This window comes from Kitasatospora sp. NPDC029367, from assembly GCF_055569135.1.
Window position 1 is genome coordinate 19,190 of the sequence record NZ_JBVHYH010000005.1, and the last position, 55,759, is coordinate 74,948.

Sequence of the window (55,759 nt, forward strand, 5' to 3'; positions counted from 1 at the left end):
TTTTTTTTTTTTTGTGGTACTGGCTCCCCCCCCCCCCCCCCCCCCCCCTCTCCCCCCCCCCCCCCCCCCCCCCCCCCCCCACCGCGAGGTTCCCAGGCGCCGGAGCGCCCGGGCTCAGGCGTCGCTGCGCACCAGCCGGACGGCGGCACCGGCGAGCGCCAGCACCGTCCAGCCGAGGAAGACCAGCAGGCCGGCCGTCGGCGAGAGGGTGGTCGAGTCGTGGTGCAGGGCGAACATCGCCTCACCGGCGTGGCTGGGCAGGTACGGGCTGATGTGGCTCTGCCAGGACGTGGGGAGCAGCGAGGTTAGGCCGGGGATCAGCATCAGCGAGGCGACCAGCACGGCGATGCCGCCGGCCACCGAGCGCAGCAGGGCGCCGAGGGCGACCCCGATCACGCCCACCAGGCCCAGGTAGAGCCCCGCGCCGAACAGGCCGCGCACCACGCCGGGGTCGGAGAGGGTCATCGCCGCCCGGGTGCCGGACAGGATGCCGCTGTCGGCGGTGAAGGCGGCGAAGACCCCGACGGTGCCCAGCACCAGCGCGATCACGCCGTACACCGCCGCCTTGGACCACAGCACCGGCAGGCGGCGCGGCACGGCGGCCAGGGTGGAGCGGATCATGCCGGTCGAGTACTCGCCGGCCGCGACCAGCACGCCGAGGACGCCGAGCGCCAGCTGGGCGAAGTTGGTGCCGAACAGGGAGAGGCTGAGCGCACTGGAGTTGGCGAAGTCCCGGTCCATCGGGCGGCCGGAGGTGATCCGCGACTTGAACTGGAAGGCCGCGATCAGGCCGAAGGCGACCAGGAACAGCAGCGCCAGGCCGAGGGTGATCCAGGTGGAGCGCAGCGACCACAGCTTGGCCCACTCCGAGCGCAGCACGCGCGCGGCCGTCACCTTGTAGGCGGGGCGGGCGGGGAGCTGGCCGGAGGCCGTGGACGGCGTCTGGCTGGGGGCGATCGTGGTCATGCCGCGCTCCTCTGGGTGTCGACGGTGCTCTCGACGGTGGTGGTGCCGTGGTACTCGACGGCGTCCCGGGTCAGCTCCATGAACGCCTCCTCCAGGGAGACCGTCCTCGGGGTGAGTTCGAACACCGCGATGCCGTGCTCGGCGGCGGTGAGGCCGATCTCGCGGGCCGTCCGCCCGGTGACCAGGAGCTCCTCGGAGCCGGAGCGGCCGGTGACCTCGACGCCCGGTCCGGCGAGCGCCGAACGCAGCCGGGCCGGGTCGGCGCTGGCGACCTTGACGACGTCGCCGCCGGCCTGCTGGACCAGCTCCTGCACGGTGGTGTCGGCGAGCAGCCGGCCCCGTCCGACGATGATCAGGTGGTCGGCGACCAGCGAGACCTCGCTCATCAGGTGCGAGGAGACGAAGACGGTGCGGCCCTCGGCGGCGAGCGAGGTGAGCAGGTTGCGGATCCAGAGCACGCCCTCGGGGTCGAGCCCGTTGACCGGCTCGTCCAGCATCACCGTGGCCGGGTCGCCCAGCAAGGCGGCCGCGATGCCGAGCCGCTGGCCCATGCCGAGCGAGAACGCCCCGGCGCGCTTGCGGGCCACCGACTGGAGGCCGGTCAGCTCGATGACCTCCTCGACCCGGCGGCGCGGGATGCCGTGGGTGTGGGCCTGGGCCATCAGGTGGTTGAACGCCGAGCGGCCGGGGTGGATCGACTTGGCCTCCAGCAGCGCGCCCACCTCCTGCAGCGGAGCGGCGTGCTCGGCGTACCGGCGGCCGTTGACCCGGACCGACCCGCCGGTGGGCGCGTCCAGTCCGACGATCATCCGCATCGTGGTCGACTTCCCCGCCCCGTTGGGGCCGAGGAACCCGGTCACCGCGCCCGGCCGGACCGTGAAGTCCAGCCCGTCCACGGCGGTCTTCTCCCCGTACCGCTTCGTCAGCTGGTGCGCCTCGATCATCGCTAGCCCTTACGTTCAGGGGCCGGGCCCTCCCGGCCGCCCACGGTTCCACGCTAGGGCCCGCCGGGGCCCGAAGCGCGGCACTGCGGACTGATCATCGGACGCCGCGTAGTACCGCGGTACCACACCGTCGCCCTACCCGCGGAAATGCGGTTCGGCCTGGGGGCGGGACGGAGCGTAGCCGTGCCGGGACCGGGACGGGACCGTGGCCCCATGCGCATGGGTCAGTCCCGGCGGTGCCATGGAGGGGCGGGCCGACCGGCCCGCGCAACCCCTCCCGGAGGACACCATGAGCGCCAGATCGGTCAACCCGGTGGCCGTCGCTGCCGGAGCCGCCGGAGTCGTCGTCCTCGCGGCCGTGGTCGCCTGCGCCGCCCGGTGCTGCAAGGCCCGGGCCGAGGACGAGGCGGCCGGCGCGGAGCAGCGCGGAAGCCGCGCTCACGCTCACGGTCACGGCAGGGGCCGCGGTCTCCGCAGGGGGCACGGTCACGGCAAGGGCCACGGTCACGCCCCGTGCCCGAACCCGCCGAACTGCAACTAACCCGCGTCCGGGTCGCGACGGCCCCCGTCAGCCCGCCGCCGGGTGGCGCGGCAGCACCGCGTGCACCCGGGTGCCGCGGCCGAGGCCCGCGGCGGGGTGGACGGTGCAGCAGCCGCCGATCTCCGCCGCCCGCTCGCTCATCGAGCGCAGCCCCACCCCCGGGTGGCCCGGGTCGCCACGGCCCGGGCCCTGCCCGTCGTCCTCGACGGTGAGTTCCAGCCGCCCCGGGTCGACCAGCACGGTCACCGTGGCGCTGGTCGCCCGGGCGTGCCGCAGCACGTTGTTGAGCGCCTCGGCGGTGATCCGGTAGACGGCGACCTCGACCGCGGCGGGCAGCTCGGGCAGCGGGTCGGGGGCGAGCAGGGCGGTGACGGTGAGCTCGTCGCCGCTGAAGGTGTCGGCGAGGCGCCGCAGCGCGCGGCTCAGCCCGTAGTCGCCGAGCGCGGTGGGCCCGAGCCGGTCGGTGATCCGGCGGACCTCGCGGACGGCCGTGGCGAGGTCGTCGGCGACGTCCTCCAGGGCGGCCGCGAAACGGGCCGGGTCGTCCACGGCGGCCGCGCCCTGGAGGCGCAGCCGCAGGCCGGCCAGCAGCGGGCCGAGCCCGTCGTGGATGTCGCGGCGCAGCTGACGGCGTTCCTCCTCCCGGGCGGCGACGATCTGTTCGCGGCTGGCCCGCAGGTCCTCCATCAGCTGGAGCGAGGCCACGGCGGGCGCGGCCTGGTCGGCGAGGGAGCGCAGGATGTCGCGGTCGCTGTCGTCGAGGGTGCGCTGGCCCGGGCGCGGGGCGACGGTGAGCCGGCCGATCTCGCTGCCGCGGTGGACCAGGGCGAAGCGTTCGCCCTCGCCGGGGTGCTCCCCCACGGCGGCGAGCCGGCGTTCGCCGCCGCGGGTGGAGACGGTCAGGTCCACGCCGGGCAGCCGCAGTTCGTCGCCGACGGTGGCGCACAGCACGGCGGGCACGTCCTGCGGGTCGACGGTCTGGCTGACCCGCCCGGCGAGGCTGCGCAGCACCTGGTACGGCTGGGCGCGGGCGCCGTAGTACCAGCGGTCGACGATTCCGGAGGCCCAGTGCACGCCCCTGGGCAGGCCGCCGGCGAGCAGGAAGACCAGGGCGACCACGCACAGGGCGCCGAAGCCCCGGCCGGGCAGCAGCATGGTGGACAGCAGTCCGGCCAGCAGCACGAAGACGACCGCCAGCCCGGCGGCGACCAGCAGTCCGACCAGGATCCGGCGGGCCGAGCGGTCCAGCCGCCAGGAGCCGTCCCGCACCACCACGGCGGCGAGGGTCAGCGTCCACAGTGCGGAGGCGGCCGCGTAGGCGGCGTAGGAGGCGGTGCTCTGGCCGTTGAAGTAGTAGCCGGCCTCGGCGCCGGCCCAGAGCAGGTAGACGGCGATCGCGAGCAGCACGTACTGCCGGCGGCGCCGGGGCACCTGCCGGGTGCGGGCCAGCGGGACGAGCACCACCAGGGCGGTCAGGGCGACCCATACGACCAGTTGGGTGATGTGCAGGGTGCCGTTGAACTGCCGCAGCCAGTCGGCGACGGTGCTGTCGGCGAGCGGGTTGGGGCGGCCGAACACGGTCGGCTGGTAGACGTAGTAGCTCGCCTGGGGCGCCATCCACAGGCCCACCGCGCCGATCGCGAGCCACCAGCGGCGGTCGGTCAGCCGGCCGTACGGGAGCCAGAGCGGCAGCGCCTGCCAGATCGTGCCGCTGACGGTGTAGCCGACGGACTTGAGCACGACCACGGCCCCGACGTAGCGCGGTTCGCTCACCTCCGTCCAGACCGGGGTCTCGGCGGCGAGCGGCAGGATCAGCGCGCCCCCGTACGCCAGCAGCACCCAGCCGAGCTCCAGACCGGGCCGGTGGGCGTGCAGCAGCACCCCGCCGGCGACGGCGGCGAGGCCGTAGCCGAGCACCGCCAGGTGCCGGGTCGGTTCGGCGATCCCCGGCGTCCCCAGGTGGCCCAGCACGTACCCGGCCCACAGGCCGCCCGCGGCCAGGCAGACCAGCGCGCACAGCCCCGCCGTCGTCAACTGCCGCTCCGCCCGGCCGGGGCGGGGCCGCCACCGGACGCTCCCCGCGCTCTCCGCACCCATGACCGACCTCTCTTCGCCCACGACCGGCCGCATGGGAGCAGTCTCGTCCACCCGGTGTCCCGGGCGCATGGGGCAGCGGCCCCGCGAGTGACGGACTGCGGGTGACCGGCGTCCCAGCGTCACCGAGCCGTCCGGGCGTCGGTGCGGCCGCGTCGGCGGGCCCGCGTCGGCGGGCCCGTATCGGGGGTGGGGCGTCGGGGTGTGAGCGTCGGGGCCGTCGGCCTCGGTTCGGCCGACGGCCCCTGGAAACCGCCGACGGGCGGAGGCCTCAGTGCCGCCGGTGGGCGGCGGTCGGGGCGCCGCAGAGGGCGTCGTCGACCAGCGTGGTCTCCGCCTGCTCGATCCGGCGGACGTCGTCCGGGGTGTCGGCGCGGACGCCCGAGAGCGAGAGCGTGACGCTGCGCCGACCGTCGGAGGTGACGCCGGTCGCGGTGATCCAGCCCGCGTCGCCGCCCTCGTGGCCCCAGTACACCCCGCCGCAGGTCAGCGGGCGGGAGAAGAGCCCCAGCCCGTCCTCGGCGCCCGGCATGAGCGCCCGGAACTCCTCGCCGACCGGAACGGTCTGCTTCATCAGGGCGAGTTGGGCGGGCCGCAGCAGCCGGCCGCCCAGCAGGGCCCGGAAGAAGCGGTCGAGGTCGGCGGTGGTGGAGACCAGCCCGGCCTCCCCGTTGATGCCCACGCCGACCTGCTCGGTGACGTCGACGGCCGGCTCGCCGGGCTTGAAGCTCTGGTAGGTCCGGGCGTGCGGCCGGGGCAGCGTGGGGGACGTCCCGGGCCAGGAGGTGTGGGCGAGGCCGAGCGGGCGGACGATCCGGTCCCGCACCTCCTGGTGCCAGGCCTGCCCGGTGGCCCGCTCGATGATCATGCCGAGCAGGACGTAACCGGTGTTGCTGTAGCTCCAGTCGGCGCCGGGCCGGAAGTCCGGCGGGTGGCGCAGCGCCCGGTCGACGCTCTGTTCGGGCGTGGAGCTGTCGTAGCGGTGCCGGCGGAAGTCCTCCGCCGAGCTGTAGTCCGGGTAGTCGTCGTGCAGCCCGCTGGTGTGCTGGAGCAGTTGGCGGACGGTGATCGCGCCGCCGTCGTTCCCGTTCCCGGACACCACGCCGGGCAGCCACCGCTCGACCGTGTCGTCCAGCGAGAGCCGGTGCTCGCCGACGAGTTGGAGGACGACGGTGGCCACGAACGCCTTGGTGACGCTGGCGATCCGGAAGTGGCCGTTCGTCGGCACCGGCTGTCCGGTCGTCAGGTCGGCGACGCCGCTGGTGGCGGTCACCACCCGGCCGTCGGCGGTGAGCAGCCGGGCCTGCACCCCCGTCACGCCGAGTGCGGTGAGCGCGGCGGCGTCGCGCCGGAGCAGGCCGCGGTCGTCGTACGGCCGGGCCGCCGCGGCGACGGCGGGCACGGTCGTGGCGAGGGTGCCGGCCAGCACGGCGGCCGACACCAGGGTCCGTCGTACGGAACGGCCGCGCCGCCGTACGGCATCAATCGGTGGTCTCTTCATGGGAGTTGACGCTAGGCCCGGACGCCGCGCCCGGTCGGTACCCCGAGCCGGTCGGAAAACAGGGTAGTGGGCTGTAGTGCCGGGCCGGTTCGCCATGATCCAGACTTGGGTGGATGAACCTCCATCGGGCCGAAAGGCTCTGGGCGACCTGGCGCGCCCTGGGCTACCTGCTGGGCGGCCTGCTCGCCGCCGCGCTCGCCGTGCTCGTGCTGCCCGCCCTCCTCGTCCCGCCGGTGGCGCGCGCCTGGGCCGGCCGGCAGCGCCGCCGCGCCGACGGGCTGCTGGGCGCACCCGCCTCCGGCCCCGTCCGGGTCGGCACCGCGCGCCTGCTCGGGTGGCTCGGCGCCTGGCTGCTGACCGGCCTGGCGTTCGGGCTCGTCGCACTGGTGTGCGCGGGCAACACCCTGACCACGGCCGTCACGGTGCCCCTGTGGTGGGCCCTGCCCGCCGGCACCCGGGCGGGCGGCTTCGCCGCCGGTGCCCCGCTGACCGGGTGGGGCCCGGCGCTGACCCTGGGGACGGCACAGCTGCTCGCCTTCGCCGCCCTGACCCACTGGCTGCTCCCCCGGCTGGCCCGGCTGCACGCCCGGACCTGCGTGGCCCTGCTGTCGCCGTCGGCCTCCACGGAGCTGGCGCAGCGGGTGGAGACGCTGACCGAGACCCGGGCCGGGGCGCTCACCGCGCACGGCGCGGAGCTCCGCCGGATCGAACGCGACCTGCACGACGGCACCCAGGCCCGGCTGGTGGCCATCGCGATGCGGCTGGGCGTGGCCCGGGAACTCCTGGACGAGGACCCGAGGACGGTCGCCACGCTGCTGGCGCAGGCCCACCGGACCACCGAGGAGGCCATGGTGGAGCTCCGCGCGGTGATCCGGACGATCTACCCGCCGATCCTGGCCGACCGCGGGCTCGCCGGGGCGCTGTCCGCCCTCGGGGCCGACGCGGCGCTCGACACCACCCTCGACGTCGGCAGCCTCGGCACGCTCCCCGCCGCCGTCGAGGCCGTCGCGTACTTCACGGTCGCCGAGGCGCTCACCAACGCCGCCAAGCACAGCGGCGCCACCCGGACGGCGGTACGGGTGGCCCGCACCGGTGACCGGCTGTCGATCGAGGTCACCGACGACGGAGCCGGCGGCGCCGACGAGACGCGGGGCACCGGCCTCGCCGGGATCCGCCAGCGCGTCCTGGCGCTCGACGGCACCCTCGACCTCCGCAGCCCGGTCGGCGGCCCGACCACGATCACGGTGGGTGTGCCGTGCGGGTCGTGATCGCCGAGGACAACGTCCTGCTCTCCAGCGGGCTGGAACTGCTGCTCACCGCCAAGGGCTTCCAGGTCGCCGCGATCGTCCAGGACGCCCCGGGCTTCCTCGCCGCCGTCGCCGAGCACCGGCCCGACGTCGCCGTCGTCGACGTCCGGCTGCCGCCCGCCTTCCGCGACGAGGGCATCCGGGCCGCCATCCGCGCCCGCCGGGAGCAGCCCGGCCTGCCCGTGCTCGTCCTCTCCCAGTACGTCGAGCAGCAGTACGCCGGGGAACTGCTCTCGGACGGCCGCGGCGGCATCGGCTACCTGCTCAAGGACCGGGTGAGCCGGGTGAGCGAGTTCACCGACGCGCTGCGCCGGGTCGCCGCCGGAGGCACCGTGATGGACCCGGACGTGATCGGCCAGCTCCTCACCCGGCACGCCCAGGATCCGACGGCCGCCCTGACACCGCGCGAACGCGAGGTGCTCGCGCTGATGGCCGAGGGGCACGACAACACCACGATCGCGGCCAGGCTCGTCATCACCGACAACGCCGTCCACAAGCACATCGGCAACATCTTCGCCAAGCTCGGCCTCTCGCCCGCCGACAGCGGCCACCGCCGGGTCCTCGCCGTCCTCACCTACCTCAGCGGGCGGAGGGCCGTCGGGCGGTGAAGGCGGTGGGGCGGTGAAGGCCGTTGGACGGCGGGACCAGCGCAGCCCGCCCCGGCTCCGGCTCCGGTACGCCGCCGAGGTGTGCGAGTCCGGGGGCCGGGGAGACGCTGGGAACAGGCCGAGGACGGAGGAGGCGGGCCCCATGAGCGACTCGCGCACGACCCACGGGCCGGAACCGCACGAGACCCCCGGCTGAGCCCGCCGTGAGCAGCCCCGGACACCGTCCCGCGCGGCACCCCGGCCGACCGCCGGGCGCCGGCCCGTGGGCGTGACCGGCCCCGGGCCGGGCCGGCGCCCCCGGCCGCTCGGCAGCCGCCCGCCCCGGGTGGCCGTGCGGCGGGCACGGCCCGCCGCGCCCGCCGAGCACGTGCCGACCGGGCTGCGCACCGCCGCCGGGTACGTCTGGCGGCTGGGGCTGCTCGGGGTGGCCGCCTACCTGGCCGTCGGGGTGCTCGGCGAGCTGGAGATGCCGGTGATCGCACTGTTCGTGGCGCTGGTGATCACCTCGGTGCTGCGCCCGCTGGTCGACCTGCTGGCCCGGACCCTGCCCCGCTCACTGGCCGTGCTGGTGGCCTTCCTGTGCGCGCTCGCGGTCGTCGGCGGGGTGCTGGCGCTGGTCGGGACGAACGTCGCCGACGAGTGGAACCGGATCGGCGACGAGCTGCGCGGCGGCCTCGGCCGGATCGACCGCTGGCTCACCGGCGCCCCCTTCCACCTGCGCGCGGGTACGGTCACCGACCTGCGGGCGAAGGTCGGCGCGTTCGTCTCGGCGCACCGCTCCGCGCTGCTGACCACCGCCCTCAGCGGCGCGAGCCGGGCCGTCGAGCTGGTCACCGGGCTGGCCCTCGCAGTGTTCTGCTCGGTGTTCTTCCTGTACTCCGGCGACCGGATGTGGAGCTGGGCGCAGCGCCAGCTGCCGGCCCGGGCCCGTCCCGTCTGGAGCCGGGCCGGGCAGGCCGCCTGGCGCACCTTCGCCGGGTACACCCGCGGGGTGCTGATCGTGTCGGCGACCAACGCGGCGCTGGTCGGCATCGCGCTGGCGCTCCTGCGGGTGCCGCTGGTGCTGCCGCTGATGGTGGTGGAGTTCGTCGCGGCGCTGGTCCCGCTGATCGGCTCCCCGATCGCGCTGGCGATCGCCGCGCTGGTCGCCCTGGCCGCGCGGGGGCCGGTGGTCGCGCTGCTGGTGCTGGCGCTGATCGTGGTGATCGGCCAGATCGAGGGCCACCTGCTGCACCCGCTGGTGATGGGCTGGTCGGTACGGATCCACCCGGTGGCGATCGCCCTGTCGGTGATCGGCGGCGCGGTGCTGGCCGGGGTGCTGGGCGCGGTGGTCGCCGTCCCGGTGGTGTCGGTGGCCTGGGCGGTGCTCACCGAGCTGCGCGACCACGGCCCGCCGTCGGCGCGGGGGCGGACCGGGTCGGGCAGCGGCACCCCGGCGGCGGGCGATCGCCCGCGCCGCCGCCGGTAGAGCCGCCCGGGGCTGGGTAGTTGAAGGTGGACAGTCAGACTTCCGGGCACGAGGCGCTCCGGTTCCGGGGCGCCTGCGTGCGTCCGAACGTACGAGGAGACCAGCAGCGATGAGCACGTCCCAGGCGCGCCCCACCGACCCCTCCGATGACGGCGGCGACCGCGAGTTCCGCAACTACGTGGAGATCGTCCTCGATGGACTGTCGGACGAACCGGGGCAGGAGGTGCTGGTCAGCGGCGAACGCCGGCTCGGGGCCGCGGAGTTCCGCTCCCTCGTGTACCGGCTCGCCCGCGCCCTGCGCGAACGGGGCGTGGAGCGCGGCCGCACGGTGACCCTGCTGTGCGGGAACATCCCGGAGACCGTCGCGGTCCGCTACGCGGTCAACCTCCTGGGCGCGCACTTCAACCACCTGTACATCCGGCTGGGCACCGACGTGCAGGCCCGGATCATGGCCGACGTCGAGACCTACGCCTTCATCGTCGACCCCCGCCTCGCGGAGCGCGGCGCGGCCCTCGCCGCGGCGGTGCCCGTCAAGCACGTCCTCGTCCTCGGCGAGGGCGCGGGCGGGGGCGAAGGCTCGGGCGCGGACGGGGGCTCGGACGCGGACGCGGCACCGGCGCTGGGCGAGGACCTCCTGGCACTGGCCGCGGCCCGGTCCGACGCGCCGCTGCCCAGTGCCGCCCGGCCGGAGGACCTGTGCTTCATCCGCCACTCCGGCGGCACCACCGGCCACCCCAAGGGCATCCGCAGCACCTTCGCCCGGATGCAGGGCAACTGGCTCGCCGCCCTGATCACCGGAGAGCGGCGACGGGACCTGGTGTGCACGCCGCTGTCGCACGCGGCCGGCTTTGTCGCCGACGGCACTCTGGCCAGCGGCGGCACGGTCGTCCTCCACTACGCCTTCGACCCCGGCGAGGTCCTGGCCACCGTCGCCCGCGAACGCATCACCGACGTCTTCCTGCTGCCCCCGCTGCTCTACCAGGTGCTCGACCACCCCGACGCGGCGTCCACCGACATCTCCAGCCTCCGGCGGATCACCTACGGGGGCACGCCCTCCTCGCCGGTGCGGATAGCCGAGGCGGTCCGGCGCTTCGGCCCGGTCTTCCAGCAGGCCTACGGCCAGTTCGAGGCCGGAATCGTCAGCGTGCTGCCCCCCGACGAGCACGACCCCGACCGCCTCGACCTGCTGCGCACCGCCGGCCGGCCGGTCGACGGCGTCGAGGTGGAGATCCGCGACCAGGCCGGCAACGCGCTCCCGGTCGGCGAGGTCGGGGAGATCTGCGTCCGGTCCGAGAACGCGATGGAGGGCTACTGGAAGAACCCGGAGCTCACCGCCGAGGTGCTGCGGGACGGCTGGGTGCACACCGGCGACCTCGGCCGGCTCGACGACCACGGCTACCTCGCCGTCGTCGACCGGATCAAGGACATGATCGCCGTGGTCGGCGGCCATGTGTACACCACCGAGCTGGAGGACTTCCTCCACACCCACCCGGGCGTCCGGCAGTGCGCCGTCTACGGGGTGCGCGGCGAGGGCGGCCACGAACGCGTCCACGCCACCGTGGTGCCCGTCCCCGGGACGGGCGTGACGGCGCAGGAGCTGCGGGCCACGGTCCTCGCCGGCCGCGGCGAGATGTACGTGCCCGACGTCATCGACTTCACCGACGCGCTGCCCCTCACCGACACCGGCAAGCCGGACAAGAAGGAGCTCCGCCTCCGCGCCGCCGCAGCGGCCTCGTAGGCGCTCCGGACCGCCGGTGCCGGGGCGGCCCGGCACCGGCGGGGTGAGACTGGTCGGGGGGACGGAGGCGAGCGGCTGCGGCGTCGCCCGCCCTGCGGCACAGGTCTGTCCTCCGTCCCCGTTCGCACCGCACGAGGAGACCCACATGGCCGACCACTCCCCCGACCACTCCCCCGACCACCTGCTCGCCGCCATCGAGCTCGGCGCCTCCGCCCGGGCGCACGGCAACCACCCCTTCGGCGCGCTGCTCACCGACCCCGACGGGAAGGTCCTGCTGACCGCCGAGAACACCGTCCTGACCGACCACGACGTGACCGCCCACGCGGAGATCAACCTGGTCCGGCAGGCCTCCCGCACCCTGGCCCCGCACCAGCTCGCCGACGCCGTGCTCTACTCCAGCACCGAGCCGTGCGCGATGTGCGCCGGGGCGATCCACTGGAGCGGCATCCGCCGGGTCGTCTACGCGCTCGCCGCGACCGAACTGAACGCGATCGCGGGCGTGGACCCGGACGAGCCGGTGCTCGACCTGCCGTGCCGCACGGTCTTCGCGGCCGGTGGCAGCACGGTGGAGGTGTCGGGGCCGTTCCTCTTCGAGGAGGCCTCCGCGGTGCACGTCGGCTACTGGGGGTAGCGGCGGCAACGCTTCCCACGCACCCGGGAGGACCGGACATGACCGCACGGGTCGCCTACCGGCGGATCTACCAGGAACCCTCTCCGCAGGACGGCCGGCGGGTCCTGGTCGACCGGGTCTGGCCACGCGGTGTGACCAAGGCGGACGCGCACCTGGACGAGTGGCTGCGTGACGTCGCCCCGTCGACCGGGCTGCGCACCTGGTACGGCCACGAGCCGGAGCGCTTCGCCGAGTTCCGCCGCCGCTACCTCGTCGAACTGCGCGACGCCCAGCACCGGGAGGCCGCCGACCACCTGCGGGAACTCGCCGCCCAGGACGCGCTCACCCTGCTGACCGCCACCCGGGACGTCGACCACAGCCAGGCCGCCGTACTGGCCGAATGGCTGGCGGAGGCGGACGCCGCGCGCTGACCCGCGCCCCCGGTCAGCGGTGCGCCTCTCCGCGGTGCACCTCTCAGCGGTGCACCTCTCAGCGGTGCGCCCCTCAGCGGTGCGTCTCGATGAAGCCGCTCACCGTCCGCACGTACTCGGCCGGGTGGGTGACGTGCGGGGTGTGGCCGGCCCCGGCGAAGGTCCGCACCTGCGCCCGGGGCAGCGCCCGCGCCAGCCGGGCGATGATCGCGGGGAACCAGGGCGGGCTCTCGGTGCCCACCGTCAGCAGGGCCGGGCCCGGGTGGGCGGACAGCCCGGCGAGATCGAGCAGCGGCCAGCCCGGGTCCTGCTGTTCGTCGAGGAAGGTGAGGGCGTTGGTGAGGAGGGTGTCCCGGACCTCCGGCGGCAGCCGCTCCCACGTCCCCGGCCCGAAGGCGACCTCGTCCACGAACTGCTGCGCGCCCGCGCGGGTCTCGCCCGCCCGCAGGTGCGCCAGCACCGAGTCGATCCGCCGCTCCACCGCCCGCATCACCGGCAGCAGGTCCGGCTCCGGGGGCACGATCGCCATCAGCGGGGGCTCGTGGGCGATGACCGTGCGGAACAGCTCGGGGCGGCGGACGGCCAGGCCCAGGACCGTCGAGGCGCCGAAGGAGTTGCCCGCGATGTGCGCCGGCCCCAGGTCGAGCGCCTGGACGAGGGCGGCGAGGTCGTCCTCGTCCTCCGTCCGGGAGCCGGGCCCGGGCGGGCGTTCGCTCCGGCTGTGGCCGCGCCGGTCGTAGACCAGGACGCGGTACCGCTCGGCGAGGGCCGGCCGGACGAGGTCCCAGTGGGCGTGGTCGGCCCAGGAGCCGTGCACCAGCACGAGCGGCTCGCCCGCACCCGTCAGCTCGTAGTGGAGGTCGACGCCGTTCACCCGGACCTTCGGCATGGTCCCGCTCCTCACCCGCTGGGATCCGCCCCTGCTCCATTCAGTCATCGGGCCGCGGCGACGGCAACCAGGTGCCCCCGGCGGCCCACGCCCCGGACGGCCGCTTCTCCGCCCCCGGCCGCCCCCGGCCGCCCCCCGGCCGTCACCCCGGCGTGACCGGGCGGCGCGCCGGGCGGACCGTGGCGAGCAGCGCCAGGGCGGCGGCCTGGACGGTGGCCACGGTGACGACCAGCGCCGGGACGGACACCGCGTAGAGCGCGCCGGTGAGCGCCCCGCCGGCCAGCATCGCGAGGCCGACCACGGCGGCGAACACCCCGTAGGCGGTCGCCCGGCGCGGCGCGGGGACGAGGTCGGCGACGACCGCCCGCAGGGTCGACTCCTGGACACCCAGCGCGGCGCCCCACAGCAGTGCGCCGATCGCGGCGGGCGCCACCGCGTCGGCGAAGCCCAGCGGGGGCACGGCTGCGGCCAGCACGGGGAGCGCCACCAGGGTGCGCGGGCCGATCCGGTCGTACAGCCAGCCGGTGGCCAGGCTCGCCAGCGCGCCGGCGAGCATCGTCCCGGCGTACAGCACCGGTACGGCGGAGGCGGTGAGCAGGTGGTGCCGGACGAGGTGGAAGGAGAGCACTCCGTAGGTGGTGAAGCCGGTCATGGTCGCCGCGGTGAACGCCGCGTACGCCCAGAAGGCGCGGGGCAGCGGCCGACGGACGGGCGCCTGGGGCTGGGGCTGGGGCTGGGCCGGGGTCACCGGCGGCCGGGCGGGCGGCGCCGACTCGTAGCGCGACGGGTCGTAGCGCGACGGGTCGGGCACCCGGGAGCGCAGCCACCGGAGCAGCAGGAGGGCCGCCACGCCCGGGGCGGCCAGCACGCCGAGCGCGGGCCCGTAACCGCCAGTGGCCGCGAGCACGGCGGCCACGGTGAGCGGGCCGATCACCGCGCCGACCTGGTCGAGGGCCTCGTGCACGGCGAAGCCCCGGCCCCGGCCGGTGGCGGCGGTGGCGTGCGAGAGCAGGGTGTCCTTGGCCGGTGAGCGGACCGCCTTGCCGACCCGCTCGGCGATCACCAGGGTGCAGGCCGCCCCCAGCGAGCCCGCCACTCCGAGCAGCGGCACGGCGGCGACGGTGAGCGCGTAGCCGCCGATCGCCAGCGCCCAGAACCGCCCGGTGCGGTCGGCGAGCGGCCCGAACAGCAGGCGCGGGAACAGCGCCGCCGCCTCCCCCGCGCCCGTCACCACGCCGACCAGCGTCGCCGAGGCGCCGAGCGAGGCCAGCAACGGGCCGGTGACGGAGCGGGCGCCCTCGTAGACGAAGTCCGCGAGCAGGCTGACGATGCCGAACCACAACACGAACCGCCACGGCCGCATGCCCGTGCCGTCACCGGCCTGCTCGGCCGGCCGTCGAGCCGCTGGATCGGTGCCCACCACGCCTCCACGATCGCCCCAGGGCCCGGCGCAGGGCTCGGCGCGGCTCAGCCGAAGCCGTGCCCGCGGGGCGCCGTGACGTCAAGAGTGTCCCGCAGCATCGCGAGCGCCGCGCCGAGCGGGCTGGACCGGCCGCCGCTCACCGTGATGTCCCCGGCCTCGGGGCAGCCGTAGACGACCGCCTTCTCCGGGCCGGTCAGCGCGTGCAGCGGGTCGCCCGGCGCGGTCCGCTCCAGGCGGACCTCGACCACGAGCGGGCGGTCCGCGCTCGCGCTCGCCACCGCCCGTAGCCGGCGCCCCTCGGCGGCCGCGGCCAGCGCCGCCGCGCCCGTCCCGGCGTCCACCGCCTCGGTGTCGACCCGCACGGCCGCCGGGTCCCAGCCCCACAGCAGGGCCGCGAGCAGCCGCACCTTGGTGGCGGCGTCGGCGCCCGAGAGGTCGGCCGAGGGGTCGGCCTCGGCGATGCCGAGCCGCTGGGCCTCGCCGACCGCCCGGTCGAGGGGGTCGCCCGCCGCGAGGCGGTCGAGCACGAAGGTGGCCGTCCCGTTGGGGCAGGCCCGGACCGTCCGGCAGCCGAGGCCCCGCACCCCCGTGCGCGCCAGGTCCGCCGCCGGGAGGGCGGCTCCGGTGGCCCCGGAGATCCTGATCAGGCTGCCGCCGGCCCGGGCGGCCCTGGCGAGTTCACGCCAGTGGCCGAGCAGGTGGCTCTTGGTGGCGGTGACGACGTGGACGCCGCGTTCCAGTGCCAGCACGGCCTCCTCGGCGGCCTGTTGCCGCAGCTGCGGGGAGGAGGGCAGCGCCTGGACCAGCACCCGCGCACCGGTCCGGTCGAGGGTCCGTTCCAGCGGGCCCGGCGGGGCCCACTCGGCCCGGGGCGGGACCGGCCCGCCGTCGCGCAGCTCCACCTCGGCCGACCCGACCCGGACGGCCGCCAGCCTCGGCCGGACGCCGTGGTCGCGGGCGAGCCCGTCCGCGTGGGTGAGCAGCCGCTCGGCGAAGGCGCGGCCGACCGGACCGTAGCCGGACAACACGACCCCCGGGTCATCGGCCGACAGCACAGCAGCGGGGTCGTCGCCCGGCGCGGCCGGGGGCACGGGCCCGGCGACTGGTGAGGACATCCCGGCAGGATACCCCCGGGGTGGTCGGGCGCTCGAAGCCCTTCCCGGCCGGGCCGACGCGGCGCGCGCCCGCCGTCCGGGTGGTGCCGACTCTCGGCTTCGGTACCGGCGGTGAGCATCCGTCCGCCGCCCGCCCCAGTGCGCTGGAACCATCCCACCGGGTCCGGCCCGGTGGCCGAGCGGGGTGACCCGGGTTTGCATGGGGTGACCGAGCCCCGAGACCGTGGAGGTCACCGTGTACGAGATGTGGGCCGAGCACGACCCGGCGGTGTCGCCGCCCGCCGTGGTGTGGCACGTGGTCGCGAAGGACGACGCGTCGTCGTCGCTGTGCGGGCGGTTCCTCGAGCCGTCCCAGCGTGTGCTGCCGCCCGGCGACGGCTCGCCGGTGCCGGACCGGTACTGCGACCCCTGCCTGGTGACCGTCCGTGAGGCGATCGCGGCCGGCGGGCGCTGACGGTCGGAGGGGCGCGCCGGCGGGGGCACGGGAGGGTGGTCGGCGGCCGGGCGGAGGGCTGAGCAGGGGCCGGGCGGAGGGCTGAGCAGGGGCCGGGCGGAGGGCTGAGCGGGGGCCGGGGCGAACGGTCGTCGGCGGCCGAATGCCGTCAAGCCCGCACGAATCGGACCCGCGACGAACCCGCAGGTCGGAGCGGTGATCCGGAGGCGAGAACCCCGGTGCGCGGGCCCCCCGGGACCGCTACCATCTCCACTCGTCGCACACCCGTTCACCATGCAACAATCGCGCGCCGCTCCTGTCGTCGCGCCCAGGGGGAGGACCATCGCATGGGCGCGCCCCAGCGTTCTGCTGCCATGAGCACGTCAACGAGAGCCGTCACGGCCGTGACCCTGCTCATCGGCTTCTACCTGCTCGCGCTCGGCATCGCCGCGGGCCTGATCGCCCTCGACGTCGCCCTGTACCAGGCCTCCGGCACGTTCCGCCCGGGGCTGATCAAGATCTGGGCACTGACCGCCGCCGTCGGCTACCCCGTCGTCCGGGTGGTGTTCCTGACCCGGCGTCGCAAGGAGGACGGCGAACTGCCCGGCGTGCTCCTCACCCGCGAGCGGCAGCCCGAGATCTGGGCGATGGTCGACCGGATCTCCGAGCGCACCGGTGTCCGCGGCCCGGCCGAGATCCGCCTCGTGCCCGAGGTCAACGCGGGCGTCATGGAGGAGAGCAGGCTGCTCGGCCTCGTCCCCGGCAAGCGCCACCTGGTGATCGGCGCCCCGCTGCTGATCGGCCTCACCGAGGGCGAGCTGGAGTCCGTGCTGGCGCACGAGTTCGGCCACTACAGCAACCGGGACGTCCGGCTCGCCGCCGTCACCGTCGCCGGCCGCCGCGCCATCCTGCACACCATCGGCGGACTGCACCACCGCGCGAACCAGCACCAGGCCCAGGAGGCCGCCAAGCTCGCCGCCAAGGCCGAGAAGCGGCTGGCCAAGGGCCGCAAGCCCACCACGGAGCAGGCCGGCGGCGGCGTGGACCGGGTCCTCGCCAAGCTGTTCACCGGCTACGCCAAGCTCTACTTCCGGGTCTCCGAGGCGGTCGGCCGCCGCCAGGAGTACGCGGCCGACCAGGTCGCCGCCCAGCTCGCGGGCCGGGACGCCACCGCCGCCGCCCTGCGCCGGATCCCGGCCCTGGAGGCCGCCCAGAACTTCTACCTCAACCGCTACGCGACCATCGGCTGGGACGCCGGGCTGCTCCCGCCGCCCGGCCAGGTCTACGGCGGCCTCCAGCACCTGCTGAGCGACCCGAAGCGCCGCGCCGAACTCGCCGAGCACGCGCTCGAACTGCCCGAGGAGCAGCCCGACCCGTACGACTCGCACCCGCCGATCCACCTGCGGGTCGCCGCGATCGAGGCGCTGCCCGACGACGGCCGCGGCCCCGGCGCCGCCGGCCCCGCCCTGGCGCTGCTGCACGACTCGGAGCGGGTGCTCGCCGAGCTGGAGGTCGTCTCGCTGGTCCCGGAGGCCTCCGGCAAGCACCGGGCCGACTGGCCCGAGCTGGTCCGCACGGCGATGCTGGCGCGCGCCCGCGAGGCCGGCGAGGACGCCCGCCGGGCGCTCACCGGGCTGGGCCTGCCGCCCACCGCCCACGGGCTGCTCGACGCCCTCGACGCCGGCCGCGCCTGGGAGTTCACCGACCGGCTGCCCAAGAGCGAACAGGCCGCCGCGGCCACCGGCCGGGCCGCCCGGGAGTTCGCCCGACCGGCGCTGCGCGAGGAACTGGCGCACGCCACCGTCGTCGCGCTGGCCGAGGCCGGGCTGGCCGGCTGGGAACTCTCCTGGGGCGGACCGGCCGAACTCCGGCTGCCGGACGGCTTCGCGGACGGTTTCGACGCGGCCCTGGACGCCGCCTGCGCGGACGATCCGGACACCGCCCCGCTGCGGGCGCTGCTCGCGGCGGCCGGGCTGCCGGCCTCCGCCGCCGCCGTGTGACCGATCCGATCGCTCCGATCGATCTGCACGACCTGCGCGATCTGCGCGATCGCCGCCGCACCCGGGCGCACCCACACCGCACCCGTCCACGCCCGTCACGCCAGTCCACGCCCACACCGCACCATCGGAGGAACACCCTTTGCTCGGCATCATCGTGCTGTCCGTCGTCGGCCTCGTCCTGCTGTTCCCGGTCGTCATGACCCGACTGGCCAAGCGCAAGCTGGCCCAGCTGGAGCGGGCCAAGGCCACCATCGCCGGGCACGAGGCACGGCTGGCGGAGGAGGCCCGGGCGAAGAACACCATCATCCCGGCCGACCACGGGCTGCTGCTCGGCAGCGAACTGCTCCTGGACGACCGGCCCGAGGACGAGGAGGCCGCCGTCCTCGCCGCCGCCAAGGCCGGCGACTGGCGGACCGCCGCCGACTACCTCGCCACCGACGCCACCGCCGACGTCCGCTGGCGGCGGCAGCGCCAACTGGCCGAACTGGCCGCCGAGGACGACGCCTGGCTGCGCGCCTGGCGCACCGAGCGGCCGCAGGACCCGGCCGCCGCACTGCTGCACGCGGACGCCCTGGTCTACCTGGCCTGGAACATCCGCAGCAGCGCCCGCGCGACCGAGGTCAGCCGCGAGCAGTTCGCGGGCTTCCACCGCGTCCTGGCCGAGGCCGAGGAGGCCGCCGTCGCGGCCGCCGCGCTCGCCCCCGAGGACGACCCCAACCCGTGGGTCGCGCAGATCCCGATCGCCATGGGGCTCGGCTGGTCCAACGACCGCTTCCGGGAGCTGTGGGCCGAGTTGGTCGCGCGCGACCCGCAGCACTGGGCGGCGCACAACCGGGCGCTGCAGTACTGGTGCGCCAAGTGGCGCGGCAGCCACGAGCTGATGCACGGGTTCATCGACGGCGCGATCGCCGCCGCCCCGGCCGGCAGCCTGCTCGCCCCGATCAAGCTGGAGGCCTACTTCGAGCAGTTCGCCAAGGACGGCGAGAAGCTCACCGCCTGGCAGCGCCCCGAGGTCGGCGCCGCCCTGGACGCCGCCCTCGCCGACCTCGCGGCGGCCGACCCCGGCCACCCCCGCATCCGGTACGCCCACGGCTGGCTCGCGTACGCGCTGACCCGGGCCGGGCGGCCGACCGAGGCGCTGGCGCAGTTCCAGGCACTGGGCCGGTACATCCCGCAGCCGTTCACCAACTTCAACGACCCGCGGCAGGCCTTCATCGACCTGCGGGTCGCCGCCGTCCAGGGCGCGGTCGCGGCGGCGGAACGGCAGCAGGCCTGACCGGGCGCTCCCGCCGGGCTGCGGCCGCAGCCGGGCGGGAGCGCCCTTCGCGTACCGCTCAGGGAGCCGGGAACCGGGTGACGCTGGTGACCCGGCAGCTGACCTTGTCCTTCACCGCGGTCGCCCCGAGCGCCTTGAGCGAGGCGGTCTGGCCCGCGGCCAGGTCGTTGGTCGCGGCGGGGGCCTCCGCCACCCGGGTGCCGGAGGCGTCGACGAACTCCACCTGGATCAGGTAGTTCGACGCCTTGGCGGTGTGGTTGGTGACCTTGAGGGCCGCCGACGGCCAGTGGGTCGCGCCGTCCACCTGGCACGCCGAGATCTCGACGTCCTTGGTCGCGTCGCCCCCGCCGCCGACCGGGGCGGCGGTCGGAGCGGCGGTCGGGGGCGCGGCCTGGGTGCCGCCCGGTGCCGGGCCGGCCACCGTTGTGGCCGGGACGGGTGAACCCGAGCTCGTGGTCGTGGTGACCGGAGTCGGGTCGCAGGCGGCGAGGCCGAGTACGGCGGTGGCGGCGGCGAGCAGGACGAGGGCGGTGCGGCGCATGGTCCCCCCTGGGACGTGGTGCGGACACTGCGGACAGTGCCGGAACCGTATCGACGCGTGCCGGTCGGTGGGGGCGGTGTGGCGGATCCGTGACCGCTCCGGAACGTACCCGCCGCTCTCCACCCAGGCCGTTCAGCACATCAACCCCTGTTGCACACCCGGCAGTTCACTTTCCGTCAGCACGACCGACCACCGCCGCCCACCACCCACCCGAAGGGGAACCCATGCGGCACCACCGCGCCCTCCTCGCCGGCACCGTCCTGTCGACCGTGCTGATCTCCGGCTGCGGCTCGGGCGGCAGCTCTGCCACCCGTGCCGCCGAGGGCCCCACGATCGCTCCGGCAACCGCCGCCCCGGCCGTCTCCACTCCGGCCGCGCCGACGGGCACCGCGACCGCGAGTGCCGGGACGGGAGCCGCTGACCTGCCCGACGGATACGACGCGACCCGGGACGCCGAGGCCGATGTGAAGGCCGCCCTGGCCCGGTCCGCCGGGGACCAGCGCCCGGTCCTGCTCGACTTCGGGGCCAACTGGTGCCCCGACTGCAAGGTGCTGGACAAGCTGTTCCGCTCCCCGCAGGTCACCCCGCTGCTGCGGGACGACTACCGGGTCGTCGCGGTGGACGTCGGCCGCTTCAACCACAACCTCGACCTCGCCGCCCGGTACGTCGACCTCCGGAGCAGCGGCATCCCCGCCCTGGTGGTGCTCTCCCCCGACGGCACCGTGCGCACCGCCAGCAACGACGGCGCCTTCTCCAACGCCCGTGCCATCAGCGCCGGCACGGTCGCCACCTTCCTCAAGCGCTGGGCGCAGGCATGACCGTGACCCGACGGATGCCCGCTGCGGCCGCCGCGCTGCTGGTCCTCGGGGCGGCCGGCTGCGCCGCCGACCCGGCCCCGGCCGACGCCCCCGCCGCCACCTACCGGGGCGGCGGGGTCACCGTCGCCCTCCGGCTCGCCCCCGGGGAGGACGGCCGCCTGCTCCTCGCCGCCACCTTCACCCCCGATGAGGCCGGCTTCCACCTCTACAGCGTCGACCTGCCCGCCGACGGCATCGACGGCCTCGGCCTGCCCACCCGGCTGTCCGTGCGCGGCGGCCTGGCGGCGGACGGCGCCGTCCGGGCCGACCGCCCGCTGCGTACCGTCAGCCCCCTGGGGCTCGGAGTGCAGCTGCCCGTCTACCCGGACGGCGCGGTCACCGTCGCCCTCCCGGTCCGCCGGACCGCGACCGGGCCGAGCGAAGCCGTCGTCAGCTTCGGCGCGTGCAGCGAACAGCGCTGCCTGATCCCCGTCACCGAGCAGGTCGTCCCACTCGGCACGGTCGGCTGACGAACCGATCACGGACCCGTCACACCGCCCGCACCCGACCGTGCGTACCGCTACGGTCGCTCCGACCACCCGCACCACGACCCAGGGGAACCCCATGCGCCGCACCGCCCTCGTCCTGCTCGCCGTCGCCCTGAGCGCCACGGCGGCCGCCTGCGACAGTTCCGGCTCCGGGTCCGGTGCCTCCGGGTCCGGTGCCTCCGGTGCCGGACCGGCGGCCGCCGCCCCCACGGCCACGGGGAGTGCCGCCTTCACCATGGACACTCCCTCCGCCACCCCGACCCGGGTTGACCCGGGCGCGATCGCCCGCACCGCCGCGGGCAGCTTCGCCACCGTCGCCATGACCGTCCCCAGCGCACAGTTCGGCCGCTCCGTGACCGCCGAGGACGACCCGAACCACCTCCTCGGCCGACCCGGCCAGTACACCTCGAAGGTCACCTTCACCGACACCCGCGTCAAGGCGGCCGACCTCGACGGCCAGGACGCCGACTCGGTGGCCCGCGGCGGCGCCATCGAGGTCTTCGCCACCCCGGCCGACGCCGAACAGCGCGCCAAGTACATCCAGGACACCGTGAAGTCGCTGCCCACGCTGACGGAATACGACTTCGTCAAGGGCGCCGTCCTGATCCGCGTCTCCAAGCTCCTCACTCCCACCCAGGCCGAGAACTACAAGGGCGCCATCGGAGCCTGACCTGCCGTTCCCCTCCGGTCCGTCGCGTTCCGCCCGGCTCGGTGGAGGGAGCGCCGGATCGGTCGCCCGGGCGGTGAGGTGACAGCTGTCATACCGGATCGGTGACGGAGCGACCTGCCGCGCGGGGGCCGTGGTCGGCCAGGCTGACGGTGCAAGGAACGGACGAGCAGGCGGGCGGGACGAGGATGCGCAGCATGAAGGTGTTGGTGGCCGGGGCCGGGATCGGGGGGCTCTGTCTGGCCCAAGGGCTGCTCCGGGCCGGGATCGACGTGCGGGTGTTCGAGCGGGAGGGCGGGGCGGACAGCCGGTACCAGGGCTTCCGGATCGGGCTGGACGAGCCCGGGCTGGCCGCTTTGCGGGAGTGCCTGCCACCTCGGCTGCACGGACTGCTGACCGCGGTGACCGGGCCGCTCGCGGGCGAACGGCGCGTGGTGGACGAGCAGTTGACGGAGCTGCGGCAGCTCGGCCCGACCAGCGGGGGCACCGCCGCCGACCGGCACGTGCTGCGGCAGCTGCTGCTCGCGGGGCTCGGGGACCGGGTGGAGTTCGGGCGGGCCGTGGTCGGGTACCGGGAGCGGCCGGACGGCCGGGTGGAGGCGCGGTTCGCGGACGGCACCAGCGTGGTGGGCGACCTGCTGGTCGGGGCGGACGGCGTGGGCTCGGCCGTACGGCGGCAACTGCTGCCCGGGGCCGAGGTCACCGCCGTACCGGGTGGCGCGCTGCTGGGGCGCACCCCGATGACCGAGCGGCTCGCCGCGCTGGTGCCGGGCGCCGGCACCCTGGTCCAGGGGCCCGGGGCGAGCCTGTTGATCGGCCGGATGGAGTTCCGCCGCCCGCCCCGGCTCGCGGCGGCCGAACTGGCACCGGAGGTGGAACTCCCGGACACCGCAAGCTACCTGCGCTGGGTGGTGATGCTCCCCGAGCCGCTCGGCGGCCCCGCGCCGACGGACTGGGCGCAGGTGCGCGACCGGCTGCTCACCCTGGTCCGCGGCTGGCACCCCGACCTGGTCGAGCTGGTCCGGCGGTCCGACGTCGGCAACAGCTCACCGCTGACGCTCCGCTACTCCGAGCCGGTGCCGCACTGGGGCACCGGCGCGGTCACCCTGCTCGGCGACGCGATCCACCCCATGCCGCCCAGCGCCGGCCAGGGCGCCAACCTGGCGTTCCGCGACGCCGCACTGCTCTGCCGCTCGCTCACCGCCGCCCACCGCGGCGAGGCCGAACTGCCCGCTGCCGTCCAGGAGTACGAGCTGCGGATGCTCGACCGGGGCTTCGCGGCGGTCGCCGCCGGGCTGGCCCGCCTCCCGGACTTCACCCCGGCGCGTTAGGTAAATCGACCCATGAGCGTTGTGAACGTCAGGCCGCTGCATTCGCACTGTCCTGTGAGGCCTCCTCCTCGGAATGCGGTGTCAGGACGCCCCGCCCCCGCGTACGGTCCATCTCGCGCCATTCCGGCCGCAGGCCGGCCAGATTCGTGGTGAGGAAGTACGCGGCGCCGCAGGCGAGCAGCACCGGCACGAGTCCGACAGCGGTCACCGCCGCCCCGGCGATCAGCCCGCCGAGCGGGATACCGGCCCAGGCCAGCGAGTCACCGAGCGCGTTGACCCGGCCCAGCATCCGGCGCGGCACCCGCTCGACGAGGAGGGCCCCCAGCACTGGGTTGACGAAGCCGGCACCGAACCCACTGACAGCGAAGACGGCCAGTACCACTCCCAGCGGGGCATCGAGGGCGAGGATCAGGAACCTCGGTGCCCCGGCCAGCAGGAACCCGGCAAGCACCACCATCCGCCGCCGCAGCCGGTGCGCGACCACCGCGGCGATCAGGCTCCCGCCGACCGCCGCGGCCCCCATCACACTGCCCATCAGGCCGATCGCGGTCGGCCCATTGCCGGACTCCCTGGCCCAGACGGGTACCAGCACCGAGGCGAACGCCGCATCCAGCAGGTTGGTGATGCCGACCATGACGATGACGGTGAGCAGCAGCGGCTCGCCGCGCAGGAAGGTGAAGCCCTCGCCGAACCGCCGCCAGTAACCCGGTCCCGTTTCCCCCGCCGGCGAGGGGGCGTCCTCGGCCGCGTGCCCCAGGCCACGAGGCAGCGCGAGTCTGATGATCACCGATCCGAGGGCGAAGCAGCCCGCGTTGACGGCGAGCCCGGTCAGGGGACCGAGCAGCGCCACCAGGGATCCGCCGACCGCCAGGCCGACGGTGGAGGCGAGCCGCTCGATCACACCGGCCAGACCGGTGGCCCGCTCCAACGGCACCCGGCCACGCTCGGCCGCCTCCGGGACCATCACCTCCTTGGCGAGGTCGCCGGGGCCCCGGGCGGCGCCGATCAGCGCGACCAGAACCAGGAGGAGGGGGAAGGAGAGCAGGTCCAGGGTGTGGAGCAGGGGAACCGCGGCGGCGGCGGTCGCGCTGGCCAGATCGGTGGTCCAGGAAACGGCCCGCGGGCCGATCCGGTCCACCAGCGGTCCGGTGAACGCCTTGACCACCACGTAGGGAGTCATCTCGCAGAAGGCGACCAGTCCGGTCTGGGTGGCGCTGCCGGTGGTGACGAGGACGAACCAGGGCAGCGCCACCACGGAGATCCGAGTGCCGGTCAGCGACACGGCCATGGCTGCCAGGACCGCGACCAGCGGCCGTAAGGACCTCCTGCCGGGTATGCCGCCGGTCTCCACGGCGTCGTCGGTCATGACGTCGGGCTTCCTTCCGCTTCCTGAGGGCCGGAGGGGAGCGACGACGCGGCAGGCGCATCCAGTTCGGGCAGGATCTTCGTGATCACGGCGACCCGTTCGGCTCCCTCGGGGGCAGTCGCCGCCGCCTCCGGAGTGTCTCGCCGGTAGCGCGCGATGACTTCCGCCAACTCCCGGTACAGGGTCGTGGCTTCCTCAGGCGTGAGCCGCAGGGACCAGTCGCTCATGTCGAAGGTGTTCCGCCATGCGCGGGGCATCGTCTGGAGCCCGTTCAGGGTCTGCTGGGTGCGCAGGGTGTAGATGGCGGCGAGTGACTGCTGGTAGGCCAGTGCGGCCTCGGGCTCCTGCTCGGCCAGCTCCGGATCGTTGAACCACGTCGTCCGGTGCACCGAACGCCACCAGCGCTCCCGCGCGTTGCCGCGTTCGGTGTCCTCTTCGACGAAACCGGCCGCGCCGAGCTGCCGGAGGTGGTAGCTGGCCGTGCCGGAGTTCACGCCCAGCCGCTCCGCGAGGCGGGTGGCCGTCGACGGGCCGTACTTCCGCAGCAGCCCGACCAGCTGCACGCGCACCGGATGCGCCAGGGCACGCAGCCCCTTGGCATCCAGGACAACCGAGTCCTCGTCAACTTTCGGGCCGTCCGGCCTCTCCACTGCATCAGCCATGCGACACACGGTAGACCGCAAAGGGTTCTTCGCAAAGGGTTATTCGCAAAGAACCCTTTGCGGTTCGGTGCGCGAGCGATGCCGCCGCTGCGTCAACGGGCGGGCGGGCGGGCGCCGCACCGACTTCCGGCGTCGCGATGCGAACCCGTTCGCAACACTCCTTCGCATACGTTCCGTAATCGCACCGTTCCGTGCTGTCATGGCTCTGCAAAATCCCCGCCACACATCGCGCTCCGCGCGGGAAGGCAGACCCATGGGCAGACCCAGATTCGCGACCGCGGCGACGGCCGTCCTCCTGACGGCTCCGGCATTGCTCGCCACCGCGGGCGGCCAGGCCCACGCCGAGGCCGGCCAGGACACCATCACCATGCTCAAGCAGGAGAAGTCCCAGTGGTGCTGGGTCGCCTCCGGCCTGACCATCGCCAAGTTCCAGGGCTACGGCACCACCCAGACGGACTTCTGCAACCGGGCCCAGCCCTACTACGGCTGCAACAACCAGCCGGCCACGCTCGACGACATGGCCAGGGGCTGGCAGAGCCTCGGCATGGCCCACCTCGGCACGGGCCTGACCAGCGCGGCCACCTTCAACCAGGTCTACACCGACGTCAAGGCGGCCCGGCCGGTCGCGGCCCGGATCGGCTGGACGTCCGGCGGCGGCCACATGAACGTGGTCTACGGCTTCGACACCTCGAACAACACCATCGGGGTCGCCGACCCGTGGCCGGACACCGCCACCTACACGTGGTGGAACTACAACGACTACGTCAGCAACAGCTCGTTCAAGTGGACCCATTCCCGGATCGGCATCTCCAGGTGAGGCGGACGGCCATGCACAGGACCACGACACCCGCCGGGCCGGCGGCCACCCGCCGCCTCCGCCCGGCCGCCCTGCTGGCGGCCGCCGCCTGCGCGCTGCTGCCGCTCGCCGGCCCCGTCCACGCGGCCCCGGTCAAGGACCCGCTCCCGGCGGACATCCCGGACTACGGGGCCGCCCTCGACCTGGTGAAGTCCGCCGACGTCCGCAACGCCGTCTGCCGCTTCCTCAGCGTTCCGCTGCCCCAGGGGGACGCGACCGGGATGGCACAGCCGATCCCCGACCGGGCCGACCCGTGCGCGGACCTCCCGGCCTTCACCGTCAACGACCCGCTGGCCCTGAACGAGCTCACTCCCGGGTTCGTCGCCGGGACGGCCCTGCCGATCGCCTCCCAGGCGATCCGGCTGAGCTATCTGGTCTCCGCCCTGAACACCACGGTCAACGGGCGCAACGCCACCGTCATGCTCGCCCCCACCCAGGGCGGCGGCTGGCACCTGGCCGGCGTGCGCGACGGCGCCAGCGACGCCGGGTACGCCGCAAAGGCCACGCCCGGGACGCTGGTGTTCAGCGAGCCGCAGATCCGCGGCTGGTACCAGCTGCGGCTCACCACGGTCGAGCCGCTCAACGACCAGGCGCGGCAGGGGCTGAACGGGCGGCCCTCGGCCTCGCTGAGCGAGTACCAGAAGCTGGTCAAGGCCCGCTACGCCGACAAGCTGCCGGGCTCGGAGTACGCCGCCGCCGGGATGTCCAGCGGCTACGGCACCGCGTCGCGGACGGCGGCAGCCCCGTCCTCGGCACCCGTCGTGATCGGCGGCGCGGCCGCGGCGCTGGCGCTGGCGGGCGGCGTCCTCGTGTTCCGCCGCCGTCGCGGCAGCGCCCGCTGACCTGCGGGCCCCTCGCCCCGCCGGTCCGACTCCCTCCGGGGCCGGACCGGCGGGGCGTCGGCGTGTCGGCGCCGGTGCGTGGCCGGGGTCGTAGGGCCGCATCCGTCCTGCCCCTGCCGTTTCCGGGGCGGCTCCGCTACCTTTACCGACAGAGTGTCGGGAAGTCGTGAACTAAGGTTAGGCTAACCGAAATTTGCGGGGTCCTTCCGCCCCGGCCGCATCCGATCCCTGGAGGCCGTATGCCCACGCCCGAGCCCGTCCCCTTCTCCACCGTGCTCCGCACCGCCAGCAGCGAGGAGCACGAGGCCGCGGAGCACTCCTCCTTCATGAGCCACCTGGTGGGCGGGCAGCTCGGGATCGACGCCTACGCCGACCTCACCGGCCAGCTCTGGTTCGTCTACCGGGCACTGGAGGAGCGGGCCGAGCAACTCGCGGAGCACCCGCTGGCGGGCCCGTTCATCGATCCGGCGCTGCTGCGCACCGCCGCCATCGAACGCGACCTGGCACACCTGCGCGGGCCCGACTGGCGCGCCGGACTCGCACCGCTGCCCGCCACCGCCGCGTACGCGGCGCGGATCGAGGAGCTGGCCACCGAGTGGCCGGCCGGCTACCTCGCCCACCACTACACCCGCTACCTGGGCGACCTGTCGGGCGGCCAGATCATCCGGGGCCTCGCCGAGAAGGCCTGGGGCTTCGAGCGCAAGGGCGACGGCGTGCGGTTCTACGTCTTCGAGGACGTCACCAACCCGGCCGCCTTCAAGCGCGACTACCGGGCCAAGCTGGACGCGGCGGGCGCGGCGATGGACGAGGTGGAGCGGCGCCGGGTAGTCGAGGAGTGCAAGCGGGCCTTCGTACTCAACGGCGCTGTCTTCCACGACCTGGACGGCCGTTACCCGTTGAGCGCCTGATCGACCGGACCGGACCCGACCCGAGCCGCCCGGGCACGGCTGCACCCCCTGCCGACGGTGGGCAGGGGGTGCAGGTCCGGTCAGGACAGGGTCAGGGTCAGGTCAGGTCACCAGGTGACCGGAACGGCGGCGGCCATGATGGCCATCCGGTTCGGGTGCCACGGCACCTCGTCCACCGGCACCGCCAGGCGCAGCCCGGGGAACCGCTGGAGCAGGACCCGGAAGGCCGTGTCGGACTGCCGCCGCACCAGGTGGGCGCCGGGGCAGTGGTGACGGCCGTGGCCGAACCGCAGGTGGGGGTTGGGCGAGCGGGCGGGCTCGAACCGCTCGGGGTCGGCGAAGGTGCCGGGGTCGTAGTTGGCCGCGTCCAGCGAGAGCAGGACCAGATCGCCGGCCTTGACCCGCTCGCCGCCCAGGGAGGTGTCCTCGGTGACGAAGCGCGGGATGGCGTTGCCGAGCACGACGCTGCACCGCAGCAGTTCCTCCACGTGCCGGGGTGTCTCCTCCGGGCTCTCCCTCAACTCCGCCATCGCCTCAGGGTGTTGGAGGAGGTTGACGGCGGCTACACCCAGGAAGCTGGCGAAGTCCTCGTAGCCGCTGACGAACAGCACGGAGACGATGTTGGACAGCTGCTCGTCGCTCAGCCCCGTCCGCTCCGAGAGCCCCTCCGAGAGCCCTTCGGAGGTCCCCTCGGAGGGCCGCTCGGCGTTCAGGTCGGCGAGCCGGTCGGCGAGGCCGCGCGGCTGCCCGGGGGTGCGGGCGGCCAGGAAGGCCGCCATGTAGGCGCGGAGTTCCTCCCAGTTGACGGCGAGTTCCTCATCGGAGTACGTCGCCATGGTGAGGTCCTTGTCGGCGCGCTCGGCGAGCCACTCCCGGTCCTCGAACGGCAGGCCGAGCAGGCGGCACAGGCACTGCGCGGCGACCCACTCGGCGAAGTGGCGCTGGAGGTCGCCCGGCGCACCCTCGGCGACCATCCGTTCCAGGCCCTCCCGGGTCACCTCGGCGACCCAGTCGGCGGGCAGTTCGGGCTGGTTGCGGCCGAGCGCGGCGAGCACCTCGTCGCGCAGTCCGGCCTGCTGGAGGTGGTTCATGGCGTCCAGCAGTTCGGGCGCCAGGATCGGGGCGTCCTGGGTCGGGCTGTCGGCCTCGCCGAGGACGGAGCGGGCGAAGGAGCGGTTCCGCAGGACGTCGCGGGCCAACTCGTAGCCGGTGACCAGCCAGGCCTCGCCGCCGGCGTTGGTCCTGACCCGGGCGACGGGGCAACGGCTGCGCAGCTCGTCCAGTTCGGGGGCGAGGCGGTCGCCGTCGGTGCTGAACGGGTAGCGGGGCAGGGCCTCCCCGCCCGGGGCGTGGGCCGGCGCGTGGGCCGGAGCCTGGCCCGGGCCGGGAGCCGGGGCCTGGTCGGTGGTGGCGGGCGCCTGGGGTGCGCTCATGCGGCGCGGTCCTCTCTGTTCGGTACGGGTTCGGGGTGCGGGGCGGAGCCGTGGGGCGGGGGTACGCGGCGGGGGTTCCGCCGTCACCAGCGCACCGGCAGCCGGGCGGGCGCGCGCAGCGGGGTGGTCTCGTCCCACGGCAGCGACTGGGCGGACTCGGCCAGTTCGATGCCGGGCAGCTTCTCCAGCAACACCTGGATCACCACGGCCAGTTGCATCCGGCTCAGGTGCGCACCGGTGCAGGCGTGCGGGCCGTGGCCGAAGGCGAGGTGCGGGTTGGGCGTACGGGAGAGGTCGAGGCGGTCGGGGTCGGTGAACGCCCCGGGGTCGCGGTTGGCGGAGGCGGGCACCGGCACGACCGCGTCCCCGGCCCGGATCAGCTGCCCGTGGAGGGTGAGGTCCTCCTCCGCGACGAGGATGTTGATCGCGTTCATCAGCGGTACGTGGCGCAGCAGTTCGTCCACGGCGGTGGCGATCCCGGCGGGTTCCTCGCGCAGCCGGCGGAGCTGGTCGGGGTGGGTGAGGAGGGTGAGCAGGGCGTTCCCGGTGTGCTGCATGTTGGTCTTGTAGCCGGCCATCAGCATGGTGACGACGAAGCTCACCACGTCGTCCCTGACCAGCTCGCTGCCGGGGCGGCGGGTCTCGGCGAGCAGCAGTCGGATGTAGTCCCCGTCCTGCGGCGCTCCCCCTTCTTCTTCCTCCTTGCGAGTGATCAGCTCCGAGGCGTAGTCCTGGAGGGCGTACAGCGCGGTGAGGATCTCGTCCATCGTCAGCCCGGCGGCGCTGAGCAGGGTGAGGGTGTGCGGGAGGTAGCGGTCGCGGTCCTCGTGCGGGAGGCCGATGGTCTCGCACAGCACGCGCAGCGGCAGCGGTTCGACGTAGCCGGCCACCAGGTCGGCCGTACGGTCGGGCGAGCCGGCCGTCATGGCGTCGATCAGCTCCTCCGCGATGGCGCGGATCCGGGGTCGCATGAACTCCAGGCGCCCACGGCCGAACAGCGGCAGGACGGCGCGCCGCACCCGCTCGTGGTGCTCGCCCCGCATCTCCAGGAAGGTCGGCAGGCACGGCGGCGGGGCGTCGTCGCCCTCGACGAGCGGCCAGGCGGACAGCAGGGGCCGCACCAGCCTCGGGTCGGCGAAGGCGGCGCGGGCGTCCGCGTAGCGGCTGAGCAGCCACGCCGTCTCGCCGTTGGGCAACTGCGCCTGGAGGACGGGCTGTTCGGCGCGCAGCCGGGCGTACTCGCAGGGCGGTCCGGCGGTGCCGGGTGTCACCTCGGGGACGGGGATCGGGGTGGGGATCTGGGCGGGGACGGCGGCGTCGGTCATCGGGTGCCCTCCCGGACGGCGGCGGTGACGGCGGCGGCGGGGCCGATAGCGGTGGCGGAGCCGGCGGTGGGCCGCTGGAGGTAGCCGGAGGCGAAGAAGTACTCCAGATACCGGTCCAGCAGGGCGGAGTCGACCGGCGGGCAGTGCAGTCCGCTGTCCGCCAGGGCGGCGTCGGCGTTGTGCCGGCCGAGCACCGGGAAGGTGCCCTCGAAGTAGAGCTCCTTGACGGACATGTCGGCGGTGCGGCTGCGGTCCACGCACAGCGACACGAAGGGCGCGGTGGCGCTCGTGGGGTTCGCGGCGACGTGACGGACCAGCTCGTCGACCCACTGCGGGTAGGGCAGCGTGCGCACCGCGCACCCGGCCGCGCGCATCCGGTCGATGACGTCCGACAGCATCGCGGGGCGGGGGTTGGTGAGGTGGTAGGTACGGCCGTCGGCGTCCCGCCGGGTGGCGATGTGGACGACGGCCTCGGCGAGGTGGTCGACCGGGACGAAGTCCATCGGCAGGGCGATGTCCGGGGCCAGCCCGGTCTCCGCGATCGTCCGGAACAGCGAGCAGATCGCGGTCTCGGTGTTGCTCACGCCGCTCACCTGGTCCCCCGTCACCTCGTACGGGCGGTGGACGGCCACCGGCAGTCCCTGCTCGGCGGCCCGGCGCAGCACCCCTTCGGCGACCCACTTGCTCTCGGCGTAGCCCATCGTCAGCCCGTCCGCGTGGGCCAGGGGGGCGTCCTCGGCGACCTCGCGCACCCCGGCCGCCCCGGCGCCGGCCACGACGGCGACGGTCGACAGGAAGTGGACCGGGACGCGGCGGGGCGCGGCGAGGCGAACGATCTCGCGGGTGCCGTCCACATTGGGGGCGCGCAGCTGCTCGTACGGGTAGAGGAAGTTGACCTGGGCCCCGTTGTGGACGATCAGGTCCAGGCGGGCGGCCAGCTCGGCGCGCCGCTCGGCCGACAGCCCGAGTCCGGGCTCGGCGAGGTCGGCGGGGAAGCACTCCAGCCGCTGCCGGTCGGCCTCGTCGAGGTGCAGGCCGTAGCGGGCGAGGGCGGTGCGCACGCGCTGTTCGGCGTGGGCGGGGCTCGCGGCGCGGACGGGGCAGTGGATCCGGGCGGTGGTGCGGCGCAGCAGGGTGGTCAGCAGGAAGGCGCCGACGAAGCCGGAGGCGCCGGTGAGCAGGACGTGCGCCGGGTCCCGGGGGCGGGGCGCGGGGCCCTGGGCGGGCGGGAGGCGGAAGCCGAGCTCGGCCTCCCGGACGAAGTCGACGGTGCTCTGCCCGGCGTCGCTCGGGGAACCGTCGCGGGCGGCCCGGACCGCCTCGGTGAAGCGCGCGAGGGTGGGGGCGGTGAGCAGCGCCCGGATGAGGGTGGAGCTGAGTGCGGCGTCGAGGCCGAGGGCGGCGAGGGTGCGGGTGACGGCCTCCGAGGCGAGCAGGGAGTCGCCGCCGAGGTGGAAGAAGTCGTCCTCGGGGGCGGGCCGGGTGCGCAGCACCTGCTGCCAGATCCCGGCGAGGAGGCCGACGAGCCCTTCGGTCGGCTGCTGGTGCGGTATCCGGTCCGCGGTGGCGGTGCTGGCAGCGGAGGTGGCGGCAGTGGCGGCGGCGGTGGCGCGCAGGCGTTTGCGGTCCACCTTGCCGCCGCTGGTCACCGGGAAGCGGTCGAGGGCGACCAGCACGGGCACGGCCTGCGGCGGCAGCCAGCGGGCGCAGTAGCCGCGCAGTTCGGGCAGCGGCAGGGGCTCCGCCGGGGCAGTGGGGGTGATGTAGGCGGTCAGCGCCTCGCCGTCGGTCTCGACGACGGCCTCGGCCACGGCGGGGTGGGCCCGCAGCCGGGCCTCCACCTCGTCCAGTTCGATCCGCGCGCCGCGCAGCTTGACCTGGCGGTCCGCGCGCCCGCGGTACTCCAGCAGGCCGTCGGCGGTGCGGACGACCCGGTCGCCGGTGCGGTAGAGGCGGCCGCCGGGCTCGACCTGGGGCAGCCGGACGAACCGCTCCGCGGTCAGCTGCTCGTCGCCCGGGTAGCCGAGGGCCAGGTCCTCCCCGCCGACGTACAGCTCGCCCTCCTCGCCCGGCGCCGCGGGCGTGCCGTCGGCGCGCAGCACATGGCAGGTGGTGCCGGCGTACGGGCGGCCGATCGGGACGCCGTCGGCGTCCTCGGGCAGCGGGCGGACGACGTGGGCGGTGGAGACCACCGAGTTCTCGGTCGGGCCGTAGAAGTTGACCACGGTGGTGCCGGGGCAGGCGGCCAGGACGGCGTTCGCCAGGCGCGGGTCCATCGCCTCGCCGCCGGCCGAGACGAACCGCAGGCCCGCCATCGCCTGCGGGCGGGTCCGGGCGAGCAGGTGGAAGACGCTCGTGGTCAGGTAGGCGACGGTGACGCCCCGGCTGCGCAGCAGGTGTTCCAGCGCGGTCGGCGAGAGGAGTTCCTCGCGGTCGGCGATCATTAGGCAGGCGCCGGTCAGCAGGGCGCCCCAGATCTCGATGGTCGAGGCGTCCGAGGAGAGGCCGTAGCCGTGCAGGATCCGGTCGCCCGGCCCGGGCGGGGGCAGTTCGCGGTCGGCCAGGACGAGTCGGGCGACTCCCCGGTGCGGGATCGCCACCGGCTTGGGGCGGCCGGTCGTACCGGAGGTGAAGGCGACGTAGGCGCAGTCACCGGGCGCCGACAGGACGCCGGTGGTCCGGACGGGCGCCGGCGCGGAGTCCCCGTCGTCGACGGCCGGGATGCTCACCCGCAGGCCGCGGACCCGGCGTTCGGTGCCGGGCAGGGTGACGGCGGCACGCAGCCCGGCGTCCTCGGCCATGGCGCGCAGGCGGGCCGGGGGCAGGTCGTCGTCCAGCGGGACGTAGGCGCAGCCGGCCTTGAGGATGCCCAGCAGGGCGATCAGTGCTTCCGGGGAGCGGCTGCCGCACACGCCGACGGGCTCACCGGGGGTGATGCCCGCGGCCAGCAGCCGGGCGGCCAGCGCGGTCGATCCGGCGTCCAACTGGCCGTAGCTGAGGGTGCGGTCGCGGTGGCGGACCGCCGGTGCGCCCGGGCGGGCGGCCGCCTGCCGGGCGAAGAGCTCCGGGAGGGTGAGGTCCTGCGGCCGGTCGGCGCGGGAGGCGCGGGCCGCCGCGGGGCGGGGGGCAGGGAGGTGGAGCGGGCGCGACGAAACGTCGATGTCGGTCATGGATCCTTCTCAGGAGGTGGCTCCGTCGGCCGCGGCTGCGGGCCGGTGCCGACGGCGCGCCAGGTCAGTCCGCGCTGTCGGCGGCGGGTTCGGCGGGCCGGACGCGCTCGGCGGGCCGGGTGGGCTCGGCGGGCCGGGGCGGTTCGGCGGAGTCGGCCGCCGGTTGGGCGGGCTCGGTGAAGTCGGCGGCGAAGGCCGAGAAGTCGGCGGTCCGCCAGCGCTGCGGGCGCAGCCGGAACAGGATGTCGTCCTTGAGCTGGTCGGCGGTGGCATCGAGGTAGCCGCGGGCCTCGTCCGGGTCCAGGTAGCGGTGGGCCAGGGCGTCCCGGACGGCCGGCGGCACCGGGTCCTCGACGGTGACGACCGGCCCTTCGACGCTCACGTACCGGTAGGGCCGCCGCTCGTCCTGCACGCAGAGGCTGAACCGGCCCGCGGCGCGCAGCAGTCGGCCCTTGACCGTCTCGCGCCCCGTCTGGACGAGGATCTCGCCCCCGGGCTCGTAGCCGTACCAGACCGGCACGCACAGGGGCGCCCGGTCGCCTTCTCTGGGGTCCGCGACGCTCAGCACCCCGACTCGGCGGTCGGCGAGGAAGGTCTCCCGGGCGTTCTGCGACATGGTGGGCAGCATGAGTCGATCCCCTTTGCTGATCAGGAAGTTGAGGCCTGCAGCAGCTGCTCGTCAGCCTTGGTCATGGCGGACGGCGCGTCACTTGCCCGCAGGATGGGACGACGACCACTCGAACATGTGGACGCGTCACGGGAGGCGACGGCGGGCCATCAATGCTCCGGCAGCCCGTTCGTCTCCGTAGGAACAGCATGGCGCTACTGGCACGTACAGTGACGGAGAGATCACGCTACTGTCGTGAACATGTCACTCAGTGGCCGGAACTGCACCACCACCCCCGCCCGGCGCCCCGGACCGGGCCGATCGTGCGGGAACTCACTGGCGCGAAGATCATCGATCTGTGTTCAATGCCGGGGTGAGTCACGTAACGAACGTCATGATCTCCGTCGAAATGGACGACGTCCCGGCGGTCGAGGAACTGAGCCGGTGGTTGCGGACCGCCGCCCCGAAGCGCGGCTTCGGCCCCGGCGTCGTCGGCTGGGTCGGCGCGCTCCGGGAGACCACCGGCCGCGACACGACCTGGGGCGGCGGCAAGTACCCGGAGTGTGACGTCTACGCCGGGGCGCTCAACCACGCCGATCTCGCCGGGCTGATCGCCCACATCGAACGCATCCCGTGGCAACAGCCCGACTTCTTCCAGCTGTTCGTGAAGGACCAGTCCGACCTCTACTTCCGGATGTGGATGTTCCACGGCGCACAGCTGCGGCAGCTGGCACCCGAAGGCCGGGAGCGGGAGTTCGAACCCTTTCGCGCGCCCTCGCACATCGACACCCGCTTCGCGCTCACCGGCGATGCCGAACTTCTCCGCGAGCTGTTGGTCTCCGCTGTCAACTGGGCACCCGGCCACGGCCTTTCGCCCGAGGCGGTACTGTCCGAGCCGGCCAACTCCCGCTACGTGGAGGGCTGGCCCCGACACGGCGACCTGGGCCTGGTGGCCGTCGCGTCCCGGGCGGCCCACGGTGACGACCCGGCCCCGGTCGGCGCCGCGTGGCTGCGCTACTTCACCGAGGACGAACCCGGCTACGGCTTCGTCGACCCCGACGTCCCGGAGCTCAGCATCTGCGTCCAGGCGGCGGAACGCGGCCGCGGCGTCGGCACCGTACTGCTCAGGCGCCTGCTGCGGATCGCCCGGGAGTCCGGCGTCGACCGCGTCTCGCTGAGCGTCGAACGGGCCAACCCCGCCCTGCGGCTCTACGAGCGCGAAGGCTTCCTGGCGCACGGCCCCCGCGAGGGCGAGGGCTCCCTGACCATGGTCGCCGACCTTCGGAGCCGTCCCTGACGCGCTGACCGGGCGGCCTCCCTCCCCCGATCCTCGACCGCGCCCTCAGCCGAGGGCGCGGTCGAGGTTGAAGGCCGCGCTGATCAGTGAGAGGTGGGTGAACGCCTGCGGGAAGTTGCCGAGTTGCTCGCCGGTGCGGCCGATCTCCTCGGCGTAGAGGCCGAGGTGGTTGCCGTAGGTGAGCATCTTCTCGAAGGCCAGCCGGGCCTCCTCCAGGCGGCCGGCCCGGGTGAGCGCCTCGACGTACCAGAAGGAGCAGATCGAGAAGGTGCCCTCGGTGCCGTGCAGGCCGTCCGGGCTGGCCGCCGGGTCGTAGCGGTAGACCAGCGAGTCGGAGACCAGGTCCCGGGTGAGGGCGTCCAGGGTCGCCAGCCACTTGGGGTCGGTGGGCGAGACGAACTTGGCCATCGGCATCATCAGCACCGAGGCGTCCAGCACGTCGGCGCCCAGGGACTGGACGAACGCCCCGCGTTCGGCGGACCAGCCCTCCCGCATGATCTGCCGGTAGATCGCGTCCCGGTTCCGCAGCCAGCGGCCGAGGTCCGCGGGCAGGCCGCGCCGGTTGGCCATCCGGATCGCCCGCTCGATCGCCACCCAGCACATCAGCCGCGAGTAGACGAAGTCCCGTCGGCCGCCCCTGGTCTCCCAGATGCCCTCGTCGGGCTGGTCCCAGTGGTCGCAGAGCCAGTCCACGACGGCCCCGACCTCGTCCCAGTGGGCGCTGCTGATCGGCTGCCCCCACTTGTCGTGCAGGTAGACGGAGTCGATCAGCGCCCCGTAGATGTCCAGTTGGAGCTGGTGGGTGGCGTCGTTCCCGACCCGCACCGGCGCCGAGCCCAGGTGCCCTTCGAGGTGGTCCAGTTCGGACTCGGGCAGGTCCTTGCGCCCGTCGATGCCGTACATGATCTGCAGCGGGCCGGACGGGCCGGCGCCCCGCATGATCCCCTGCTCCGACAGGAAGCCCATGAACGCCTCGGCCTCCGAGGTGAAGCCCAGGCGGAGCATGGCGTAGACGCAGAAGGCCGCGTCGCGCACCCACACGTACCGGTAGTCCCAGTTGCGTTCGCCGCCGACCCGCTCGGGCAGGCTGGTCGTCGGCGCGGCCACGATCGCGCCGGTCGGCGCGTAGGTGAGCAGCTTCAACACCAGCGCGGAGCGGTGCACCATCTCCCGCCACCGGCCGCGGTAGCGCGAGCGGCTCAGCCAGTTGCTCCAGAACCGGACGGTCGCCTCGAACTGCGCCTGCGCCTCGGCGTGCGGGCAGGCCCGCGGGCGCACGTCCTCGCCGATCCGGTCCAGCGCGAACACCACGGACTCGCCCTCCAGGAGCTTGAAGTGCGAGCGGACGTCCCGGCCGTCGCCCTCCAGCGGCGCGGTCGACGTCAGTGCCAGGGTCATCGACGGGGCCTCGAAGACCGCCTCGCCGGACCGCACCCGCACCGTGTGCGGCTCCGCTCCGTAACCGAAGCGGGGCGCGATCCGCGCCGCGAACGGCAGCGTCCCGCGCACGCACACCACCCGCCGGATCAGCCGGTGCCGGGAGGCCTCGCGGGACTCGTCGACGACCGGCATGAAGTCCTGGATCTCCGCCACGCCGTCGGCCGCGTAGAACCGCGTGATCAGCACGTTGGTGTCGGGGAAGTAGAACTGCCGCGTCCGGGCCGGCACGTCGGCGGCCAGCTCGAACGACCCGCCCCGCTCGGCGTCCAGGATGGACCCGAACACACTGGGCGCGTCGAACCGCGGGCAGCAGTACCAGTCGATGGTGCCGTCCGTCCCCACCAGGGCGGCGGTGCGGAGGTCCCCGATCAACCCGTGCTCGGCGATCGGCAGATAGCGCGCTCCGCCCCCTCCCCCGCCCCCGCCTACGGATCCGGTCCCGAACTCCATGCCGGCCTCCCTACCGTTTCAGCGAGGGAAGGTACGGGCCTCAGCAGACCTCGCCTCTCATGGTAGATCGCTCGGGCGTTCGACGCGGCGGGCCGGGGGCCGCCCGGCAGCCGGGCCGGGCAGCGGCGGCGGCGCCCCCGTCGTGCCGCCGATCAGGTCCGGCGCCGCGCGGTCACCGGCTGCGACGCACCGGTCGCCGCTCCCCCGGCACGGCCACCGTCCGTCACGGGCCGGTGTGCCAGGACGGGCAGGCGGGCTCGTGCCAGGTGGTGCGGACGGCCCGGCCGCTCCGGGTCAGGTGTTCGCTGGACCAGGTACGGCAGCACCGGCCGCCCGGTGGAGCCGGAACCGGCTGCCGCACGGGCCGGGCCTGGACGGCGGACGCGGGCGCGGTGGAACGGCGGCGGTGGCGGCGGCTGGTTCCGGGTGTCGTCATGTCGCAGGCTCTGCCCACCGGGCCGCCCCACCGAACCCCGCGCTCACCCGAACGGCGCAATCCGTGCGCTCTCGGCGAAGTCCTCGGGGTCGGGGTCGGGGTCGGGGTCAGGTTCCCAGCTGGTCTCGGCGGATGCTTTCCGGAGCCATGCAACCGGGTCACACGGTGCCGCCCGGTGCTGGAGTAGGAAGTCGGCCCGGTCGACTTCCTGCTCCGCTACGGGCGGCTCGCTACGCTGAGGCGGCATCAGGTGGGCGGTGTCCGTCGGGGACCGCCGCGGAACGACGTGAGAGGACGACCGGTGGGCATCTGGACCGAGGACCTCCGGGCGCGGCTGGCGCAACCGTGGATCTGGTTCGTGGCGACGACCGGGGTGGACGGCGCCCCGCACGTCACGCCGATGTGGGTCGGCCTGGAGGGTGAGCGGGTGTACTTCAACACCTCCATCGGCCGGATCAAGGAGCGCAACCTGCGGCACGACCCTCGGGTCTGCCTCTCCGGCTCCGACCCGGCCGATCCCTACGACCGCGTCCAGATCCACGGCCGGGCCGTCGAGTTCGTGACCGGCGAGCAGGCCGACCAGCAGATGGACCGACTCGCCCACAAGTACCTCGGCGTCGAGGAGTACGGCTGGCGCATCCCCGGCGAGCGGCGGGTCACCGTGTTCATCGAGCCCACCCGGATCCGCCGGGTCGTCGGGGTCGAACCGCTGCCGGCCGCCGCCCGGGCCGCCGACTGACCTCGCCCGCGTCAGCGGCAGCACTGGCGCCGGAACAGGTGCCGGGACAGGTGCCGGCCGCCGCCCGGCCGTCCCGGCCACTGCCCGAGAGGGTGAGCCTCGGGGCATCGAGTTGACGTGATCGTTCGTACTCGGGAGCATGTGTGGCCGCGTACGTGCGCGGGTGTGCGCAGGTGTGCGCGGGCCGGTCCTCTGGGATGTGATGTGGGGTCATGACGTTGGTGATGTCCGGGCGGGGCGTGGCGAGGGCGGGGCTGGTCCTCGGAGCAGCGCTGGTGCTGGCGGTCGGCGCGACCGGCGGGGGTGACCGGGCGTCAGCGGCCCCGCTCGGGTCGGGCACGGTGGTCCGGCCCGCCGCCGAGCCGGCCGATGTCCGGATCACGGAGGGCGAGGTCGGCGAGGTGGGGCCGCGCGGGACGATCACCTACCCGTCGGTGACCAGCTGCCTGGTCGTCACCGTCCTGCTGCGGGACGGCGGCAAGGTCGGCGGCCATGCGAGCCTGTTCCAGGTCCCGGGGAAGTACAGCTCGGACGAGATCCTCCCCGCCATCAGGCGGGCCGTCGGCCACCGGCCGGTGCAGGCCGTCGATGTCAGCGGGGCCGTCGGGGCCTGGAACCCCTCGTACTTCCGGAAGGCCATCGAGCGGTACACCGACACGGCCCCGCCCGGACCGACCGGCGACGCGCAGGGGATCGGCGACGCGGTGGCCCGCCTGCTGGGCCAGCCGCGCGGGAAGGTCACCGTCCAGGACCTGCCGGACGGCGACATCACGAGGTGAAACGCGGCCGACCGCCCGGCCCCGAGGGCCGAGCGGTCGGAAACGGCACCGGTCCCGTCAGTACGAGGCGTGGTTGCTTTCCGGTCCCGGCCCGCGCTCTACTGCGTCAGGTACCAGCTCTGGTACGGGTTGTTGGTGTTGCAGCCCTCCTCGTGGAAGAGGTAGGGGCTGTTGTTGCCGTTGTCCAGGCAGGAGCGCACGGCGAAGTTGAAGAACTGGGTGCCGTACGCACCGTTGGTCATCGCCCAGATCTGGTACGGGTCCTTGTCGTCGCACGACTTCATCTGCACCGTGCCGGCGCTCATGGCCCGTATGCAGCGGCCGCTGCTGTCGTTGCGGAGCTGGACGTTCGGGTAGCCCGTGTCGGGCGCGGCTGACGCGACCTTCCAGCGGAGGTTGGCCGCGCCGGTGCTGTAGGTGGTCGAGGACAGCTCGTAGCTGCCGTACACGCTCCCGAGGTGGTGGTCGATGAACTGGACACTGCCGATGACCAGGTTGTCCTGGTTGTAGTAGGCGTTCGCCGTTCCCGACGTGCCGATCACCGTGACGAGCGCGGCCGCCAGGCCGAGCACAGCCGTGTACCGGTACCTCATTCGTTGCCCCCAGTCGGTGGGAATCGCCGTCGTCGGCGCGGGGTCCATCCTCACCGCGGCCCGTCCCGCCCGACCACGACGTTCACCCGACGTTGACCCGACACTTCCGCTGGGGGGAGGCCGTCAGCGCGGTCCGTGCGGCGACCAGGGGCCGGCCAGCAGCCGTTCGGCCTCTGCCACGATCGCGGCGCCGAGCTCTTCGAACGTGCGGATCCGCTCGCCCGTCGGGCTGTCACACCCCACGTCCAGGGTCACCAGAGGCCACAGTGCGCGGGGCCGGCCGAGCGCGCCCCAGCCGCCGTGGGCGATGACCTCGGCGCCGACCGTGGGTGCCGTACCGCCGTTCACGATCAGCCGGAGCCACCAGTGGACGAGCTCCCGACGAGCCGCCTCCCACGGGTGGCCGGTGTCCTTGCCGGGGAGTCCGGCGGTGAGGCCCAGTTCGGCGAGCACCCGGTCGAAGAGCTCGGGAGCCCGCCCTCGGTCGCCGTACGGCAGGCCGGCGAGCAGCGGCAGGGACGGCGCCTCGACGCCGAGCGCCTCCGCCGTCAGCCCGGTCCGGACGAGCTGGTCGTCGTCCACCCTGCGGCCGATCAGGCGTTCCAGGGCGAGCATCCGCATGTGCTCGACCGCTTCCCGCGCGGTGACGGCGTAGGGATCGTGCGGGGTGGTGAAGGTCGTCTCCCCGTCGACGAAGTACGACCAGAAGGCGACGGTCGTACGCACTCGGGAGAGCGTGCCGGGCCGACCGGTGAACTCGTTCCGGACGTAGTGGGCGAGGTCGTTCCCGTAGTACATGAGGTCGGTCTGGTGGACCGACAGCACCGGGTGGCCCGACTCGCCCGCCGTTCCCGGCAGGTAGCGGTGGCCGTAGACCGGGACCAGCTGCGGGACAGTCGCCAGCTCGGCCCGCGCGATCCGCAGCGCCTCCCGGGTCCCGTCCGGCTTCGGCCCCCACAACGGGTGCCAGAAGCCGTTGTGCTCGACATCGAACAGCACGCCCTCGACCGGCGCGGTCAGCCGGGCCCGCAGGTCGTCGGGGTCGCCGTGCCGCCAGTCCGGCCAGCACCGGGACCCATGCGGGAGGCCGGCGGCCAGGAAGGTCCGGTGGTCGGCGGCGAACCGGAAGCCGAACCGGGCCTCCACGTCATCGAGTTCCCGCTCGCTGAGGCCCGGCCCGATCTCGGCGCGGAGGCGCCGCTGGAGCTCCCCGGCGGCTTCGAGAGTCAGTGTCGGGGGCGGCGCGGGAACCATTCGCACAGCCTAGCGGCCCGGTACGGCCCTCGCTTAAGTAGTCGCCTAGTGAAGGTCAGGAGTTGATAGTGCCAAGGCAATTCCTCTGCTGTCTATGCGCCTCACCACCGGCGACTTTTACCAGCAAAAGCTGACATACCAGGGCACGCAGCTTGCTCACATTCCTGAGACATGTCACTTCTCTGATTACCCCGGTAATCAACCTCCGGAACGGCCCGGAATCACTGGGGTGAAGTAACTCGTGAGGTTCGCAGGGGAGTCCGGCCGTGGCGTGGCCGAGAATCACCGGACCGGCGGGGTGCCCAGCCGGGCCTCCAGTCGGGCCACGTGCCGGAGGGAGTACCTGCTGCCGAGCTCCGCGGACCGCCGGTACCAGGCCAGCGCCTCCGGGAGCCGGCCGGCCTCGCGGAGCAGGTCGCCCAGCTCGCGCAGCGCCCGGCGATCGCCGTTGTCGACCCGGCCCGCCAGCCACGCGTAGGCGTCGTCGAGCCGCCCCGCGTCCCAGAGCATCCAGACGGCCTCCCGGTAGGCGTCCCGGATCCGGCTGTCGGCCGCCCTCGCGTACCAGGTCAGCGCCGTGTCGATCCGTCCGGCCTCCTGGTGGAGGGCGGCGATGTGCAGCAGCGCGGAGTCGTCCCCGTGCCGGGAGGCCTCCCGGTACCAGTGCAGCGCCCGGGCCGGCTGCTTCCCCAACCGGTAGAGCGCGGCCGCCTGGTGCATGGCCAGCACGTCGGACAGCTCCGCCGCCCGCAGGTAGTACGGCAGGGCGCCGTCGAGGTCGCCCTCGGCCTTCAACAGGTCGGCCAGCGGCCGCAGGGCCACCTTGTCCCCGCCGCGCACGGCGCGCCGGTACCAGTCGATCGCCTCCTCGACCCGGTCCGCGGCCTGCAGGTGCTCCGCCGCCTCGCGCAGCGCGGTGGTGTCGCCGGCGGCCACCGCCTCCTCGTAGGAGCGCAGTCCGCCCTCCCGGTCACCGGTGGTCCAGCGCAGGTGCGCGGCCTCGCGGTACGCCTTCTCGTCGCCGTCCCGCGCCCGGCCCTGCAACCACGCCAGGGCCTCGGGCGCCCGGCCGTGGCGGCGCAGCACCGCCGCCGCCGAGCGCAGCGCCTGGCTCTTGCCACCCGTCTGGGCGGCGCGCTGGTAGAGGGTGATCGCCTCCTCGTCCTGCCCGTCGTGCTCCAGCTGGCGGGCCGCCTCCAGGGCGGCGTGGGTGTCGCCGGCGTCGGCGCGTTCGCGCAGCCAGGAGATCGCCTCGGCCAGGTCGCCGCTCTCGCTGAGCAGGCTCGCCGCCGACCGGACGGCCTGGCTGTCACCGGCCTCCGCCGCGGCCTGGTACCAGGCCACCGCCTCCCGCGGCCGACCGGTCTCGTGCAGGAGCCGCGCCCCCACCACGAGCGTGTCGGTGTCCCTCGTGGTCACGGCCGTGTGGAAGGAGTACGCGTTGACCACGGGGTGGGCGCCGTGGTTGCTGGCCAGGAACTGCACGGCCGTCTCCTTGGCGGTGGCCTGGGCCAGCGACAGCCGGGGGTCCCGGTGCGCCAGCGCGGCCAGCCCGAGCAGCTCACTGCCCGTCAGGGAGTTGGGGACGTTGACGCCCGCCTCCTCGATCAGCATCAGGGCGGCGGCGTTCGGGGGGTCCTCGCTCCCCTCCCCGGTCAGCATCCGGGCGGAGTCGGAGACCGTCCCGATCACCAGGACCGGGGCCCGGCGGGTGTCGGACAGCGCCTGCCTGATCTCGTCGTGGATCCGCTGGGCCGTCACCCCCTGGGCGGCGTCCAGGTAGCGGTCGATCCGGTCCAGCCACACCACCGTCCTGGGCCCGGCCCCCGCCAGCGCCTGGAGCACCTGCCCGGTGTCGGAGGGGTTGGCCGGGTACCACAGCCGCCAGTCGGCGGGCAGCGACCGCACGGCCTCCCAGCAGCTGCGCGTCTTGCCGGTCGACGGTTCACCGCGCGCGATGACGATGCCGCTGTGCCCGCCGACCCCCATCCGCACCACGTCCAGCAGCGCCCGGTCGTGCAGCCGGTCCACGTACGGGGTCAGGGTCGGCAGGGTGTCGGGCATGTCCGGGAACGCGAAGGTCGGACGGACCCCGAGGGCGATCGGATCGAGCAGGTCCGCGACGGCGTGCCCGTACGGGGGCTCCGCCGCCGCCGCGATCCACAGGTTCCGGGCGCGCACGGCGGCCTCCCCCGCCCCGACCCCCGCCATCCGGGCCAGCACCGACGCCACCGCCACCGCGTCGTGCGGGTTGGGCGGCAGCTGGGGCGAGCGCAGCAGCCGGCGGATGCTGTCCCGCTCCGGTGCGGCGGCGAGCGAGTCGTCCAGCCGGACGGCGCCCGCGATGTCGGCCAGGGACGGCGCGCCGGCCGAGAGGTACAGGTCGTGCAGGGCGTCCTTGAGGTCGCGCAGCGGCCCCGGCGGCGCCCACGGACGGGTCAGTAACCGCGGGCGCCGCCGCCCCTCCCCGGCCGACGGCGCGCGCCCGCGCGCCGCCGTCGGATGCCCCGGCCCGACGGCGGGCACCGCCCTGCCGCTCCCCTCCTGCACGCGGTGCCATGCCTCGGCCCACACCCGGACCGGGTAGCCGGCGGCCGGTGACCCCGGATAGTCCGCGATCACCCGCATGAAGGCGCAGAACGTCCGCAACTGCGGTCCGCCGGGCGAGCGCAGCGCGTCGCTGACCGTACTGCGGGAGAGCTGTTCGCCGAGCCGCGCCGCCCGCGCCTCCAGCTCGCGCAGCGACGGGCGGCCGCACGCCTTCCGCGCGATCCGCATGGCCTCACCGAGCTGGTGGGGCTCCACCAGGGCGTCCGGTTCGGGCCAGGCGTCGGCACCGTCGGCCAGGGCGTCCGCCGCCGACTGGTTCGCGGGCGTCTCCTGCCACAGCCTGGCGGCCTTGCGCAGCTCCGACGGCCGTCCGCCGCAGGCCCGTACGTAGGCCTCCACGACGGGCCAACTCGGCTTGGAAGAACCGGAGTCCGCGCGCGAGAAGGTCGCGACGGAGTAGGGTTCCATGGCCTCGTAGGTCTTGCCGCTGCGCTCCCGGAGGCCGCGCAGGTAGACGGCGAGCCGTTTCGCGAACGCACCGTCCGGCACCGCCTTCTTGTGCCGTCCCATGCCGCACGCTCACCTGCGCCGGCGTCCGCGGGCGACGGCGGCGACCAGCCTTCTGGTCAGCTCGGCCGCGGCGAAGACCGCTGCGCTCGACAGGGCGATGATCGTCTCGGTGGACACCCCGGCCAGGGCGAGAACGACGACCGCGGTCAGGACACCCAACGCCAGGACGACGACCGGAACGGGCAGCACACTGCTGCCCGCCGCCGTCCGCCGCGGACGCGGCACACTCATACGAAGTCCCTAAAATCGAAATGACGTTCAATCGAGTCTTGAAGACCCGGGCCGGAGATTGCAGCTCCCGCCCAGCACCCGGCGTTCATTCTCGGGTACGACGAGCCTCGTGATTTCCCCGAACGGCCCAACCGGCATTCCTCTCTGAAAGAACATCGCATGATCAACGGAGGTATCCGCAGCTCGCGGCCACTGTGAGCGCCCCCGCACACGCCGGATCGCGCCCCTGTCCGGGTTTTCCTCCCCGACGAACGCCACTCCCGGTATTTCTTGCGCAGCAGTCCGGAACCCGCCGCAACAATCTCGCCCGGCGGAACGGGAAAAGGCCCAGGTCATCCGCCGCCGACCCGGGCGGCTCCACCGCAACCGCCACCGCTCCGTCCGGCTCCGCAGCACGCAACTGGGCGTTCCGGTCGCGCTCCCCGCCAGCCTTGAACCCGAAGTCCCGGTCGCGAGCAATCGACACCCAGGGACCACGGCCGCCCTCCGATGCAGCGGAGCCGGCCACCGTCCGGACCCAGCGTCCGGCCCTTCGGGGGCGCCCGGCGGGCGCCCCCGAAACGTCGAACGGCAGCGAAGTCCTGCCTGGCAGGCGGGAGTTGCCGACCCATCGGGCGGCAGGACGGCCCGTCGCGGTCAGGCCGTGGTACCGGCCTGTGCGGCGCCCGTGCGGCCGCGCAGCGCGACGGCCGCGTGGCGGGCCCACCAGGCGGCGGTGTACAGCGCCAGGGCGGCGATCAGGCCCGCGCCCGCGCCCTTCGCCGCGTCGGAGAGCACGCCTTCGAGCAGGACGTCCAGCGGCCGCCCGCCGGCCACCGCCTGCGGGCCGGCCAGCCACCACCAGGCGTGCGCGACGGCCCCGGTGGCCGTGCACAGGGCCAGCGCCAGCAGGACGTGGCGGCGCCGGCCCGCGATGGCGACCAGGCCGCCGGTGATACGCAGCCGGGACCGCCGGCGCCAGCCGAAGACGGCGATGGCGGCCAGGCCGCCGATGGTGCTGGCGTGCTGCAGGGCCCGCGCCCAGCTGAGGCTGCCGGCCAGGGTGGTGTTCAGCCAGGGTGCGCGCGTGACCACGAAGCCGTCGAAGTGGGTGAAGGAGTCCCAGACCAGGTGGGTGGCGAGGCCGATCAGCGCGGACAGCAGGACCCACCCGGCCCGCCGCGCCACCGCCCCGGCCGTACCGGGTGCACCAGGCGTTCCGGCCGTACCGGGCGCTCCGACCGTCGGCGCGGCGGGCGACGGAAGCGGCAGCAGTGCGGCCAGCGGCCGCCGCCCGGCCAGCAGGAGCGCCCACAGCGCGAGGGTGTACGGCAGGCCGACGGTGAGGGCGCCGGGCAGGGTGTGGGTGGTGGTGGCGTTGGCGAAGGGCTCGTACCAGGACTGGGCGCTGACCGGCAGTCCGGTGGCGACCAGGAAGTACGGCAGGTCCGGCGCGACGGCCCCGGCCACCAGCGCGGCCCTGCTGAACGGCGTGCGCAGCAGGGGCAGGACGGCTGCCGGGTGGGACAGGGTGAACGGCATGGGCATCCTCTCGCGCGGGCCCGCCGGATCCGGTGGAGCCGACGGCCCGATAGTCCGTTGAACGGAATGCTACGTCAAACGGAGTAACACGAGCGCGACGAACCCCGCCGAGCGGCCGGTACGGGTCCTACCGGCCGCTCGGCGGGGTCGGATCGTTCAGCGCGGGGCCCGGCCCAGGCGCCCGGCGAGCGGGACGGCCGCCAGGGCTGCCGTCAGGACGGTCGCCAGGGCGGCGAGCGCGGTCGGATCGCCCCACGCCACCGTGCCGGCCTGGGCGAGCAGCGGCGGAGAGGCCAGCGCCAGCGCGGCCAGTTCGCGGGTGCCCCGGGAGCCGTTGCGCCAGGCCGTCACCGCCGCGGCCGCGGCGAGCACCAGCAGCGGCCAGCACCCGTAGTCGGTGCTGACCCAGGGCACGGCGTGCGCGGCCACCGCCGCCAGGGGTATCAGCACCAGCGCGACCGCCACCCCGGCGGTGCCCGCCCGGCCGGCCGCCAGGGCCTCCGTACGCCGGTCCGGCGGGCCGCCGAGCAGCGCGGCCGCCGCCAGCACGGCGGCGGCCGGGCCGGCGACCGGGTCGCCGAACGCCGGACCGCTGGCCACGGCGGCCGCGGCGAAGGAGAGCAGCCCGGCCACGGTGCAGGGCACGCCCGCCCGCCACCGTCCGGCCAGGGCGGCCGCCGCCCCCGCGAACACCAGCAGCGAGGAGAGCAGCAGCGCGCCCCACAGCCCGGACAGGTCGGACCGGAGTTGCAGCCCCAAGGGGGCCGGTGAGGCGGCCACGCCGGCGTACCAGCGCAGCAGGTGCAGTCCGCAGGCGGCGGCCGAGGCGGCCAGGACGAGCGGGTACGCCGTCCCGAGCACCCGCGCGGCGGCGGAGCCCGGCCCCAGCCCCGCGCGCAGCCGCAGCGCGTGCCCCGCCAGTTCCGCCGCGTCCCGCAGGCGCGTGCCCAGCGGCTCGCCGGCGGTCATCTCACGGTAGGTCGCGGCGATCTCCGCGCCGTGGGCGCGCCGGTAGGCGGCGGGGTAGAGGCGCAGCAGGTGGTCGATCATGTGCCGGTCGCCGCCGGGCGGGCGGCGGACAGCCGGCGGGTGGCCTCCCGGGCCGTCGCGGCCAGCCGTTCGGCCTCCGCGGCCAGCCGCTCGCGGCCGGACGGGGAGAGGGTGAAGATCCGTCGGGCCCGGCCGTCGACGACCTCCTCGCATTCGACCTCGATCAGGCCGTCGGCCAGCAGGCGGTCCAGGGCCCCGTACAGGGCCCCGGTGCGCAGGGCGACCCGGCCGTCGGTCATCGCCTTGATCTCCTGGGCGATGGCGTAGCCGTGCCGGGGGGCGTCCGCGAGGGCGGTCAGGACCATCACGGTGGGTTCTTGCATCACACGCTCACTCACCCCATGAAGATAGTCACTCCGTCGGACCATCTCAACGAACCCGGAGGTCGGCCGTGCCCCGGAGCGTTTCCCGTGGCGTCCGGAGCGGATTCCCGGCCGTCCCGTGTGCCGGGCCGGACCGGGGTGGGCAACCTCCGATCATGGCACCAGCCGCCCCGGGCTCCCCCGGGTCCGTCCACCCCTGGAGGTCCCCCGTGTCCGACCTGCCCAGCGCCGCCCCCGGCGCGCCCGCCGCACCGTGGGAGCGGCTCGACCTGTCCGAACTGCTCCGCTCGGCCGCCCGCCTGCAACCAGAACTCGCGCTACTCCGACGGGAGTTGCACCGCCATCCGGAGCTCGAACTGGACCTCCCCCGGACCCAGGCCCGGCTGCTCGCCGCGCTCGACGGCCTCCCCCTGGAAATCTCCCTCGGCAAGGGACTGAGCTCGATCACCGCCGTCCTGCGCGGCGGCCGACCGGGCCCGAACGTGCTGCTGCGGGCCGACATGGACGCGCTGCCGGTGCAGGAGGGCACCGAGCCGCCGTACGCCTCCGAGGCCCCCGGGGTGATGCACGCCTGCGGGCACGACCTGCACATGGCCGCGCTGGTCGGCGCGGCCCGGCTGCTGTGCGAGCGGCGCGCGGAGCTGGCCGGGAACGTGGTCCTGATGTTCCAGCCGGGCGAGGAGGGGGCGGACGGCGCCCGGCTGATGGTCGAGGCGGGCGTGCTGGACGCGGCCGGGGAACGGGTGGTGGCCGCCTACGCCCTGCACGTGGCCGCCGCCATCCTGCCCAACGGGGTGGTCGCCACCCGTCCCGGGCCGGTGCTCGCCGCCTCCGACACCCTGCGGGCCACCCTGCACGGGCGCGGTGGGCACGGCTCCAGCCCGCACTCGGCGCTCGACCCCGTCCCGGCGCTCTGCGAAACGGTCCTGGCGCTCCAGTCGATGGTGACCCGCCGGATCGACGCCTTCGACCCGGTGGTGCTCACCGTGGGCACGCTCGGCGCCGGTACGGCGGCCAACGTGATCCCCGACGAGGCGCGCTTCGAGGCCACCATCCGCTCCGTCTCGCCGCGTTCGCGCGAGCTGGTGCGCACCGAGGCCCTGCGAGTGGTGCACGGGATCGCGGCGGCCCACGGGCTGGAGGTGGCGGCCGAGGTGGAGCCCGGCTACCCGGTGACCGTCAACGACCCGGTGGAGACGGAGTTCGCGTCCGGCCTGGCGGCCCGGCTGTTCGGGTCGGGGCGGTACCTGGAGATGCCCCAACCGATCGCCGGCTCGGAGGACTTCGGCGTCCTGGGCGAACTGGTCCCGTCGGCGTACCTGCTGCTCGGTGCCGTCCCGGCCGACGGGCGCGACCCGTTCACCGCGCCCTACAACCACTCCCCGGAGGCCGAGTTCGACGACGGCGTGCTCGGCGACGGCGCCGCACTGCTGGCGGGCCTGGCCCTGGGGCGGCTGGCCCGGGGGTAGCGACTCCAGGTAGCTGCTCCGGTCACCGGAGTCCCCGCGCCGCCCGCCAGGGTCCCGTCCCCGCGGCCCTTGCCTGAGCCCTCGTTAAAGGCTTCGGCAAGGGCCGCGCCCCGGGCGCGGAGGTCCGGTGGCCCAGCCGTGTCGCAGCTGTGCAGACTTCCGCCGAAAGGCCCGACGGCGCACTGATGAGCCGTTTCGTCGCGTTCCGTTCAAGCTCCGATTACCCCATCATGGGACGGTGCCACTGCGCCTACGCGCGTAGCTCTCCCCTGCATCCCCACAAGCCAAGGGACTTGACCCATGCTCAGACGCGTCAACGCGACACGCCCGCTCGCCCTGGGCGCCGCCGTCCTGACCGTGCTCGCCGTCGCGAGCACCGCCCCCCACCCCGCCGCCGCAGCCACCACCGCGGCCACGAGGACGGCCACCGCCTCCGCGACCACCACCACCCAGCACCGCGTCCTGTTCGACAACAGCAAGGCGGAGACCGCCGGCAACGCGGACTGGATCATCAGCACCAGCCAGCCGGACCCGCTCGCCGAGAACGCCGCCCCGCAGTCCGAGACCGACTGGACCGGCGCCATCTCCAGCTGGGGCGTCGCCCTCCAGAAGACCGGCCAGTACAGCCTCAAGACCCTGCCGAGCGGCTCCGCCATCACCTACGGCACCGGTGGCGCGCTGGACCTCGCCAACTTCGACGAGTTCGTCCTGCCCGAGCCCAACGTCCGGCTCAGCGACGCCGAGAAGACCGCGGTCATGACGTTCGTCCAGAACGGCGGCGGCCTGTTCCTGATCTCCGACCACACCGGCAGCGACCGCAACAACGACGGCTGGGACTCCCCCGCCGTCATCAACGACCTGATGACCGCCAACTCGGTCAACAGCAAGGACCCGTTCGGGCTCTCCGTCGACCTGCTCAACATCCAGACCGACAACCCGACCGCCGTCAACGACGCCACCGACCCCGTCCTGCACGGCCCCTTCGGCACCGTCACCGGCAGCATCATCCGCAACGGCACCACTTTCACCCTCAAGCCGGCCGACAACCCCGCCGTCAAGGGCATCGTCTACCGCACCGGCTACTCCGGCACCACCGGCGCCTTCTTCGCCACCAGCAGCTTCGGCAAGGGCCGGGTCGCCATCTGGGGCGACAGCTCCGCCATCGACGACGGCACCGGCGAACCCGGCAAGACCGTCTACAACGGCTGGAACGACCCGGCCGGCACCGACGCCGCCCTCGGCCTCAACGCCACCGCCTGGCTCGCCGCCGGCGGCAGCGGCAGCACCACCGGCAGCGTCACCCTCACCAACCCCGGCGCCCGCACCGCCACCGCCGGCACCGCCACCAGCCTCCAGCTCTCCGCCACCGACACCGCCGGGGGCACCCTGGGCTACAGCGCCTCCGGCCTGCCCGCCGGCCTGAGCGTCAACGCCACGACCGGCCTGATCAGCGGCACGCCGACCACCGCCGGGACGTACTCCGTGACGGCCACCGCGACCGACTCCACCGGCCCGTCCTCCTCCGTCACCTTCACCTGGACCGTCCAGCCCACCGGCGGCGGCACCGGCTGCACCGCCGCCCAGCTGCTCACCAACCCCGGCTTCGAGGCCGGCTCAACGACCGGCTGGACGGAGACCAACACCAGCGGCACCAGCACCGTCAACAGCAGCTCCAGCGAGCCGCCGCACTCCGGCAGCTACGACGCCTGGCTCGACGGGTACGGCAGCACCAACACCGACACCCTCGCCCAGACCGTGACCCTCCCGGCCGGCTGCAGCAGCTACACGTTCAGCTTCTGGCTGCACATCGACACCGCCGCCAGCAGCACCACCGCCTTCGACAAGCTGACCGTGACCGCCAACGGCACCACCCTGGCGACCTACTCCAACGTCAACGCGGCCACCGGCTACCAGCAGCACAGCTTCAACCTGTCCGGCTACGCCGGCCAGAGCGTGACCCTCAAGTTCTCCGGCGCCGAGGACTACACCAAGCAGACCTCCTTCGTCCTCGACGACACCGCCGTCAACGTCTCCTGAGCCACGGCCGGTCGCCCTCCCCGCCGGATGAGGAGGGCGACCGGCGCGCCCCGCCACCGCCCTCGGCCACGCCGACACCTCCCGGTCCGAAAGCCGCCAGCGACGGACACCGGCGGGCCGGAGACTGGGCCCGTGAGCACCCGAACCACCACTGCCTCCCCCGCGCCCGTACGGCAGCGCGTCGACTCGGCCGACTGGCCCGCCCTCGCCGAAGAGCTCGACGCCCACGGCTGCGCCCTCACCCCCCGACTCCTCACCCCCGCGCAATGCCGGGACCTCGCCGCCCACTACGACCACGACGAACTGTTCCGCAGCACCGTCGACATGGCCCGCCACCGCTTCGGCTCCGGCCGGTACCGCTACTTCACCCACCAGCCGCCGCCACCCGTCGACCCCCTGCGCCGGGCCCTCTACCCGCACCTGCTCACCGTCGCCCGCGACTGGGCAGCGAAGCTCGGCCGCCCCGCGCCCTGGCCCGACTCCCTCGACGAGTGGCTGGAGCGGTGCCACGCGGCCGGACAGGCCAAGTCCTCGCAGATCCTGCTCCGTTACGGGCCGGGCGACTGGAACGCCCTGCACCGCGACCTCTTCGGCGACCTGGTCTTCCCGCTCCAGGTGGTCATCGGCCTCGACCGGCACGGCACCGACTACACCGGCGGCGAGTTCCTCCTGGTCGAACAGCGCCCCCGCGCCCAGTCCCGCGGCACCAGCACCGTCCTCCCCCAGGGCCACGGCCTGGTCTTCACCACCCGCGACCGGCCCGTCCGCTCCGCCCGGGGCTACTCCGCCGCCCCCGTGCGGCACGGCGTGAGCACCGTACGCTCGGGTCGGCGCCACGCCCTCGGGCTCGTCTTCCACGACGCCTGAACCGAGGACACCGTGCCCACCCCCGGACCCGCCGACCGGCGCCCCTTCCGAGCACTCGGCCCGGCCGAACGCTCCGCCCTCCTCTCCGCCGACCGGCCGCTGCCCGCGCCCGCCCCGCACACCGAAGCCGAACTCACTTCCCTGATAGGGCTGTTGGCGGCACACCGCCCCCGGGTGCACACCGTGGCCGTGGGCCACAGCCGGGACGAGGCCTCCCGCGCGACCGCCCGGGCCCTCGCCGACGCCTGGCAGGCCACCGGAGGCACCGTCCTCACCGTCGTCGACTGGCCCGAACAGGCCGCCTCCTGGCTGCGCCCGGCCCGGCGCCTCACCGCCCAGCAGCCCGACGCCTGGGTGACAGCCGCCGCGCCCCTCGGCTGGGCCCAACTGGCCCGGCGGCTCCAGCACGGCACTGCCCGGACCGCCTGGAGCGCCGAACGGACCTTCGGCTCCGCCGCCCTCGCCGAGCGGCGCACGATCGCCCTCGCGGGCCCCGACACCCTGCACGGCCTACGCGGCGCCACCGCGCACGGCGGCACCTGGGAGGTCCGCGACGGGCGGCTCACCACCGGCCTGCCCCGCTGAGGGGGTGTCGAGCATCGAGTGGCGCCCTCTCGCTCCGGGCCGTCCCGGTCCTGACGGCCCGTTGCCGGAGCGAATCGCGTCCGAAGGCTCGCCAACGAAGCGTCCCGGTGCGCAGGCTGGTTCCCCGACCGCGTCCACGCGGACGCGGCGCGAGCGGAAGGAACCCGGACACCCATGACGACCGTGACGAACCCGACCGTCCCGACGGCACCGACGCGCAGACGCGGTCGCACCGCCGCCTTCCTGGGCGCCGTCGCGGTGCTGGCCACCACCAGCCTGGCGGGGCCCGCCGTCGCCGCCCCGGCCGAACCACCACGCCACAGCGGCGGCGTCGCCGGGCAGGCACCCTGCCCCGACGCGCCCGAGTTCACCTGCGGGACCCTCACCGTCCCGCTCGACCACAGCGGCGCCACCCCCGGCACCCTCGACCTCCAGGTCGCCTTCACGGACAACAGCAGGCCGCCCAAGGGCGACCTGCTGTTCCTCTCCGGCGGCCCCGGCCAGTCCAGCGTCTCGTCGATCCGACGGATGGCGGGCAAGCTGGAGCCCGTCCTCAAGGACTACCGCCTGGTGGTGTTCGACCAGCGCGGCACCGGCCGGGGCGCCCTCCAGTGCCCCGGCCTCCAGGAGGACATGGGCTCCTCCGACCTCGCTGTGCCCCGCAAGCAGTCCGTCCTCGACTGCGCCGCCGCCCTCGGCCCGAACGCCCGTTACTACAGCAGCGCGGACACCGTCGCCGACATCGACCTGCTGCGCCGCGCCCTCGGCGACCGGCGCCTCACCCTGGACGGCGTCTCCTACGGCACCGTCGTCGCCGAGCGTTACGCCCTCGCCCACCCCTCCCGGGTGGCCCGCCTGGTGCTCGACTCGGTCGCGCCGCCGAGCGGTTTCGACCCGCTCGACCTGGCCGCGCTGCCCGCCACCGCCCGGGTCCTGCGCGCCGCCTGCCGGGCCACCGGCTGCACCACCGACCCGGCCGCCGACCTCGCCGCCACCGTGCGGAAGTACGGCAACGGCGCGCAGATCCTCAGCGCGCTCACCGGCTACGAGTTCATCGACCCGGACTTCGGCGGTGTCCCGGAGATCCTGCACGAGGCAGCCGCCGGGCAGCCCGCGAAGCTCCAGGACTTCTTCGCCCTCGTCCACCGCGAAGTCGACGCCGCCCCGGCCGAGGACCTCAGCCAGGGCCTGCACTCCGCCACCCTGTGCGCCGACGGGCGCTTCCCCTGGGGCAGCACCGACACCCCGGTGGCGGGCCGGGCGGCCGCGCTGGAGCGCACCCGGCAGCAGCTGACCGCCGAGCAGACCTGGCCGTACGACCCGGCCACCGCGACCGGCCTCGGCAGCCTGCTGGTCTGCCTCGACTGGCCGCGCGAGCCAGTGCCGCCGCTGCCCCCGGCACACCGCAAGCTGCCCGATGTGCCGGTGCTGCTGCTCGGCGGCGATCGGGACCTCGCCACCCCGTACGAACTACTCTACGAACAGGGCGAGTTGGCACACGACCCGGAGATCGTGATCGTGCCCGGGGCGGCGCACTCGGTGCAGAACCGGGCGGCCGACCCGGCCGGACGGCAGGCGGTCTACGACTTCCTGCTCAGGTAGCCGGAGCGGCGCGGAGCGGCCGGTCTACCCCTCCGGCGGCGAACCCGGCGCGGTCGGCACGCCCGGCGCGCTCTGCACGGGCAGGTCGAGGGCCCGGGCGAGGGCGGCGATGACGGGGGCCCGATGAACGGGCGGCAGGTACTGCCGGGCCCAGTCGGCGGCCAGCCCGAGGAAGTCGGCCAGATCCCGTTCGACCCCGGCGAGCAGCCCACCCAGGTCCGCGACGGGCAGCACGATCACCGGACTGTCGGGCTCGTCGGCGTTGACCGTGAGCCGGACGGTGCGGCCGAACCGCTCCGCGACCGGGGAGACCGGCTCGTGCCCGTAGCCGACCAGCCCGCCGTGCTCCGCCAGCCCGTGCCAGTCCCGCCAGTCCTCCAGACCGTCGCAGCAGCCGGGCTGGAACACGATGCCGGTGGCCCGGTCGGTGACCCGCAGCCCGCCCGCCGCGTACACGTCCTCGACGGTCAGCAGTCCGTACAGGAAGGAGCCCAGCGGGTCGGCCGGCCGGGGCGGCCGCTCGCCCTCGGGATCGAGGTCGGGACCGCTGCCGTTGCAGCGGGCGACCAGCAGCACCGCCGTCCCGACCTCGGCGGGCGACAGCCCGCCGTCGAGGGCGAGGAACTCGGCGGACCCGGTGTCGGCGACGGGCCAGAGGTCGAAGTCGTCCAGGGGGCGCGCCTCCAGGACGGGCTGCATCACGATCATCCGGCCGAGTCTTCCATGCCCGGGGCGGCCGTCATCGCCCGGCCTGGGTGAAGCGGCCACCGAGGTAGCGGTGTTCCGGGTCCTCGGGGGACAACTCGCCCAGTTCGGCGATCAGTTCGGCGGCGAAGGGCTCGGCGTCGTCCTGCGGCTCGTAGCCGAGCGCCCGGGCCGTCGAGAGGTCCCACCAGGCGCGGGTGTTGGCGGATATCCCGTAGGCCACGGTGTGGCCGGTGACGGGGCCGGTGAGTGCGGCGTGTGCGAGGCGGGCCCAGTCACCGGGGCTGAGCCAGGTGGCGAGCATCCGGATGCTGCGCGGCCGGTCGGTGAAGGAGCCGATGCGCAGCGAGACGGTCTCGATGCCGTGCCGGTCGGCGTACAGCGAGGCGAGGCTCTCGCCGAAGCACTTGGAGACCCCGTAGTACGTGTCGGGCCGCTGCGGCGCGTCCACCGGCACGGTGCCGCCGTCGGCGGGCCGCTCGGTGAAGCCCGTCGCGTGGTTGCTGCTGGCGTACACGATCCGGCGGACGCCGGCCGCCCGGGCCGCGTCGTACAGCCGGTAGGTGCCCTCGATGTTGGCGGCCAGGATGTCGGCGAACGGCGCCTCCCCCGGGATCCCGGCCAGGTGGACCACGGCGTCGACCCCGTCCATCGCCGCCGCCAGCGCCTCGACGTCCAGCAGGTCGGCGGTGACGGCCCCGGGCTCGCCGGGCACGGGCAGCCGGTCGAAGCTGCGCAGCCGGTGGCCGTACCCGGGCAGCAACTCCCGCAGGCAGCTGCCCATCCGGCCGGCGGCTCCGGTGATCAGGACCTGACCGGGCTGGTTGACCGTCATTCGTTCCCCCTGGGTTCCTCGTCGCGCGT

At 74.6% G+C, this 55,759-nt stretch carries 49 protein-coding genes; 24 read left to right on the top strand and 25 right to left on the bottom strand.

Annotated features, from left to right (window positions below; genetic code table 11):
- Window positions 1-114: 114 nt before the first annotated feature.
- The 4 genes from ACZ4W5_RS04875 to ACZ4W5_RS04890 all read right to left on the bottom strand — a co-directional run bounded on the left by ACZ4W5_RS04875 (window position 115) and on the right by ACZ4W5_RS04890 (window position 6,046).
- Complete coding sequence (locus ACZ4W5_RS04875) at window positions 115-966, bottom strand: ABC transporter permease (RefSeq protein ID WP_465652863.1); 852 nt, start codon at window positions 964-966, stop codon at window positions 115-117.
- Entirely contained in the window at window positions 963-1,910 is a 948-nt protein-coding gene (locus ACZ4W5_RS04880; protein ID WP_360231438.1) for an ABC transporter ATP-binding protein, read from the bottom strand. Before ACZ4W5_RS04880 ends, ACZ4W5_RS04875 begins: the two co-directional genes overlap by 4 nt.
- A gap of 568 nt (window positions 1,911-2,478) precedes the next feature.
- Window positions 2,479-4,548: a sensor histidine kinase gene (locus ACZ4W5_RS04885; protein ID WP_465652865.1), complete on the bottom strand. Its 2,070-nt coding sequence runs from the start codon at window positions 4,546-4,548 to the stop codon at window positions 2,479-2,481.
- A 268-nt stretch (window positions 4,549-4,816) separates the two neighbouring features.
- Entirely contained in the window at window positions 4,817-6,046 is a 1,230-nt protein-coding gene (locus ACZ4W5_RS04890) for a serine hydrolase domain-containing protein (protein WP_465652867.1), read from the bottom strand.
- A 113-nt stretch (window positions 6,047-6,159) separates the two neighbouring features.
- Here ACZ4W5_RS04890 and ACZ4W5_RS04895 point away from each other — a divergent pair, with 113 nt between their 5' ends.
- The 6 genes from ACZ4W5_RS04895 to ACZ4W5_RS04920 all read left to right on the top strand — a co-directional run bounded on the left by ACZ4W5_RS04895 (window position 6,160) and on the right by ACZ4W5_RS04920 (window position 12,208).
- Window positions 6,160-7,314: a sensor histidine kinase gene (locus tag ACZ4W5_RS04895; RefSeq protein ID WP_465652869.1), complete on the top strand. Its 1,155-nt coding sequence runs from the start codon at window positions 6,160-6,162 to the stop codon at window positions 7,312-7,314.
- Window positions 7,302-7,961 (top strand): LuxR C-terminal-related transcriptional regulator, encoded by a 660-nt coding sequence (locus tag ACZ4W5_RS04900; RefSeq protein WP_465652871.1) that lies wholly within the window; start codon window positions 7,302-7,304, stop codon window positions 7,959-7,961. Before ACZ4W5_RS04895 ends, ACZ4W5_RS04900 begins: the two co-directional genes overlap by 13 nt.
- A 262-nt stretch (window positions 7,962-8,223) precedes the next feature.
- Window positions 8,224-9,429, top strand: coding sequence for an AI-2E family transporter (locus ACZ4W5_RS04905; RefSeq protein WP_465652873.1), 1,206 nt, complete (start codon window positions 8,224-8,226; stop codon window positions 9,427-9,429).
- Between the two features lie 109 nt (window positions 9,430-9,538).
- The gene (locus tag ACZ4W5_RS04910) at window positions 9,539-11,167 is read left to right on the top strand and encodes an AMP-binding protein (protein WP_465652875.1); all 1,629 of its coding nucleotides are present in this window, start codon (window positions 9,539-9,541) and stop codon (window positions 11,165-11,167) included.
- Window positions 11,168-11,312: 145 nt separating this feature from the next.
- Window positions 11,313-11,798 (top strand): nucleoside deaminase, encoded by a 486-nt coding sequence (locus tag ACZ4W5_RS04915; RefSeq protein WP_360231461.1) that lies wholly within the window; start codon window positions 11,313-11,315, stop codon window positions 11,796-11,798.
- Window positions 11,799-11,836: 38 nt separating this feature from the next.
- Window positions 11,837-12,208 carry a DUF488 domain-containing protein gene (locus ACZ4W5_RS04920; protein ID WP_360231464.1) on the top strand — a complete coding sequence of 124 codons (372 nt, stop codon included), beginning with the start codon at window positions 11,837-11,839 and terminating at the stop codon, window positions 12,206-12,208.
- A gap of 73 nt (window positions 12,209-12,281) precedes the next feature.
- Here ACZ4W5_RS04920 and ACZ4W5_RS04925 read toward each other — a convergent pair whose 3' ends face one another.
- The 3 genes from ACZ4W5_RS04925 to ACZ4W5_RS04935 form a co-directional block, all read right to left on the bottom strand.
- Entirely contained in the window at window positions 12,282-13,097 is an 816-nt protein-coding gene (locus tag ACZ4W5_RS04925) for an alpha/beta fold hydrolase (protein ID WP_465652878.1), read from the bottom strand.
- Between the two features lie 142 nt (window positions 13,098-13,239).
- A complete protein-coding gene (locus ACZ4W5_RS04930) occupies window positions 13,240-14,517 on the bottom strand; it encodes an MFS transporter (protein WP_465652880.1) in 1,278 nt (425 codons plus the stop codon).
- 47 nt (window positions 14,518-14,564) lie between these two features.
- Window positions 14,565-15,635, bottom strand: a complete 1,071-nt coding sequence (locus ACZ4W5_RS04935; RefSeq protein ID WP_465652882.1) for a homoserine dehydrogenase — start codon at window positions 15,633-15,635, stop codon at window positions 14,565-14,567.
- A gap of 223 nt (window positions 15,636-15,858) precedes the next feature.
- Between ACZ4W5_RS04935 and ACZ4W5_RS04940 the strand changes: the two genes are divergently transcribed.
- The 3 genes from ACZ4W5_RS04940 (at window position 15,859) to ACZ4W5_RS04950 (ending at window position 19,344) form a co-directional block, all read left to right on the top strand.
- Window positions 15,859-16,089: a hypothetical protein gene (locus ACZ4W5_RS04940; RefSeq protein ID WP_360231476.1), complete on the top strand. Its 231-nt coding sequence runs from the start codon at window positions 15,859-15,861 to the stop codon at window positions 16,087-16,089.
- Window positions 16,090-16,442: 353 nt separating this feature from the next.
- Window positions 16,443-18,068: a M48 family metalloprotease gene (locus ACZ4W5_RS04945; RefSeq protein ID WP_465652885.1), complete on the top strand. Its 1,626-nt coding sequence runs from the start codon at window positions 16,443-16,445 to the stop codon at window positions 18,066-18,068.
- 139 nt (window positions 18,069-18,207) lie between these two features.
- Entirely contained in the window at window positions 18,208-19,344 is a 1,137-nt protein-coding gene (locus ACZ4W5_RS04950; protein WP_360231482.1) for a hypothetical protein, read from the top strand.
- 58 nt (window positions 19,345-19,402) lie between these two features.
- On the opposite strand, the gene ACZ4W5_RS04955 is transcribed toward ACZ4W5_RS04950, so the two are convergent.
- The gene (locus ACZ4W5_RS04955; RefSeq protein WP_465652887.1) at window positions 19,403-19,885 is read right to left on the bottom strand and encodes an FxLYD domain-containing protein; all 483 of its coding nucleotides are present in this window, start codon (window positions 19,883-19,885) and stop codon (window positions 19,403-19,405) included.
- A gap of 224 nt (window positions 19,886-20,109) precedes the next feature.
- Here ACZ4W5_RS04955 and ACZ4W5_RS04960 point away from each other — a divergent pair, with 224 nt between their 5' ends.
- The 4 genes from ACZ4W5_RS04960 to ACZ4W5_RS04975 all read left to right on the top strand — a co-directional run bounded on the left by ACZ4W5_RS04960 (window position 20,110) and on the right by ACZ4W5_RS04975 (window position 23,228).
- Window positions 20,110-20,703, top strand: coding sequence for a thioredoxin family protein (locus ACZ4W5_RS04960; RefSeq protein ID WP_360231488.1), 594 nt, complete (start codon window positions 20,110-20,112; stop codon window positions 20,701-20,703).
- Window positions 20,700-21,212 (top strand): hypothetical protein, encoded by a 513-nt coding sequence (locus ACZ4W5_RS04965; RefSeq protein ID WP_360231491.1) that lies wholly within the window; start codon window positions 20,700-20,702, stop codon window positions 21,210-21,212. Before ACZ4W5_RS04960 ends, ACZ4W5_RS04965 begins: the two co-directional genes overlap by 4 nt.
- A gap of 94 nt (window positions 21,213-21,306) precedes the next feature.
- On the top strand, window positions 21,307-21,900 hold the full coding sequence (locus tag ACZ4W5_RS04970) for a hypothetical protein (RefSeq protein WP_360231494.1): 594 nt from the start codon (window positions 21,307-21,309) through the stop codon (window positions 21,898-21,900).
- Between the two features lie 194 nt (window positions 21,901-22,094).
- Window positions 22,095-23,228: an FAD-dependent oxidoreductase gene (locus tag ACZ4W5_RS04975; RefSeq protein WP_360231497.1), complete on the top strand. Its 1,134-nt coding sequence runs from the start codon at window positions 22,095-22,097 to the stop codon at window positions 23,226-23,228.
- 28 nt (window positions 23,229-23,256) lie between these two features.
- Here ACZ4W5_RS04975 and ACZ4W5_RS04980 read toward each other — a convergent pair whose 3' ends face one another.
- Together ACZ4W5_RS04980 and ACZ4W5_RS04985 are read right to left on the bottom strand one after the other, a co-directional pair.
- Window positions 23,257-24,594, bottom strand: coding sequence for an MFS transporter (locus ACZ4W5_RS04980; protein ID WP_360231500.1), 1,338 nt, complete (start codon window positions 24,592-24,594; stop codon window positions 23,257-23,259).
- The gene (locus ACZ4W5_RS04985) at window positions 24,591-25,256 is read right to left on the bottom strand and encodes an ArsR/SmtB family transcription factor (protein WP_360231503.1); all 666 of its coding nucleotides are present in this window, start codon (window positions 25,254-25,256) and stop codon (window positions 24,591-24,593) included. Before ACZ4W5_RS04985 ends, ACZ4W5_RS04980 begins: the two co-directional genes overlap by 4 nt.
- Window positions 25,257-25,509: 253 nt before the next feature.
- Here ACZ4W5_RS04985 and ACZ4W5_RS04990 point away from each other — a divergent pair, with 253 nt between their 5' ends.
- From ACZ4W5_RS04990 to ACZ4W5_RS05000, 3 genes are all read left to right on the top strand, one after another.
- Window positions 25,510-26,073, top strand: coding sequence for a papain-like cysteine protease family protein (locus ACZ4W5_RS04990; RefSeq protein WP_360231506.1), 564 nt, complete (start codon window positions 25,510-25,512; stop codon window positions 26,071-26,073).
- 11 nt (window positions 26,074-26,084) lie between these two features.
- Entirely contained in the window at window positions 26,085-26,954 is an 870-nt protein-coding gene (locus ACZ4W5_RS04995; RefSeq protein ID WP_360231509.1) for a hypothetical protein, read from the top strand.
- A gap of 239 nt (window positions 26,955-27,193) precedes the next feature.
- Complete coding sequence (locus ACZ4W5_RS05000; RefSeq protein ID WP_465652893.1) at window positions 27,194-27,862, top strand: biliverdin-producing heme oxygenase; 669 nt, start codon at window positions 27,194-27,196, stop codon at window positions 27,860-27,862.
- Window positions 27,863-27,969: 107 nt separating this feature from the next.
- Here the strand turns inward: ACZ4W5_RS05000 and ACZ4W5_RS05005 are convergent, their stop codons facing one another.
- The 4 genes from ACZ4W5_RS05005 to ACZ4W5_RS05020 all read right to left on the bottom strand — a co-directional run bounded on the left by ACZ4W5_RS05005 (window position 27,970) and on the right by ACZ4W5_RS05020 (window position 34,418).
- Entirely contained in the window at window positions 27,970-29,295 is a 1,326-nt protein-coding gene (locus ACZ4W5_RS05005) for a cytochrome P450 (RefSeq protein WP_465652895.1), read from the bottom strand.
- An 83-nt stretch (window positions 29,296-29,378) separates the two neighbouring features.
- Entirely contained in the window at window positions 29,379-30,620 is a 1,242-nt protein-coding gene (locus ACZ4W5_RS05010; protein WP_465652897.1) for a cytochrome P450 family protein, read from the bottom strand.
- A complete protein-coding gene (locus ACZ4W5_RS05015) occupies window positions 30,617-33,790 on the bottom strand; it encodes an amino acid adenylation domain-containing protein (RefSeq protein ID WP_465652899.1) in 3,174 nt (1,057 codons plus the stop codon). The genes ACZ4W5_RS05010 and ACZ4W5_RS05015 overlap by 4 nt, the downstream gene beginning before the upstream one ends.
- A gap of 64 nt (window positions 33,791-33,854) precedes the next feature.
- A complete protein-coding gene (locus ACZ4W5_RS05020; RefSeq protein ID WP_465652901.1) occupies window positions 33,855-34,418 on the bottom strand; it encodes a pyridoxamine 5'-phosphate oxidase family protein in 564 nt (187 codons plus the stop codon).
- A gap of 352 nt (window positions 34,419-34,770) precedes the next feature.
- Between ACZ4W5_RS05020 and ACZ4W5_RS05025 the strand changes: the two genes are divergently transcribed.
- Window positions 34,771-35,694 (top strand): GNAT family N-acetyltransferase, encoded by a 924-nt coding sequence (locus tag ACZ4W5_RS05025; protein ID WP_465652903.1) that lies wholly within the window; start codon window positions 34,771-34,773, stop codon window positions 35,692-35,694.
- Between the two features lie 45 nt (window positions 35,695-35,739).
- Here ACZ4W5_RS05025 and ACZ4W5_RS05030 read toward each other — a convergent pair whose 3' ends face one another.
- Together ACZ4W5_RS05030 and ACZ4W5_RS05035 are read right to left on the bottom strand one after the other, a co-directional pair.
- Window positions 35,740-37,584, bottom strand: coding sequence for a glycoside hydrolase family 15 protein (locus tag ACZ4W5_RS05030; RefSeq protein WP_360231527.1), 1,845 nt, complete (start codon window positions 37,582-37,584; stop codon window positions 35,740-35,742).
- Between the two features lie 223 nt (window positions 37,585-37,807).
- Entirely contained in the window at window positions 37,808-38,020 is a 213-nt protein-coding gene (locus ACZ4W5_RS05035) for a hypothetical protein (RefSeq protein WP_360231530.1), read from the bottom strand.
- 301 nt (window positions 38,021-38,321) lie between these two features.
- On the opposite strand from ACZ4W5_RS05035, the gene ACZ4W5_RS05040 reads away from it, so the two are divergent.
- Complete coding sequence (locus ACZ4W5_RS05040; protein ID WP_465652906.1) at window positions 38,322-38,759, top strand: PPOX class F420-dependent oxidoreductase; 438 nt, start codon at window positions 38,322-38,324, stop codon at window positions 38,757-38,759.
- A gap of 212 nt (window positions 38,760-38,971) precedes the next feature.
- Window positions 38,972-39,538, top strand: coding sequence for a hypothetical protein (locus tag ACZ4W5_RS05045; RefSeq protein WP_465652908.1), 567 nt, complete (start codon window positions 38,972-38,974; stop codon window positions 39,536-39,538).
- A 98-nt stretch (window positions 39,539-39,636) separates the two neighbouring features.
- Here ACZ4W5_RS05045 and ACZ4W5_RS05050 read toward each other — a convergent pair whose 3' ends face one another.
- From ACZ4W5_RS05050 to ACZ4W5_RS05080, 7 genes are all read right to left on the bottom strand, one after another.
- Entirely contained in the window at window positions 39,637-40,131 is a 495-nt protein-coding gene (locus ACZ4W5_RS05050) for a ricin-type beta-trefoil lectin domain protein (protein WP_360231539.1), read from the bottom strand.
- 123 nt (window positions 40,132-40,254) lie between these two features.
- On the bottom strand, window positions 40,255-41,385 hold the full coding sequence (locus ACZ4W5_RS05055) for a hypothetical protein (protein WP_465652910.1): 1,131 nt from the start codon (window positions 41,383-41,385) through the stop codon (window positions 40,255-40,257).
- Between the two features lie 282 nt (window positions 41,386-41,667).
- Window positions 41,668-44,505: a tetratricopeptide repeat protein gene (locus ACZ4W5_RS05060; RefSeq protein ID WP_465652912.1), complete on the bottom strand. Its 2,838-nt coding sequence runs from the start codon at window positions 44,503-44,505 to the stop codon at window positions 41,668-41,670.
- A 9-nt stretch (window positions 44,506-44,514) separates the two neighbouring features.
- Window positions 44,515-44,736 (bottom strand): hypothetical protein, encoded by a 222-nt coding sequence (locus ACZ4W5_RS05065; protein ID WP_360231548.1) that lies wholly within the window; start codon window positions 44,734-44,736, stop codon window positions 44,515-44,517.
- Between the two features lie 636 nt (window positions 44,737-45,372).
- Entirely contained in the window at window positions 45,373-46,257 is an 885-nt protein-coding gene (locus ACZ4W5_RS05070) for a DUF4184 family protein (RefSeq protein WP_465652915.1), read from the bottom strand.
- A 156-nt stretch (window positions 46,258-46,413) separates the two neighbouring features.
- Complete coding sequence (locus ACZ4W5_RS05075; RefSeq protein WP_465652916.1) at window positions 46,414-47,307, bottom strand: hypothetical protein; 894 nt, start codon at window positions 47,305-47,307, stop codon at window positions 46,414-46,416.
- Entirely contained in the window at window positions 47,304-47,630 is a 327-nt protein-coding gene (locus tag ACZ4W5_RS05080; protein ID WP_465652918.1) for a PadR family transcriptional regulator, read from the bottom strand. The genes ACZ4W5_RS05075 and ACZ4W5_RS05080 overlap by 4 nt, the downstream gene beginning before the upstream one ends.
- Before the next feature lie 269 nt (window positions 47,631-47,899).
- On the opposite strand from ACZ4W5_RS05080, the gene ACZ4W5_RS05085 reads away from it, so the two are divergent.
- From ACZ4W5_RS05085 to ACZ4W5_RS05105, 5 genes are all read left to right on the top strand, one after another.
- Entirely contained in the window at window positions 47,900-49,099 is a 1,200-nt protein-coding gene (locus tag ACZ4W5_RS05085; RefSeq protein WP_465653051.1) for a M20 metallopeptidase family protein, read from the top strand.
- A gap of 300 nt (window positions 49,100-49,399) precedes the next feature.
- On the top strand, window positions 49,400-51,136 hold the full coding sequence (locus ACZ4W5_RS05090; protein ID WP_465652920.1) for a putative Ig domain-containing protein: 1,737 nt from the start codon (window positions 49,400-49,402) through the stop codon (window positions 51,134-51,136).
- A gap of 132 nt (window positions 51,137-51,268) precedes the next feature.
- A complete protein-coding gene (locus ACZ4W5_RS05095) occupies window positions 51,269-52,003 on the top strand; it encodes a 2OG-Fe(II) oxygenase (protein ID WP_465652922.1) in 735 nt (244 codons plus the stop codon).
- Window positions 52,004-52,015: 12 nt separating this feature from the next.
- Window positions 52,016-52,588, top strand: coding sequence for a type 1 periplasmic-binding domain-containing protein (locus ACZ4W5_RS05100; protein WP_465652924.1), 573 nt, complete (start codon window positions 52,016-52,018; stop codon window positions 52,586-52,588).
- Between the two features lie 174 nt (window positions 52,589-52,762).
- On the top strand, window positions 52,763-54,190 hold the full coding sequence (locus tag ACZ4W5_RS05105) for an alpha/beta fold hydrolase (RefSeq protein WP_465652926.1): 1,428 nt from the start codon (window positions 52,763-52,765) through the stop codon (window positions 54,188-54,190).
- 24 nt (window positions 54,191-54,214) lie between these two features.
- Here ACZ4W5_RS05105 and ACZ4W5_RS05110 read toward each other — a convergent pair whose 3' ends face one another.
- Window positions 54,215-54,898, bottom strand: a complete 684-nt coding sequence (locus ACZ4W5_RS05110) for a hypothetical protein (protein ID WP_465652928.1) — start codon at window positions 54,896-54,898, stop codon at window positions 54,215-54,217.
- A gap of 31 nt (window positions 54,899-54,929) precedes the next feature.
- Window positions 54,930-55,730 (bottom strand): NAD-dependent epimerase/dehydratase family protein, encoded by an 801-nt coding sequence (locus ACZ4W5_RS05115; RefSeq protein ID WP_360231566.1) that lies wholly within the window; start codon window positions 55,728-55,730, stop codon window positions 54,930-54,932.
- Window positions 55,731-55,759 lie beyond the last annotated feature (29 nt).

Bases quoted from the DNA above. Each gene is read 5' to 3' on its own strand.
- ACZ4W5_RS05020 (WP_465652901.1), bottom strand. From the start codon at position 34,418: ATGCTGCCCACCATGTCGCAGAACGCCCGGGAGACCTTCCTCGCCGAC.
- ACZ4W5_RS05060 (WP_465652912.1), bottom strand. From the start codon at position 44,505: ATGGGACGGCACAAGAAGGCGGTGCCGGACGGTGCGTTCGCGAAACGG.
- ACZ4W5_RS04880 (WP_360231438.1), bottom strand. From the start codon at position 1,910: ATGATCGAGGCGCACCAGCTGACGAAGCGGTACGGGGAGAAGACCGCC.
- ACZ4W5_RS05055 (WP_465652910.1), bottom strand. From the start codon at position 41,385: ATGGTTCCCGCGCCGCCCCCGACACTGACTCTCGAAGCCGCCGGGGAG.
- ACZ4W5_RS05045 (WP_465652908.1), top strand. From the start codon at position 38,972: ATGACGTTGGTGATGTCCGGGCGGGGCGTGGCGAGGGCGGGGCTGGTC.
- ACZ4W5_RS05090 (WP_465652920.1), top strand. From the start codon at position 49,400: ATGCTCAGACGCGTCAACGCGACACGCCCGCTCGCCCTGGGCGCCGCC.
- ACZ4W5_RS05010 (WP_465652897.1), bottom strand. From the start codon at position 30,620: ATGACCGACGCCGCCGTCCCCGCCCAGATCCCCACCCCGATCCCCGTC.
- ACZ4W5_RS04965 (WP_360231491.1), top strand. From the start codon at position 20,700: ATGACCGTGACCCGACGGATGCCCGCTGCGGCCGCCGCGCTGCTGGTC.
- ACZ4W5_RS05035 (WP_360231530.1), bottom strand. From the start codon at position 38,020: ATGACGACACCCGGAACCAGCCGCCGCCACCGCCGCCGTTCCACCGCG.
- ACZ4W5_RS05030 (WP_360231527.1), bottom strand. From the start codon at position 37,584: ATGGAGTTCGGGACCGGATCCGTAGGCGGGGGCGGGGGAGGGGGCGGA.
- ACZ4W5_RS05070 (WP_465652915.1), bottom strand. From the start codon at position 46,257: ATGCCGTTCACCCTGTCCCACCCGGCAGCCGTCCTGCCCCTGCTGCGC.
- ACZ4W5_RS05110 (WP_465652928.1), bottom strand. From the start codon at position 54,898: ATGATCGTGATGCAGCCCGTCCTGGAGGCGCGCCCCCTGGACGACTTC.
- ACZ4W5_RS04995 (WP_360231509.1), top strand. From the start codon at position 26,085: ATGCACAGGACCACGACACCCGCCGGGCCGGCGGCCACCCGCCGCCTC.
- ACZ4W5_RS05105 (WP_465652926.1), top strand. From the start codon at position 52,763: ATGACGACCGTGACGAACCCGACCGTCCCGACGGCACCGACGCGCAGA.
- ACZ4W5_RS04980 (WP_360231500.1), bottom strand. From the start codon at position 24,594: ATGACCGACGACGCCGTGGAGACCGGCGGCATACCCGGCAGGAGGTCC.
- ACZ4W5_RS05000 (WP_465652893.1), top strand. From the start codon at position 27,194: ATGCCCACGCCCGAGCCCGTCCCCTTCTCCACCGTGCTCCGCACCGCC.
- ACZ4W5_RS05115 (WP_360231566.1), bottom strand. From the start codon at position 55,730: ATGACGGTCAACCAGCCCGGTCAGGTCCTGATCACCGGAGCCGCCGGC.
- ACZ4W5_RS04955 (WP_465652887.1), bottom strand. From the start codon at position 19,885: ATGCGCCGCACCGCCCTCGTCCTGCTCGCCGCCGCCACCGCCGTACTC.
- ACZ4W5_RS04920 (WP_360231464.1), top strand. From the start codon at position 11,837: ATGACCGCACGGGTCGCCTACCGGCGGATCTACCAGGAACCCTCTCCG.
- ACZ4W5_RS04910 (WP_465652875.1), top strand. From the start codon at position 9,539: ATGAGCACGTCCCAGGCGCGCCCCACCGACCCCTCCGATGACGGCGGC.
- ACZ4W5_RS05075 (WP_465652916.1), bottom strand. From the start codon at position 47,307: ATGATCGACCACCTGCTGCGCCTCTACCCCGCCGCCTACCGGCGCGCC.
- ACZ4W5_RS05065 (WP_360231548.1), bottom strand. From the start codon at position 44,736: ATGAGTGTGCCGCGTCCGCGGCGGACGGCGGCGGGCAGCAGTGTGCTG.
- ACZ4W5_RS05015 (WP_465652899.1), bottom strand. From the start codon at position 33,790: ATGACCGACATCGACGTTTCGTCGCGCCCGCTCCACCTCCCTGCCCCC.
- ACZ4W5_RS04935 (WP_465652882.1), bottom strand. From the start codon at position 15,635: ATGTCCTCACCAGTCGCCGGGCCCGTGCCCCCGGCCGCGCCGGGCGAC.
- ACZ4W5_RS04875 (WP_465652863.1), bottom strand. From the start codon at position 966: ATGACCACGATCGCCCCCAGCCAGACGCCGTCCACGGCCTCCGGCCAG.
- ACZ4W5_RS04890 (WP_465652867.1), bottom strand. From the start codon at position 6,046: ATGAAGAGACCACCGATTGATGCCGTACGGCGGCGCGGCCGTTCCGTA.
- ACZ4W5_RS05005 (WP_465652895.1), bottom strand. From the start codon at position 29,295: ATGAGCGCACCCCAGGCGCCCGCCACCACCGACCAGGCCCCGGCTCCC.
- ACZ4W5_RS04990 (WP_360231506.1), top strand. From the start codon at position 25,510: ATGGGCAGACCCAGATTCGCGACCGCGGCGACGGCCGTCCTCCTGACG.
- ACZ4W5_RS04960 (WP_360231488.1), top strand. From the start codon at position 20,110: ATGCGGCACCACCGCGCCCTCCTCGCCGGCACCGTCCTGTCGACCGTG.
- ACZ4W5_RS04970 (WP_360231494.1), top strand. From the start codon at position 21,307: ATGCGCCGCACCGCCCTCGTCCTGCTCGCCGTCGCCCTGAGCGCCACG.
- ACZ4W5_RS04885 (WP_465652865.1), bottom strand. From the start codon at position 4,548: ATGGGTGCGGAGAGCGCGGGGAGCGTCCGGTGGCGGCCCCGCCCCGGC.
- ACZ4W5_RS04945 (WP_465652885.1), top strand. From the start codon at position 16,443: ATGAGCACGTCAACGAGAGCCGTCACGGCCGTGACCCTGCTCATCGGC.
- ACZ4W5_RS04925 (WP_465652878.1), bottom strand. From the start codon at position 13,097: ATGCCGAAGGTCCGGGTGAACGGCGTCGACCTCCACTACGAGCTGACG.
- ACZ4W5_RS05050 (WP_360231539.1), bottom strand. From the start codon at position 40,131: ATGAGGTACCGGTACACGGCTGTGCTCGGCCTGGCGGCCGCGCTCGTC.
- ACZ4W5_RS05080 (WP_465652918.1), bottom strand. From the start codon at position 47,630: ATGCAAGAACCCACCGTGATGGTCCTGACCGCCCTCGCGGACGCCCCC.
- ACZ4W5_RS04895 (WP_465652869.1), top strand. From the start codon at position 6,160: ATGAACCTCCATCGGGCCGAAAGGCTCTGGGCGACCTGGCGCGCCCTG.
- ACZ4W5_RS04985 (WP_360231503.1), bottom strand. From the start codon at position 25,256: ATGGCTGATGCAGTGGAGAGGCCGGACGGCCCGAAAGTTGACGAGGAC.
- ACZ4W5_RS04975 (WP_360231497.1), top strand. From the start codon at position 22,095: ATGAAGGTGTTGGTGGCCGGGGCCGGGATCGGGGGGCTCTGTCTGGCC.
- ACZ4W5_RS04915 (WP_360231461.1), top strand. From the start codon at position 11,313: ATGGCCGACCACTCCCCCGACCACTCCCCCGACCACCTGCTCGCCGCC.